Origin of the sequence: Streptomyces atriruber (assembly GCF_001418325.1) — a bacterium.
GTDB classification, from domain to species: Bacteria; Actinomycetota; Actinomycetes; order Streptomycetales; family Streptomycetaceae; genus Streptomyces; species Streptomyces atriruber.
Map to the genome: position 1 here is coordinate 1 of NZ_LIPN01000234.1, position 49,044 is coordinate 49,044.

Here is a 49,044-nt window from a genome sequence, read left to right on the forward strand (position 1 = left end):
CACCGCCTCCTCCCCCACCCGGCATCATCGCGCCCGGCCTGCCCGAACCCGGCGAAGCACAGGCCCGGCCCTACCCCGTCGCACCACCCCCACCGGTGGGGCCGGCCCAGACCAGACCACAGCCGCCGACGCCGCCCGAACAGCCCACCCGGTCGCTGCTCGGCCGGTTCGTCCGCGCGGACCACACCCCGACCGGGCTCGGTGTGGGGACCGCTCTCATCCTCATCCTGCTGCCCGCGGCGGTCGCGGCCGCCGTGCTCGGCTCACGCAGACGTTGATCACGCCATCGACCCACAACGGGGCCCCTGATGATCGAAAGCATCGCCCTCGTCTCCGGCGTCGCACTGTGCGCCGCCGTCATCGTCCTGATCAAACACCGCTTCCACCCGATGGGGCCCAACGACGAGCCCCGCGAAGACGTCGCCGAGTACATCTCGATGATGGTCGGCGTCCTGTACGCCCTCGTCCTGGGCCTGGCCCTGGTGACGGTGTGGGACACGCATTCCGGCGCGGAGGACCATGTCGCGGCGGAGGCCAGTGCGGCGCACCAGATCCATCTCCTGGCCGCCGGGCTGCCCACCGCACAGGGTGATCGGATGCGCCAGGAGGTCGAGTCCTACGTCCGTCACGTCACCGACGTCGAATGGCCGGCCCTGGCCGAAGAGACGTCACCGGATCCGAAGGGCTGGCAACTCCTGGAACAGGTGCGCGCGTCGGCGCAGCTGCCCGACCACGCCACACCCGCCCAGCAGGTCACCGGACAGGAGACGCTGGCACAACTCAGCACCCTGGACGAGGCGAGGCGTGGCCGCGAGACCGACGCGGGGCAGCGGCTTTCGCCGGTGATCTGGTTCGGCCTCATCGGCGGCGGCGTCCTGACCATCGGCTTCATGTTCCTGTTCGGTGTCCGACGCAGCTTCTCTCATGTCGTGATGGCGATGGGACTGTCCGGTCTCATCGCCTTCACGGCGCTGCTCATCTACCAGCTGGACAGCCCCTTCAGCGGCCTGTTCGCCGTCGACCCGTCTCCGTTCCTCCGGCACTTCTGACTCTCGGACCCCTTGGCACGCACGGTCCTGGAGCGAGCAAGGGCGTACGCGACGAAGAATGCCGCGCGGGTGCCGTCACGATGCGGACGGACTGGGGCGCGTGCAGAGTAGGGACCACCCGAGGTGCGGCCCACCTGGCTTCCTCCCGGCCGGGCGTCCGCGGACGACGGTTCAGTGCGCGTGCCCGCGAGGGCAGAGCTTCTTCGATGACGGAGCAGCGGCGCGAGGGAATAGTCGACCGGTGGGACCGCGCACGCGGATACGGCTACATCGTCCCCCGTCGACGGCACGCTCGGCGCAGCGACTGCCCCAGCACGACACGTCACCCGACCGGAGCACGCCGCGGCACCCACTCGTGAGGCACCGGCTCTCCGTCCAGCAAGGCCTTCACGGCGGGTTCGAACCGTCCTGCGGGCCGGTAGCCGTGTGCGGTCCGTCCGACCTGGTGATCCCTTGGAGGTCTGGTACGGAGAGCCGCGTGCGGCACCGGTGCGTGATCGCTGGAGGTCTTCGCCCGCAACGTGGCTCTGTGATGAGTTCTGACATACGCACGGAGTGGCCCATGGCGAAACGCGACCGCGAGAACGCGACGCACTTCCGCGGGCGGACGTCAGGTCCCAACGCATGCCCACAACCCACTTGAGCCGGGAAGACGCCTGCGACCCACGACGTGCCCCGTATCCCAGGAGGTGACCGATGCTGCGACGCTTCCGCTACCGGTTCGACAACGCGATGGCGCGCGGCACACCCGCGATGATCGGTGTCATCGCGGCCGCCATGCTGGCGCTCGCCTTCCTCAACGCCATCACGCTCCTCGTACTCGCGCCGGACCTCGTACGGAAGGAGGGAGGAGCATCCGTCCTGTGGCGCAGCGCCCTGCGAGTCCTCAACCCTCCCGGCATGCTGCAGCGTGACTACATCCCTTCGGACCCTCCTGTCGGCGTCGCGTACCGGATCGTCTCGACGGTCATCACCATCATCGGAATCCTGCTGCTCAGCACTCTGATCGGGGTCCTCGGAGCGGGGATCCAGCGCAAGCTCGCCAAGCTGCGCAAGGGACGGTCCGTGGTCGTCGAGAGCGATCACACCGTCATTCTCGGCTGGTCCGAGCAGGTTCACATGATCATCTCGGAGCTCGTCGAGGCCAACCGGAACCAGAAGTACGCCTGCGTGACCGTACTCGCGCCCAAGGACAAGGCGCAGATGGATGACGCGATACGCGAACGGGTGGGCGCCACCGCACCGACGCGAGTGGTCTGCCGCACCGGCGACCCTACGCGCATCTCCGACATCAACCTGGTCAACCCCAAGGAGGCACGCTCCATCGTCGTCCTGCCCCCTGAACACGATGACGCGGACATCTCCGTCATCAAGTCCCTGCTCGCGGTGACCAGCGGAGCCCTCTCCAAGGCGAGTCACGAAGGGCGGGCGGTGCCGCACGTGGTGACCAGCATCGCGGACGACCACAACCTTCCGGCGGCTCTGATCGCCGGCGGTGCGCACACCCACGTCGTCAGCGCCCAGTGCTTCATCGCCCGGCTGCTCGTCCAGACGAGCCTCCAGTCCGGGCTGTCCATCGTCTACACGGGACTCCTCGAATTCGACGGTGACGAGATCTACATGTCCGCCCAACCCCAGCTGGCCGGGCGGACATTCGGCGAGGCCGTGTACGCCTTCCGCACCTCCACCGTGATCGGGATCCGCCGTCTCGACGGGCAGATCCTGCTCAACCCTCCCGCTGACTCCGCGATCCTGGGCACGGACCAGATCGTCGCCATCTCGGAGGACGACGACACCGTCATCCCCACCGACGAGGTGCCCACCATCACATTCGAGGCGATCGTCACCGACGAGGCGTCGGATCCACAGCCTGAGCGGGTGCTACTCCTTGGCTGGAACGCCAGGACGCCTGAGGCCGTCAAACAGTTGGCGCACCTGGCGCCCGAGGGTTCCCGGCTCGACATCGTCGCCGACGTTCCCGACCTGGACGACCGCGTGGAGCGGCTCCGTGCCGGTCTTCCGCAGATCGAACTGGGCGTGCTCGCGGCCGACCCTGCCAACCGTGTGGTCCTGGAGGAAGTGGACCTGGCGGCCTACCAGCACGTGATGGTGGTGGGCGACGCCGGAGGGGTGGACAAGTCCGCGACGGACTCGCGCACCCTCATGACCCTGCTGCACCTGCGCGACCTGGCCGTTCAGCACGGCCACGACTTCTCGGTGGTGACCGAGATGGCCGACGACCGGAACCGCACACTGGCGCAGGCCGCACACGCCGACGACTTCATCCTGAGCGACAACCTGCTCAGTCTGCGGATGGCGCAGACCTCGGAGAATCCCGAGCTGAACCGGCTCTTCCAGGAGCTCTTCGATCCCGAGGGATGCCAGATCAGGCTGCGCCCCGCCCAGGAGTACGTACAGCCGCACGCCACCGTCAGCTTCTACACGGTGGTCGAAGCCGCCCTTCGCCGCGACCAGATCGCCATCGGCTACCGACTCGCGCGCCACGCTCAACGCAGGCCGGACTACGGCATCGTCGTCAACCCGGACAAGGCAGCACTGCTGTCCCTGACAGGCGGCGACATGGTGATCGTCCTCGACGGGCGATGCTGAGGCGAAGGCGTGCCTTCGTCACCGGACGACCGGCCGGGGCTCAGGCGTGATGGACCTCCAGGGCGGCGCGCACCGCGGACTCGAGCGCACCCTCGATCCAGGCGGGCTTGAGCGAGGTGTGGTCCCCGGCGAAGTGCAAAGGCCCCTCCGGGGAGGTCAGGTGCGGCACGAGCGCGGTGTGCTGGCCGGGCAGGAGTACGGAGGCTTCGCCATACGCGTAGGGGTCTCGGACCCAGCTCTGAGTGCGTCCCGCACCCGTATAGAACACCTCGATCCGCTGTCCGTACACGTCCTGCAGACCGCGCAGAGCATGCGGATAGCGGGTGTCGTCGTCCAGGCAGTCCCAGCGCAAGGCGTCGTCGGACCAGCTGTACGAGGCGAGGATCACGCCGCCCTTGCTGCCCGGGACCGGGTGGGAGGGATGGAACATGAAGCGGTTGGAGTTGTCCGAGAGGGAGCCACCGCCCGCCGTCGCCGTCGCCTCGGGCTGGTCGCGCAGGGCGGAGCGACGTGCGGCGTACTGCACGCGTTGTGCTTCCTTGAGCCAGCCCTCGGGTACTGAGGGATGGGCGCCCAGCAGGGACCCGTCGGTGGGCGCCTTGCCGTCGCGGTAAGCCGCGTACAGGCCGGGCCTGAACGTCTCCAGTTCGCTCTTCCACTCCGCTTCGGTCCACTCCCACCAGCGCCGGGAGAACTCCAGGAGAACCTTGGTGGCCGCGTCGTAGTGCATCTCGATGACGGCCCGTCTCTTGCCGTAGGAGAGCGAGGGAGAAATGGGGAGCTGACGCATCCCCGAGAAGGGCACCGTGATGATCGCGATGTCGGCGGTGAACTGCTCGTGTCGCACGGGTCCGCCGTCGGACTCGGTGACGGTGTCCACCCACACTCTCTTGCCGGTGGGAGCCTCCGCGCCGTGCGCGACGCGGGTGGCACGGCAGTTGAAGCGCACCAGGTGCCGCACCCGCGCCAGCAGGGCGTCGGCCAGGCGAGCGGTTCCGCCCTCGATCTCGAAGAAGCGCGTCTGCGGGTGAATGAGCGAGGCATCGACGAAGCTGTGCAGGAAGGAGAGCGGCAGCCGGGAGGTGAGATTCTCCAAGGTGCCCACCAGCTCGATCGTCCGGTGGTCCAGACCCGCGTGCTCGGACAGGAACCGGTACATCGACCACTCGCCGAACTGCTCCACCACACGAGTCCAACCCGCCAGGAGCTCCGGCAGGGGCTTGTCGACGCGACGGCCGTCCGGTCCCACGGCGGAGAACTCATCGCGCACCGGGTCCAGGACCGAGTCGACGATGCGGGCCGCGGGCACGTCCCACAAGTGCTCCGGGACGCCGAAGGACCGGTTGACCGGCTTGGGGTTCTTGACGTAGTCGGCACGCCGTACCCGGATGCCGTTCACATACAGCCAGGTCCGGCCCGTGCCGCTGGAGTCACGGCCGACATCCGTCAGGAGGAAGCGGCGCCGCTTCAGGCCGAGTTGATCGATGAGGCCGGTCACCAGGGGATGGACGTCCGGGATGCGCATCGCACCGGCTTCCGCGTACTGCTTCGGGTCGGCGAAGGGCTGCTCGGCCTTCTCGTGCCCTCCGGTCCGGAACGTCTTGATGCGCCCACCGGCCCGGTTTCCGTTGGCCTCGATCACGGTGACCTCGTGGCCGGCTTCGTTGAGGAGGTGCGCCGCGGTGAGCCCGGCAGCGCCCGCCCCGACGACCAAAACCTTCTTCGGCCCCCCGCCGGCCCGCGGCAGCCCACCGCCCAGCAGGATCTTCTTGTAGGCAGGGACGAGTGGCTGATCGTTTCTGTCCAGGAGCAGTAGGGCTCGTGCCACGTCCGCCGACGCGTCCTTGGACGACGGAGACGCGGGAGGAACGTTGCCGCTTCTGTCCGCGGCATGGCCGGGAAGCGAGACCACGGTCGGTGCGCCGACCGTGGCCAGACCGGCAACGGTTTTCGTGAAGGCGCGACGGGTGGGGCGTTGGATGGGCATTCATCCGGTCTAGGGCCTGGACCGAACTCGCTCGCGGCGGCACACAGGAGCCAGGCACACAGGTCACCCGACCGGCGGTCAGTGGGACGGCACCCCGTGCACGCCTGGGGGCAGGCAAGGTCCCGGCGCGATTTGCTGGACAGTTGGCTCTTCCGGGCGTCGGCCACCGTGGCGACAATGGGGGAGGTCTGGGGGTGCAGATGAACACTGTCCGGGTCTCCCCGTGCGATGTGCCTCGCGTATCGCTGTCAGTGGGGCACCCTGCCGCGGGATGGAAAGAGGCGTCCACGAGCTGCCCCGGGTGGCCGCGGCGGGTGAAACCCTCGCCGTGGCGGCGACGGCTGTGCCGTGCTGTTGCTCGTGACCGGATCCGTCCGAGAGCCCCCCGTGTCGCGTAGACGGCGCAACGAGCGCTTGGCGGGGCTTCTGAAAGAAGCGGACTGGTCGTCGGCCGAACTGGTAAGGGCAGTGGCGCGGCACGGCGCTCGTTCGGGGTTGACGCTGAGGTATGACCGCAGCGCGGTGTCACGCTGGCTGGCGGGCGCCCGCCCTGCTGCGCCGGTGCCCGACGCGGTGGCAGCGGCATTCAGCCAGCGTCTCGGCCGCCTTGTGACGGCCTGGGAGACCGGCCTGTCAGCCACCCCCCCGACGCTGTGGCGCGCGGAGGCCGATGCCCTGACTTCGCTGGCGGACCTCTGCCGCAAGGACACCGACCCCCGCGCCGGGCCAGAACTGCTCCGCACTCCGTACACGCCGCCCACCGCACCACACGAGCTGACCGGTCGGGCTTCCGCTCTCGATCGCTCCACCACTTCAGCGCGTCCCGTCGAAGGGGCGGAGTCCGCGGTTCGAAGCCACATAACCGAAGTTTTCACGGATCTGACCGAACGATACGGCGGGCTGTTCACTCGCACGATGCTCGTCGGCTACGTCCGAGACTCCAGTGCCGCGCTGGTGGGCGTTCCCGGTGGCGAAGACTGTTCAACGGGTCAGCTGGCCGATATGGCGAAACTGGCTCACCTATTGGGTGCGGCCAACGCCGATGCAGGCCATCAGTCGCTGGCTCAGGAGTATTTGCGCACCGGTTACCGTCTCGCCATTGAAGCGGGAAGGGACGGCTTGGCCGCAATTTCCCTGCGCGCGCTGAGCGGTCAGTCGTTAGCCCAGGGATTCCCCCTTCCCGCCCTGGCTCTGGCAGAGGACGCCTGCAGGCAAGCACACGTGGAAGGCGACCCTGCGGTATTGGCGTTCACTTACAACCTCAAATCCCAGCTTCATGCGCTGCTTCACGACGAGCAACAGGCGCGGAGAGAGCTGGAGGCCGCCGAGCGCTATTACGGCGACGGGCCGCAGACCAGTTCTGCGCCCTTTTCGCATTACTCCCGCGCCAGCTTTTTGTACCGGAGCGCGCAGACCGCTCTCGCGCTGGGTGATCCGGACGCAGCCGTCAAGGCCCTCCTCGCTTCCCTTGAAGCTCGTGACGCGGGCCAGAACCGCAGCATGGCCCTCACCCACGCCCAGCTGACCGAGATCTATCTTCACCTGGGCCGTGTGGACGCGGCGTGCGCCCAGGGGGCGCAGTTCCTCAGCCTTCTCACCTCCCTGCACTCATGGCAGGCCGAGCGCGCCCTGGCCGTCATGCGCCGCAAACTGCGGCGCTATGCCCGGGTCCCGGAAGCAGGCGATCTGCTGCTCCGCGCCAAGGGCCACACACCTGGGGCGAATGGATCCTGACGGACGTGGGGTGTGCGAGGCGCCCTTCGGGTCCGCACCCCCGGCGGGAGACACGGCTGACGCTACGAGTCCAGCTGCGCGGATCGGCTGCTGAGGGCTGAAGGCAAAGGGCTCGTTCACATCCGGATAACCGCGGCGGCTTCGACGCCTTCCGGAATTCACAAGCACGCAAGCGCACATCATGTGCATCGACGATTCGTCTCGTGCGCCGCATCACCCTCCGGGGGGCGGGGGCACCCGATCCCAAGCGGCACCCGATCCGCCTCTGCGCCCGCGGCGTGCCGCATCGGAGCCAATCACCTCTGCCGTGGACCGGCATGCCCCGAGGGAGACCCAGATGTCCTACAACGACGTCGACGTACTGATCAAGCAAGCAACTCCGGACCTGACTGCGCACGTGCAAGACAACCCGTTGCTCTCGGCGCTCTCGGCGGGGCAGGCCGGATCTGCCCAGGTAGCCCAAATCGTGCTGGGTGAATTCCATGCCCACGCAGCGGAAGTGGCGGCCTTCGCCACGATGGCAGCGCGCTACCCCGTGCAGCCGGTTTCCGGCTACTTCGTGGACCTGGCACGTCTGGTGCTCGATTGCGACGCTCCACTGCTGGCGTGCGCCGAGGCGCTCGGATGGGGCGAAAAGGAGCTGCGCAGCCGAGAACTGCCGAACGGGATGCGCGAGTTCGGTTCCTTCATGTCATGGCTGGCGATGCGAGCCGGCCCGGCCGAGGCAGCCTGTGCCGTACGGGCGGATCTCCTGCTGTGGTGCGGCACCTGTGCGGCGCTGACGGAGGAGCTGGAACGGCAGGAAGCACCGATGCCACAACCGGTCATCGACTATTTCTCGCTGTTCCAAACCGCTCCGGAACGCTTCATCGAAGAAGCCCGAGAGGTGGCGGCCTACGGCCTCGCCCGGGGAGAAGCGCCGGCCCTGGTCGAGCAGGGCATCGCCCAGGTCGAGCCTGTGCTCTCCCGTTTCTGGGCCGCGGCAGTCCAGCCCTGCCCCGCCGCGCCCTGACGATCAGCGCAGCCGACTCGAAACAACCACCCACAAGTCAAGGAAGGCCTCTGATGACATCAGCACTGCGCCACACCACCTCGCACCACCTCAGCCGCGTAAGCCAGTGGAACAGCGAGTCCACCGATTACCCGCGCACAGGGACCGTCCCGGAACTCTTCGCGCAGCAGGCGGACGCCACTCCCGAGGCGGTAGCAGTGTGTCAGGGTACCGAGCGGTTGACCTACGGTGAACTGACCGACGAGGTGGCTCGGTTGGCTGATCACCTCGTCGGCGCGGGTGTGAGGCCCGGTGACCGCGTCGGCGTCCTGCTGGAGCGGTCCGTGGCCTGTGTAACGGCGGTACTGGCCGTGATGCGGGCGGGAGCGGCCTACCTGCCGCTCGACCCGAGTTACCCGCGCCACCACCTGCTGCAGATCCTCGATGACGCCGATGCCGAGACAGTGATCACAAGTGACCGGCACCGGCAGGCGGTCGAGGAACGTGCCCTGATCATCGGTGAGGGCGTCGAGTTCGAGCGCACGGGGGCCTCTGACGGGGTGCGCGTCGGGGCGGACGATCCCGCCTACGTGATCTTCACGTCTGGGTCGACGGGGGTGCCCAAGGGCGTGGTGGTGCCTCACCGGGGCCCGGTGAGGCTGGTATGCCACGGGGACGAACGCCTGCGGTTGAGTGCGGACGATGTGGTCTTGGCGACGACCAACCCCACGTTCGACGTGTCCTGCTTCGAATGGTTCGGCGCCCTGCTCAATGGAGCCCGGCTGGTCCTTGCAGAGGTGGACACGCTGCTGGCCGCGGACGCTCTGGAAGCGGCGCTGCGAACGGAGCGGGTCAGTGTCATGTGGCTGAGCGCCGGGCTGTTCCATCAGATGGCCAAGGTGCGCCCGCAGATGTTCGACGGCCTGCGGTATCTGATCGCGGGAGGTGACGCGCTCTCACCCGAAGCGGTCCGCCAGGTCCTTGCCCACGGTCGCCCGGGGATGTTCCTGAACGGCTACGGCCCGACCGAGAACTCCTCCCTGTCCACGGTGCACCACGTCACCGAGCTGCCGCCCGAAGCCGAGACGGTGCCGATCGGAACCCCGGTGGCCAACTCCACCGCCTATGTGGTGCGGGCCGACGGAGCCCTGGCCGATGTCGGGGAGAGCGGAGAACTGTGGGTCGGCGGCGACGGCGTGGCCCTGGGCTATCTCGGCGATGCGGAACTGACCACATCGCGGTTCGTCCCGGACCAGCTCGGAAGGCATGCAGCGTCGGGACGCCTGTACAAGACGGGGGATCTGGCCCGCTGGCGGTCCGGTGGGGTGCTGGAGTTCCTGGGCCGTGCCGACCGGCAGGTGAAAGTGCGCGGCTACCGGATTGAACTGGACGAGATCGAGGTCCATCTCAGCGCCCACGACCAGGTGCGCGAAGCTGCGGTAACTGCTCAGGGAGATGACGGCAACGACCGGATCGTGGCCTGGGTGACCCCACGCAACGGAAACAGCCCCGATGAACTCCCCTCGGCACTAAGGGAATTCCTGCGCGACCGGCTCCCCGTCTTCATGGTGCCCAACCCGATCCTCGTCCGCCCCCGCATGCCCCTGACGCGCTCCGGGAAGATCGACCGCGCTGAACTCGACCATGAAGCCACCCGGCACGCGGCCGCCGGCCGGCACACGGACTCGACGCTGCAGACACCGGCGGAGCATGACGTGGCCGACGTCTGGACGGACATTCTGGGTGTCGCCGGAAAGGTCGGCCGGGATGACGACTTCTTCGCGCTGGGCGGGCACTCCTTGCAGGCGACGCAGCTGGCTGCCCGCTGCCGTGCACGCTTCGACCTTCGTCCGGAAGACAGCCGCCACTTGATCCGCACCCTGTTGGCCAATCCGACCGTGCGCACCTTCGCCACACGCGTCCAGGAACTGCAGGACACCCCGGAGACGGATACCAGTGAGGCCGCTGTGGACCTCGAGGCCGTCTCCCGCCTCGATCCGCAGCTGCGCTTCCCCACCGCACCCGACCTGCCGTCGCGCGGGCGACACGTCCTGCTCTCCGGCGCCACGGGCTTCCTGGGCACGTACCTCCTGGACGCCCTCCTCCACGACGGTGTCGCCGAGCAGGTGCACTGCCTGGTGCGCGCCGGTGACGAACGGGAGGGACGGCGACGGCTGGCGGCTCGGATGCGCCGCTACGGTCTCGATCTCGCCCGCATCACAGAGCGGGTCACGGTCGTGCCCGGTGACCTGGCCGCACCCCGGTTCGGGCTCAGCGAAGCAGCCTTCCGCGCGCTCGGTGAATCATCGGACACGCTGCTCCACGCCGGATCGCGGGTCAACTTCGCCTATCCGTACGCCGCACTGGAAGCGATCAACGTAGGCGGTACCCACACCATGCTGGAGCTGGCCCGTACCGGGCCGCCCAAGGAGTTCCACTACGTTTCGTCCATCGCGGTCATCGCCGGATTCGGCACCGCCGGAGTGCGCCACATAGAGGAGGACACCCCGCTGGACTTCGGCGACCGAATCTCCCTGGGCTACCCGGAGACCAAGTGGGTCGCAGAACGCCTGATCTCTCAGGCCGCCCAGCAAGGCCTCGCGGCTGCCATCCACCGCCCCTACGAGATCACCGGGAACCTCTCCGACGGCATCTGGAACACCGACACGATGATGTGCGCATTGTTCCGCAGCATCGCCGAAACCGGTCTCGCCCCCGACATGGGGCTCCCGCTGGACTTCGTCCCCGTCGACTACACCGCCCAGGCCATCGTGCACATCCTCGCCCACCGCAAGGCCGAGGGACACGCGTACAACATCACCAACGCCCAGGACGGCCGCTTGTCCCTCCTGGTCGAACGGCTCCAGGCCATGGGCTACCCCGTACGGACCGTGCCCTACGAGGAGTGGGTGGCCTACATGGCAGAGCTCACCGCCCAGGATCCCGGCCAGCCGATGGCGCCGTTCATGCCGATGTTCATCGAACCGGCCCGGGGCGCCGCCATCTCGGTCAAGGAGATGTACGTCGCCGACACGTTCCCCGTCTTCGGCCGCAGCAACTTCGAACAGGCAATCGCCGACTCCGGCCTGACCTGCCCGCCGGTCGACGCCGACCTCATCGACTCCTATCTGCGGTACTTCGTCGACTCCGGCTACCTGCAGCCCCCCACAGCCGTCCCTGCCCACGCGGGCAGCTGACCGGAAAGGACCCCCATGCGTATCGCCGTCATCGGAGCGGGCATCGCCGGCCTGACCGCCGCCTGGCTCCTGGACGAGCTGCACGACGTCACGGTCTACGAGGCCTCCGACCGCCCTGGAGGCAACATCCGCACCGTACCCGTCAGGACCGAGCACCACGGCACCGTCCAAGTCGACCTCGGCGCCCAGTTCCTGTCCCCGGCCGCCTTCCCTCACCACACGGCCCTGCGCCGGACACTGGGGATCACCGACGAGCACGTAACGGCACTGCCGCTGACCACGACCCTGCTGCGTGCCGGATACGACGAACCGCTCCTCGTCACCCCTCATGCCCCCACAGACGCAACGAGCGGCCGCAAAGCACTGACCGGACCGGCCTGGGAGGCACTCGGTGCCTTTCTGGCTCAGGCAGGCCAACTCGAAGCCGACGACGGACCGCACACCAAGACCGTGGCCGACGTGACTGCCGGCCTCGGCCTGCCTGAGGCTCTCGTGCGTGATGCGGTTCTTGCTTGGTGTGCCTCCTTCGTCGGCTGCACCCTGGACCAGGCCGCGCAGATGCCGGCACGGGCAGCCGCTGCCTGGGCCACCCGCACTCCGCCCCAGGACCCGGAGGCCTCGCCGACATGGCACATCCTCACCAACGGCCTCGGAACGCTCATCGACCGGCTCTCCACCTCCCTGGGCGATCGCATCTGCTACGACACGCCCGTCCGTCGTCTGACCACGACAACCGGTCGACCCGCAGTGGTCCACAGCGGCGGCACAGCCACCTACGACGCGGCCGTCCTGGCTCTGCCCGCTCCGCAGGCGGCACTGCTCCTGCACGACTGTTCCGACCTCAACAGGACGTCAGCAGCTCTGGCCGAGTTCGACTACACACCGACCACCGTGGCGCTGCACCGTGACCCACGCGGCATGCCCGCCGACCATGCACACTGGTCAAGCGTGTGCACCACCGGCAACGGGCGCTGGGCGGAAATGACCTGCTGGCTCGGTCCCGGCCTGGGCGCTGACCTGTTCAAGAGCTGGATCACCCACCGCACCACCCCGCCCGACGACCTGATCGCCACGGCCGACTTCCAGCAACTGCGGCCCACCGTTCCCGGCCGACGCGCAGCCCAGCAACTGCGAACGGAGCAAGGCCGCGGAGGCGTGTACTACACCGGCAGCTACCTGGACGACGCCGACAGCCAGGAGGGGGCCGTGCGCTCGGCCCTGGAAGCGCTCAGGCCGCTGTGTGCCGCCGGAACGCGCCTCAGCACCCTCACCGCGTAGGACATTCGACGGTCCGCGGTCCCGCACCCTCCCCACCACGCCGCCCGGCGGCCTCGGCAGACCTGCTCCGGTCCGGGCCGCCGGGACCGGCGTCAGCAGAGGCAACCCGAGGTACCCCATGCTCCAGCCGGCAACGCGCCTGTCCCATCTCTCCTACGAACTGCGTGGCGCTCTGCCCCGCCTCGCCGACGAACTCGAACAGCAAGGGCGCGACATCATCCGCCTGCACCTGGGCGATCCTGCCGCGCACGGCATCACCCCACCACCCGCGGTCACCGACACGGTGCGCCACCACCTCACGGCGTCCTGCGGATACGGCCCCACTCAGGGCCTGCCTGAGGCCCGCTCTGCGATCGCCTCGTACTACCGCGACCGCGGCCTCACCGCTCTTGAACCGCACGACATCCACATCGGCAACGGCGTCTCCGAACTCGTACTCCTCGCTCTCCAGGCCTTACTGAACCCCGGCGACGAAGTCCTGTTGCCTTCCCCCGGATATCCGCTGTGGGCTGCCGCCGTCCAACTCGCCGGCGGCACCCCTGTCTTCTACCGGTGTGACGAACACTCCGGCTGGCTTCCGGACGTCGCCGACCTGCGAAGCAAGATCAGCGACCGTGCCGTCGCCCTGGTGGCCAACTCCCCGCACAACCCCACCGGTGCCGTCTGGCCCATCGAGATCCTCCGCACGTTCACGGACATCGCACGGCACCGACGGCTCGTCCTCCTGTCGGACGAGATCTACGCCCACATCGTGTACGACGCGCAGCACACCGTCCTGGCCCGCCTCGCCCCTGACCTGCCGTGCCTGACCTTCGGCGGTCTGTCCAAAACACACTGCGTTCCGGGATTCCGGGTCGGGTGGATGGCGCTGACCGGCCCGCACTCCGCCACCCACGCTTACGCCGAGGCCGTCACCCTGCTCGCGTCCCTCCGGCTCTGTCCCAGCACACCGGCCCAGCACGGCATCGGTCCAGCTCTCCGGCACATCCACCGGACCGAGACCCACCTGACCGGCCCCGGCGGCATCCTGCGTCAACGCCACGAAGATGCCTGGGAAGCACTGCACGGCATCCCCGGCATGAGCTGCGCACGGCCTCAGGGAGCGTTCTATCTCTTCCCCCGCGTCCCTCCGGGGCACCGCGACAGCACCTTCGCCCGGACCCTGCTGCGCGAGCACGGCGTACTCGTCGCCCCGGGCTCAGACTTCCGATGGGACGCGGCCGACCATGTCCGCATCTCCACCCTCGCCGCCCCCCAGCAGCTGAAGGAGGCCGTGCATCGCATCGCTCACCACGCGGCGACCGTGTCCTGAAGCTCGGCTCCCACCCGCCTTCCAGGCGTCTGAGCCCGGCCCACGCCCCTCCTCATCGAGGGCGACGGTCTTCACCGCGAAGTGTCGTGCTCATCCACGAGACGCGCCCAGAGCGAGACCGCCGACCGCCGACCGCCGACCGCCAACCGCCGAGCAGGCATGCTCGAGTGTGAATCCTGACATTCATTTGGCTCCCCCGGCGACCGATCCGGTTTCCTTCACCCCTCGAAGCACATACATAAGCTTATGAATGATCCTTTTCTCTACGCACATGCAGTGTTCGATGCCGATCCTGACGTCGGGAACGGCAGGGTCAAACTTGCGCAGCCTCCTGTGAGAACGTTGCCGGAACTCCCTGCGGACGAGGAGGATTACGTGGCTAGCGGTCGAACGCACACGGAGTGCTCCGAGTAGCGCTCGTGTCGTCACGTCTCTGAGAGGCGTCCCAGAGGAGCTGTCCCATTGGCTGCCGTCGAGGCCGTCCGACCTCCGAAGATTCGACTGCACGGCCGATGCGCCTGAAAAGGGAATCGATGTTTGGCCGGCCTGCCTGAAATCATGCGGACCGCCGAAGCGGCTGCAAGCCCAACAGGCCGAACTGCTGGCAACGGGCACGCGCTCGAAAGGTCCGTCGATCACAGCCGTCGGCGCCACCGCTGCAGCTAGACCCGCCCGTCCGCCGTGGCGGAGCTCACCGCCGCAGCGCCGGGTGATCGGCGACGACCGTGCAGGAGCCCGGCGCGATCTCCGTGAAGCCCGCGTCCCGCACCACCGGAAGCCCGCTCGCGGTCAGCTCGCGCCAGTGCGCGGCGTCCGGGGTGCGCACGGCCAGCGGGAAGCCCGCGTCGCGCCACTCGGTGCGCTGCTCGTCGGTCAGCTCCCACCAGGCGAGTTGGGCGCCGTGCCCGGCCTGCGCCATCGCCTTGCCGGCCGACATGTCTACATCGGGGCTCATCCAGAGCACCGGCCGTGAGCGGTCGGCCTCGCCCGGCGGCTCCGGGTCGTCCAGGTCCGTGCCCGACACCTGCAGCTTGGCCAGCTCCTTGGGCCAGCCGTCCAGCGGCACCGGCGGGAAGACCCGCACCTCGGCCGACTTCCCGGTGACCGTGATCCCCGGCAGCGCGGCCGCCTTGCGCCACTCGGCGCCGCGCGCCCTGCGCACCACCTTGCGGATGCGGGCGTCCTGCCAGTCGCGCATGGCCTGCGCCCACTCGCCCTCGTCCTCCCCCTCGCCCAGGGACCGCTCGTCGGCGAGCATCACCAGAACCGCGCGGGCCGCGGTCTCCAGTGCGTCGGTACGGGCCGGGGGCGCCGTCTTCTCCAGGTGCACCACGAGCGGCAGCACGAACTGCGGGGCCTCGTCCCGCGAGACGTTCTCGTGCCGGAACGGGCTGTCGGGCGTGTGCTCGGGGTCGCCCGCCTGGGCGCTGGTGTCATTGCTGCTCACCCGCCCCAGTCTGCCAGCACGGCGGGCGCGCCCGGGAGGCCGCTGCCTCTCGGGCGCCGCCCGGTGCACCCGGTTCAGTACGCAGGGAGCCGCGTCACACCGCCTCTCCCGGGTCGGCAGGCGCCCCGGCCTCCGCGACCACGGCAACGGCGTGCGGAGCGGCGACCGCTTCGGCCGCGGGCGCGGCGACAGGGGCGGCGAGCGCGGCGGCGATGGCGAGGACGGCGGTGGCACGCAGGGTCCACTTCAGCACGGTGGGGCTCCAATCTCGGCGGGCAATGACGTACGCCCAGATCGTCGCCAGTCGGCCGACGTCCGGGCATCGTCCGCAGGTCGCGCCCGTCTCCGCCGCGCGGGGGAGGCGCCGCCGGGGCCCCTCCCGGCGATCGAAAACTCTGCTGCCCCGTACAACCCTCCAGCCCCATCAGAGGTCATCTCTGCGCTCATACGTACGTTCGCCCTGGAGGAATCCATGCCCCGGCCCCACCACCCTCACCAGCGTTCCCGGCGTTCCGCCGTCCTGGGCTCCGCTGTTGTCGCGGCCGTTCTGGCCGGTGGTCTGCTCATCGCCCTGCCGGGCGCCGCGAGTGCCGCCGGGTCGGGCCTCGCCGACGACTTCAACGGTGACGGCTACCGCGATCTGGCCACCGGCGCACCGGGTGCCGTCGCGGGCGGGAAGGCGAAGGCGGGCGCCGTGGTCGTCAACTACGGCTCGTCGAGCGGCATCAGCGCCTCGCGGCACAAGACGACCTCGCAGAGTTCCTCCGGCGTGCCGGGCGCCTCGGAGACCTCCGACCGGTTCGGCACCGAGCTCGCGCACGGCGACCTGAACAACGACGGCTACGGCGATCTCGTCGTCGGCACACCGCTGGAGAACGTCGGCGACGACGTCGACGGCGGTTCGGTCACGATCCTGTGGGGCAGTTCGTCCGGACTGTCGGGCGGCACGACGATCAGCGATCCGAACGCGTCCGGCCACGACCGGTTCGGCCAGTCCCTCGCGGTCGGTGACTTCACCGGTGACGGAAAGGCGGATCTGGCGGTCGGTTCCACCGGCAAGGACGTGTGGATCTTCAAGGGCGGCTTCACCAAGTCCGGCGGCGCGGCCGGCAAGCTGCGCCTCGACACGGAGATCGGGTCGGGCGCGGCCCCCAACGGCGCGGTCCAGCTGGCCGCCGGGGACTTCGACGACGACGGCAAGGACGACGTGGTGGTGGCGTCCGCCACGGGCAACTTCGTCTACCGGGGTGCCTCGACCGGGCCCACGCTGCAGACCGCCGTCGGTACGGGGTTCGCGGGCGCGCTCACCGTGGCCGACTTCGACCGTGACGGGCACGACGACCTGGTCGTGGGCACCGACTTCGTCTCCGTCACCGATTCGACGGCCAAGGGCGGCTACGCCACCGTGTTCTACGGCGGCACGGCGGGCGTCGACACCGCGCGCAACGCCGTCTTCAGCCAGGCCACCGCGGGGGTGCCGGGCGACGACGAGTACGACGACTCGTTCGGCGGGGCGCTCGCCGCGGGCGACGTCGACGGTGACGGCTACCCGGACCTCGCCGTCGGTGCCGACTTCGAGACCATCGGCGCCGCGAGCCACGCGGGCAACGTCTGGGTGCTGCGCGGCGGCGCCTCCGGCCTGACGGGCACCGGCGCCCAGTCCTTCAACCAGGGCACGCCGGGCGTCCCGGGCGCCAACGAGTCGTCGGACCTGTTCGGCGACGCCGTCCACCTCGCCGACCACGACAAGGACGGCCGCGCGGATCTGTCGGTGGGCGCGGCCGGCGAGAACAGCGACGACGGCGCGATCTGGTCCCTGCGCGGCTCCCGTGAAGGCATCACGGCCACCGGCTCGGTGAGCTTCGGCGCGTCGTCCGTCGGCATCGGGGAATCGGGCGGGGACCCGATGTTCGGGGACGTCATGTCCGGCTCCTGAGCCCGCGGGCCCGTAAGCCCGTAAGCCCGGATTACGGACCCGACCGACCGCCGAAGGCACGTTCCGCACGACGGGGCGACGCCCCCCGCGCCACCGTGCGGACGGCCTTCGGCGGCGATGAGTTTCGCCGTGTTCTCCGGTCTCCATCTCCGACACACGCCGCACCGTGATCGAGGAGAGCGAGCGCCATGAAGGCCACCTACACGTTCGACGTCTTTTCCAGCCTCGACGGCTTCGGTGCCGCCGACGGCGACTGGACCGGCTACTGGGGCAAGCAGGGGCCCGAGCTCCTCGACCGTCGCCTCGCCCTGTACGGCGAGGAACAGCGGATGGTCTTCGGAGCCAACACATATCGGGCCTTCGCCCGGATGCTGGCCTCCGGCACCCATGAGTCCGACGTACGCGACCCGTGGGTCACCCGGATGCGGAACCTCCCGGCCACGGTCGTGTCGAACACATTGGCAGGCCCCCTCGACTGGCCGGACGCGAACGTGGCGAGCGGCGACGCCGTGGAGGTGGTCGCTCGGCTCAAGGAAGCGTCCGAGGTCCCGCTGCGCTCGCACGGCAGTCTGTCGATGAACCGGGCGCTGATGGCCGCCGGTCTCGTCGACCGGGTCCAGGTGACGCTTTTCCCTGTGATCACCGGCCGGACCGGACTTGAGCCGGTCTTCCAGGGCGCAGCCGACTTCGACCTGGAGCTGATCGAGCACAGGACGCTCGACGGCCACATCCAAGAGCTCGTCTACCGGCCCACTGTGCACCTCTGAGCCCGCCGACGCGTCAGTCGGCGCATCCGCGGCCCGGTCCGTCATCCGTCCAGTGCGCGGCCCGCAGCGCTTCGGGGAGCACCTCCCGCGCGACGTCGCGGAACTGTGCGCCCTCGTCGACCGTCGCGTCCTTGCCGCCGTCGTAGATGCTCCTCATCGCCCGCTGCGTCCACTCCGGTTCCAGGCGTTGCCAGTCCGCAGCGAGACGCCGCAGGAACATCAGGCGGAAGCGTGCCCTGGTGTCACGGTCGTCGGGGGCGAAGCTGTTGAGGGCCGTCTGCAGACAGACGTCGAATGCCGCGGTCAGCTCCCGTGCGGTGCAGTCCTGATCGATGCGCAGCCACAGGGTGATCATCGCGTGGGCGGCCGAGACGGGCGGCTCGTCGCCGCCGTCGAAGAAGGTGGTGACGGCTGTGTCCCACGGGCCCGCCAGGGGTTCGAGACCATGGACGACGACGTCGTCGAGAACATCGCAGAGGAAGTGGGACTGGGCGCGCAGGGTCGTGTTCTGGTGCGTGATCCAGGAGAACCAGCCGCCCTCCCTGCACGCGGCCTGCCGCAAGTGGTTGTCCCGGTCGTGGTCGTACGCCCAGTGCGCGTCCAGCGGTCCGGGGTCGGACTCCGACTGAGGCCGCAGCGACAGTCTGATGTCCCGTCGGTGACCGTCCCAGAAGCGTTCGAGTGCCAGAGTGGCGACCAGTCCGCGCCACGCCTCCATGGGGCACTGCGAACGCCACAGCAAGGCGGCGGCCCGCCACGCCGGTATGACGTCGTGCTCCTGGGGGAACAGCTCGCGGCCGGTGAGCTCTCCCGCCGTCGCCACGGCGAGCACCAGCAGGTTCACCGAGTACCGGGCGGGCCCGGCGGTCACCGGCTGCCGGTTCGGCACGTAGTTGCCGTACCGGGTGTCATGCCGTGCCTCGCCCGCGTGCCGGAACAGGTCGAGCAGCACGTCGCGCACGCCGTGCCGGCGGGACTCCGGCAGGGCACGCAACCGTTCGCAGGCGAAGGAGACGGTGGTCCCGCGCGTGGTCAAGGGCATGGAGGAGAGCAGGGCGTGCAGGAACGCGTCGTCGATCACCGCGGGTCGACTGCGGCGTGTCGAGGAGTTCCACGCGGCGGCCAGCTCGTCCAGTTCCTGGACCACGAGTCGCGCGACCAGGTACTCCCCGAACGTGGCGTGCAAGAATTCGTAGGTACGCAGGCGCAGGCCGTCGCGGTTCGCCCGCGACTCGTGAACGAAGTAGAACCGGCCGAGCACGATGTCCGCCGTGCTGAGCGTGGCCCGCAGGCCGAGCGCGGCGTCTGCCCGGCCGGTGTCAGGAGCGAGTGCGGACAGGTCGGCATCGAGTTCGGCCACACCGATCCACTGCCGTCCCCGGTTGAACATGGCGAAGGCGACCAGGGACAGCTGAGCCAGCTGCCGTTCCACCGCCGCGTCGAGGTCTTCCTCGGCCAGGCCCGCGGCGGCCTTGCGGACCTCCCTGGCGGCGAAGCTGGTGAGGAGCCGTTCATAGAGTTCCCCCTCCCCCAGCGACTCGTCGCGGTGTTGCAACGCGTTCTCGTCCGCGTCGTACAGAGCGAGCAGGAGCAGCAGCAGTGGCTGGGACGCCAACTCCCCGTATCCCAGCACTACATCGGGGTCCAAGGGGCGGAGCCCACGAGCCGTGAAGCCGGTGGCATTTGTACGGTTCCACATCCGCAGCCACCAGGTGACCTGGGCGTTGCTGAACGGTTCCAGGCGCAGAACGAGCATGCCCTCCGCAGGCCGTGCCCGGTCCGCGACCGAGGTCCGGCTGGTGACGACGACAACGACGGGGCGTCCCTGAGCCATCTCCCGACGCTGGAAGTCACCGGCCTTCTGCAGATAGTCGCTGTGACTGGCGCCCGTCGCCTGGAGCAACTCGTCGAAGCCGTCGAGGAGGACGACGGGCAGCGCCCCGGCCGCACGCCGCACGAGCTGGGGCCAGGTCACCGCTTCACCCGTGGTCGACCGCACCGCCTGCTCGATCTGCGTCTGCAGATCCGCCTCGGCGGCCGCGTCGCGCAGTTCCACGCGTACGACGAGGAAGTCCGCTGGTGGCAAGCGTGCCGCGAGGACTTGGGTGAAGACGGATTTGCCCGATCCCGGCTGGCCGAGGACGACCAGCGGGGCGCGGGCGGCCCGTGGTGAGGTGAGATGACCGAGCAGGAAGCGGTCGAGATCCTCGCGGACATGCTGTTCCGCCCACCACTGCTCCTCGGCGAACCGGTCGGCGGGCCCCACTTCGGCCACGCGGAAGTCCGGACTCACATAGGCCGCGCCGAGCGCCGGGAGGCTCAGTCCGTCCAGGACGTCCCGCGAGGTGAGGATGGGCCGGTCGAGCACTGCTGCGTGCGCGCGGGCCAGCCCCGTCAACCAGGGGTCCGGGGTCCGGGGCGACGCCATCTCGGACAACGCCGCGCCGAGTTCGTCGAGACCGGCCCGCAAGGAGCGGAGCTGGGACCGAGTGGCCTGGTGGTCGACCAGGTTCGCCCAGAAGGCGATTTCCGGGAAGTCCAGGGCGAGCTGCCGGAACAGCTCTTCGTATCGTGCGCCGGCCCGGTCCGGCAGCCCCTCGGACACCGTTTGCCGGAATCGGAGCCGCTGGGTGTCGTCGAGCCGGTCCCAGACCGCGAGTCCGGACACGAAGCGGGTGACCTCGCCCGACAGACGCAGATAGAACCCGCTCAGTGCCGCGAGGGCCTCCTCATAGGGCCGGTGGGGCGACGGGACGGGCACTTCCGATCGCAGCAGGACATCGGCCAAGGCATGGAGCCGACGGGAGTCGGGGCACTCCCCTGTGGCCAGGCCCACCTGTTCGGCCCTGCTCATCTCCAAGTCCTCGGCGCCGCACGGAAGTTCGGTCTCCGCCAACACCTCGAAGTATGCGGAGAGCGCCACCACGGCGTGGGCCGCTGCCAAGCGTTCGCCGCGCTCGAAGCGGGCGAGGCCGCGTGCCCGTTCACCCAGACCGTTCACGAGTCCGGCGCCCAGCCGAGCCAGGTCCCCCCGGACGTCAAACAGACTCGCGGCGAAACCCGCCCCCGCGGCCGACGACGCGAGCAGCAGCCCTCCGGTCAACCGATCGAGTGCCGCCACGGCGGCGTCCTCGCGGCCCCCCAGCAGCCGGACGGCGTCCTGATAGCTCAGCCCCGCGTGCCCCATGCGGCTGCTCCCCCGGCTCGACTGCCCACCCCGCCGACCAGTCTCCCGGACGGACTGCTTGATCCCTAGTCCCTGCGGTACTGCGCAGGCGACCCCTTGGTTCCCTCGTCCTCGTACGAGCCCGCCTTGCCGCGGTCCACGTGGAACTTCGTCAGCGTGGTCACCGGGGAGTTCGGGTCGCGGCGGTCGCCGATGACGCGCATGTGGGTGGTGAAGCGCCGGGGCGTCACCTCGTACACGTCGTAGCCGTAGCGGTTGCCCTCGAAGTACTTCAGGTGGGGGTTGGCCTTGCCCATGAGGGGGCCGTTGGCGGTGTTCCACTCCGGCGAGTAGGCGCCGGAGGTCACCGAGTGGGCGGTGAACTCCGTGCCGATCAGGGGCGAATCGGGCTGGTCGAAGTCGGTTCGGACGTCGTCGACGAACGCCGAGTGCCAGTCGCCGGTGATGACGACCAGGTCTTCGAGGCCGCTCCGGTGCACGTGCCCGAGGACCTCCTTGCGTTCGGCGAGGAAGCCGTCCCACTGGTCGGTGAACATGTACGAGCCGCCCGGCCTGCCCCGCAGCTGGCTCAGCATGATCGAGTTGGCCCACACGTGCCAGGAGTCCGGGGCGCGGTCGACGGCGCGCTTGAGCCAGGCCTTCTGCTCGGCGCCGAGGATCGTGCCGTCGCGCAGGTTCTGCGCGGAGCGGTACGAGCGCAGGTCGAGGATGCTCAGTTCGAGCAGGTTGCCCCAGCGGCGTACGCGGTGGATCTCGGGGTCGGGCAGGGCCATGCCGCCGAAGGAGTCGCGGTGCGGCATGTGCTCGAACCAGGCCTGGTAGGCGGCCGCACGGCGGCGCATGAAGGGGGCCCCGCCCCCGGTGCCGCTGTAGTCGTTGACGACCTCGTGGTCGTCCCAGGTCAGGAACCACGGGTGGGCGGCGTGCGCCTCGCGCAGCGACTTGTCCCCCTTGTACAGGGCGTGCCGCTTGCGGTAGTCGGCGAGCGTCAGGATCTCCGGACCGTCGTGGTCGCGTACGTGCTGCTCCGGTACGCCGCCGACCTGGCCGTGCTCGTAGATGTAGTCGCCGAGGTGGACGACGAAGTCCACGTCCTCGCGGGCGATGCCCCGGTGCGCCGCGTAGAAGCCGTCGTGGAACGCCTGGCAGTTGGCGGCGACGAAGGTGACCTTGGACACCCGGCCGCGCGGCGCGGTCTTCGTACGGCCGACGCGGCTGGTCCTGCCGAGTGCCTTGAACGCGTACCAGTAGTGGCGGCCGGGCACGAGACCGCTCACCGGCACGTGCACACTGTGGCCGAGCGTCGCGGAAGCCGGCGTGGTGCCGCGGGCGACGACGTGCCGCAGCCGGGCGTCCCTGGCGACCACCCAGTCGACCTCCACGACCTCGGGAAGTCCCTGTTCGGCGGCGAGGGGTTCGGGCGCGAGTCTGGTCCACAGGAGCACCGAGTGCGGCTGCGGATCGCCGGAGGCCACGCCGAGCGTGAACGGCGCCGGGTCGTACTCGGCGCCGAGGTGCTCGGCCGCCTCACGGGCCTGTGCGGGGGTGAGTCCCGGGGCCAGCGGCCAGGCGAGGTTCAGCGCACCGGCAGCCGCGGCGGCCTTCAGCAGATCACGGCGGTTGACGGTCATCGGTGGCCTCCGGCGGCGCTGAGGGTGAGGGAGAGGGCGTCCGCGTAACCGTCGTTGGAGGTGCCGCCGCCGCTGCGGGTGAAGACGAGGAGGAGCCGCGCCGAGCGGGCGGTGGGCGGCACCGCGGCTTCGGCGGTGCGCTCCACGAGGCCCGTGCGCCCCGCCCGGTCCCCCGAGTCCACGGGGCCGAGGACGCTCAGGGCGACCGGCGTGCCCTTGGCGTCACGGAACTCCACGGAGAACCTGGCGCCGTCCTCCTGCCCGGCGTAGCCCCCGAGCCAGGCGGAGAGGGTGTAGCGCACCCGTCCCGCGTCGACGGCCCGGCGCCCGGTCCGACCGGTCCTGGGCAGGGAGACGTCCTGGACCAGGGTGGTACGCGCGCTGTTGCCGCCCGAGAAGAAGCGGCTGCCGCGCCGGTCGGGACCGGGGTCCGCCGCGGTCGGGTAACCACCGCCGAGGCCGTAGGAAATGAGCGCCGGGGCACCCTGAGCGACCTGCCAGCCGCGGACCTTCGCGACGGGGTCGGCGGTGCCGCCCGCCCCGCTCTCCGCGTCGCCGTTGACGACCAGATTCACGCACGCCTCCTGTAGCTGGTGGGTTGAGCGCGCTCAGCCCACCAGCCACGCGTGAACCAGAAGAAGCGTTCCGGCGAATTCTGTTACGCCCCACCTGCGCAGCGGGGCCCCGGGCGGGACGTCAGGCCAGGCGGGTGGCCTTCAGGCCGTGGAGCGGGTACTCCGCCGGGAGCTTCTGCGGGTCTCCCGGGACGGTGATCTGCACGTCGACCGTCCGCGACTGGCCTCCGGGCAGCAGCTGTTGCTGCTGCGAGTCGATGTACGCCTTGCCGTCCTGATAGATGACGTCGACGCCGGAGGCGACGACCTTCACCCCCTGCACGGTCGGCAGGTCGAAGGAGATCCTGAACTTGTGCACGTCCTCGGGCTGGTGAGTGGACTTGCTGACGGCCGTGAGGTTCAGGTGGAAGCTGTACACCTTGCCTCGCGGGTCGCTGCTCTCCCACGCGGTGGCGAACGACTTCGTCACCTCGATCTCGTCGTAGCTGGGCGGCACGGGGAGCGGGGTGATGCGGCCGGCGCCGTTCATGACCTCCAGGTCGTGAACGGGGATCTTTCCGCCGCCGATCCGCTTCGCGTGGTCGGGAACAGTCGACTTCGTGAGGTCGAGCTGGTTCACGTTCCCGGCGGAGTCGACCGCGAAGAACATGCCGTCGTCGTCGAAGAACGTGGCTGAGTACGACTTGCGGGATCCGACCGAGGAGCTGGCCTCGGCAGGCTCGAAGACCTGCCGCTTCAGCACGGTCTTCATGGGCTCCCTGGATCGGTCGATGAAGAGCAGATCGCCGTTGTCGCCCTCGACCGAGATCAGCCGGCCGTCCTTCGGGTGATGGGCGAAGTCGTCCCACCTCCCGCTCCCCGGCGTGTGGCCCTTCGTCGCCGTCTTCGTGACGAGGTCGATCGAGTAGCTCGGTTCGCCCGGATCGCTCACGACGAAGAGGGTCTTCCCGTCGACGTCCGTGTCCCCGTCGTACCAGGGCTTACCGCTCGGCAAGCCCTGGACGGGCTCGTGCGTGACCTTGCCGGCCTCCACGTCGATGGTGACCAGTTCGTTCCCGCTCACGGCGAAGAGCAGCGGTTCCTTGCCTTCGCCGCGGTACTGCGCGCCCATCGCGGTGTAGCCGGCCGCGTAGGCGGGAACACCGTCGACCAGCCGGGTGTCTCCGTCGATGGGGTCGAAGCGGTAGATGCGGGTGTTCGTCCTGCCTACCGCGAGATAGACCTTGCGGTGCGCCATGGCGTCGTCCCTTTCGTCCGCAACGGGTGGTCGGCCCACAGTGACGCGAGCCGCATCCGCCCACAAGGACGTGAAGTAGTCGGCCGATTACAACGGGTTGCGCAAGAAGTCGCGTTGACATCCGTCACACCAGGCACGCCGCGCCACCTGAGACCCGGCACCCGGCCCGCGGTGACCCGCGCCCGGCCTCGCCCGGCAACCCCGATGCCCACGCAACCGATGAGCCGATCGGCCGCCGATCAGCCACATGTTCCTCTCCGGACACCGGGCGGCCGGGCCCCGGCCGCCCGGTTGGCTGACAGCCCATTGTCCGCAATGGGCCTACGGAGCAAGGTCGGTGGCCATCCGGGCCGAGCACCACGCGTGACATCTCAGGAAGCCACCGGCAATGGTTGCCCGCTGCACGTGAGTACGGCACAAAAGCCCGCTGGAGCGCGCTGCCCCACTGATGCAACCGACGCATCCGCACCGTGGACGGCACGCGACGCATTGACCCCCGGGGCTCCACGGTGTTGCCTCCCCTTCTCCAGCGCTCCACGTCGTCGACACAGGACTCAGCAGGAGGAACCGATGACCGTTCGCCGGTGCGTGACAGCCGCCGCCTGCACCGCACTCGCCGCGCTCTGCGCCGCCGCCGGTCTCCCTCCCACAGGCACTTCCGCCTCCGCCGCCGCCGCGCCCCGCACCGAACGCGTGAGCCTCGGCGTGGCCGGTGCCGAGAGCAACGCCGCTTCCACCAACCCCTCCATCAGCGCCGACGGCCGCTACGTCGCCTTCGTCTCGGAGTCCCGCAACCTGGTCGCGAACGACACCAACGGCACGCCCGACGCCTTCGTCCGGGACATGCTCACCGGCAAGACGGAGCGCGTCAGCGTCAAGAGCAACGGCAAGGCGAGCCACGGTGTCGTACGGGAGGTCTCGCTCAGCCCCGACGGGCGGTACGTGGTCTTCACCTCCACCGCCGACGATCTCGTGAGCGGCGACCCCAACGACCTCGACGACGTCTTCCTGCACGATCGCAGCACCGGCAGAACGCAGCGGATCAGCCCCACGGGCGCGTCCTACGACGGGCTGCGCAGCCTCCTGACGTACGGCCCGGTGGTCAGCGGGGACGGCCGCCACGTCGCGTACGCCTCGGGCGCCGAGGATCTCGTGGCGGGTGACGCCAACAAGCGGGACGACGTCTTTCTGTACGACCGGAAGACGAAGAAGACGGAGCTGGCGCAGCTCACGAACGCGGGCGGACACGGCGAAGGGGATGCGTACGAACCGGCGTTCGCGGGCGGCTCCGGCGGTCGGTACCTCGCCTTCACCTCCAACACCACCGACCTGGCGGGCGTGGAGGACCATGCGTCCGCGACGGACGTCTTCCTGCGCGACCGCGAGAAGGGCACCACGGAGCTCATCAGCATCCCGCACGGCTACAACCGCAAGACCCCGTCCTGGGGCGCGTCCCTCAGCGGCGACGCCCGCTTCGTGGCGTTCACTTCGGCCTCCAGGGTGCTCCGCCCCGAAGGACCGGCTCCGACCGGTGCGCACAACGTCTTCCTCTACGACCGCGAGTCGAAGCGCATGCGGCTGGTCGGCGCCGCCCAGGACGGCACGCCTGCCGACGCGGGCAGCGACGACGTCTCACTGAGCGGCGACGGACGCTTCGCGGCGTTCACCTCCGCCGCCTCCAACCTCACCCCCGATGCCGACGACAGCAGCGCCGACGTCTTCCTGCGCGACATGGTGACCGGCGAGGTGCGCCTCGTCAGCGTCGAGAGCGAGCCGGTGTCCGAGGACACCATGCCGGGGCGGCGGACCGGCGTCACCGACGGCGGCGGCGCGGTGGTGTTCGACTCCCCGGCCGGGAACCTCGTGCCCGGCGACACGAACGGCACGGCCGACGTCTTTCTGCGCCGTCTGCGCTGATCAAGGCCGAGGGTCCGCGGCGCGGTCTCCGCCGGCCTTCGACGGGCCCCCGCCCCGGCGCGCGTTGAGCCGGGCGGCCTGGCGGGTCAGGTGGGCGCGCTCCGCGAGGTTCGTGGCCTTCGCGGCCGCGTCCGTGTAGAGCCGCGCCGCGACCGTCGGGTCCCCGTCGCGCTCGTGGAGGTAGGCCGCCACGGCGGTGTGGCGGGGCAGGGAGTCGTCCAGCGCCGCCAGTGCCGCGAGGCCCGCGCGCGGGCCGTCCGCCTCGCCGACCGCCACCGCTCGGTTCAGCCGGACGACCGGGCTGTCGGTCAGGGCCGCGAGCTCGTCGTACCACTCGACGATCTGCACCCAGTCGGTCTCCTCCGCGGTGGGCGCGTCGGCATGGAGTGCCGCGATGGCGGCCTGGGCCTGGAACTCGCCGAGCCGGTCGCGGGAGAGCGCCGTCTGCAGGATCCCGATGCCCTCGGCGATCGCCCGGGTGTCCCACCGGCTCCGGTCCTGCTCGGCGAGCGGCACCAGACTGCCGTCGGGTGCGGTCCGCGCGGCGCGTCGGGCGTGGTGGAGCAGCATGAGGGCGAGCAGCCCCGCCACCTCGGGGTGGTCGATCGCGGCGGCGAGCTGCCGGGCGAGCCGGATGGCCTCGGCGGCGAGGTCGACGTCGCCGGAGTAGCCCTCGTTGAAGACCAGGTAGAGGACGCGCAGCACGGTGGCGACATCGCCGGGCCGGTCGAGCCGCACGCCGGACACGGTGCGCTTGGCCCGGCTGATGCGCTGCGCCATGGTCGCCTCGGGCACCAGGTAGGCCCGGGCGATCTGGCGGGTGGTGAGTCCGCCGACGGCGCGCAGCGTGAGCGCGACGGCGGACGACGGCGTCAGCGACGGGTGAGCGCACAGGAAGTAGAGCTGGAGGGTGTCGTCCGTGGCGGGTGCGGGGCCCGGCGCGGGTTCCTCGTCGACCAGGTCCTCGCGCCGACGGCGGGACGCGTCCGCCCGGGTCGCGTCGAGGAACCGGCGCCAGGCCACGGTGACCAGCCAGCCCTTCGGGTCCCGTGGCATGTCGCCCGGCCAGACACGGACCGCCTCGACCAGCGCGTCCTGCACGGCGTCCTCGGCCGCCGCGAAGTCAGCTCCGCGGCGGACGAGGATTCCGAGCACGCTCGGGGTGAGGCTTCGGAGCAGGGCCTCGTTCACTTCCGGTGTCACTCCGTGATGGTGGGCGGCTCGGCCATGAAGGGGCGCAGCTCCAGCCACTCGTGGATCGGCTTCCCGCCCGCGCCGGGGGCGGCCGACAGCTCCCCGGCCAGCTCGACGGCGCGCTCGTAGCTGTCGACGTCGATCACCATCCACCCGGCGATGAGGTCCTTGGTCTCGGCGAACGGGCCGTCGGTGACCGGCGGGCGCCCCTCACCGTCGTACCGGACCCACGCCCCTTCGGGAGCGAGCGCCTGGCCGTCGACGAACTCGCCGGTCCCCTCCAGCCGGGCCGCGAAGTCCTGCATGTACTGGATGTGGGCCGAGATCTCCTCGGGCGTCCACTGGTCCATCGGCGTGCAGTTCACCGCCTCCGGAGCTCCGCGGTAGTGCTTGAGAAGCAGGTACTTGGCCATGGTGTTCTCCTCGGTGCCGGTGCGTCCCATTGTGGTCGCTCGGGGTCGCTCTCACTGCTGGGACGGAGCGGGCCACGGGTTCTCGACATCACCTGACGTCATCGGGGGAACTTTTTTCGGCGCCGCTCACACCCTGCTGAGCGGCGCGGCCGTACGCGTGCGGTGGGCGAGGCGCGCCTTGCGCGTGGCGACGTCGACCGTGTACGCCTCGACGGTCATGGCCCGCTCGGACACCTTCAGCACCATGAAGCCGTGCTCGGAGAAGTTCTGCCAGGTCGACGGGTGACCGAAGTGGGCCTTGCCGTCGCCTGCCTTGCCCGCGGCGCCGCACACGATCTGCCGGGTGCCGCCGGTGCGGGCGGTGGGCTCCAGGATCTGCAGCGTGTGGTCGTGCCCGGACAGGATCAGGTCGGCGCGCCCGCACACCACCTCCTCGTACAGCTCCTTGAGGTGGATGCCACTGGTGTAGTGGCCGATGACGAACCCGTCGTACGAACCGGCGCTGCCGTGCTTGCCGTTGTTGAGGTACGGGTGGTGGCCGAGCACGATCTTCCAGCGGGCGCGCGATGCCTTGAGGGCGCTGTCCAGCCAGTTGCGCTGCTCGCGCATGTAGGGGCCGTTCCACCAGTAGTGCGGATCGAGTTGCGCGACGTACGAGGAGACGGGGTTGGTGTCGATCGCGAAGAACTCGACGACCGGGTCGCTGTCGGCGGCGGCCGTGGCGGGCAGGGCGACGTTGTAGTAGCGGCTCGGCATGTACCAGCGGCGGGAGCCCTGCGCGTAGGTGACCTCGCGGTCGCCGCGCGACGGGTCGCCGCCGCTGCCCGGGATCAGCCCCGAGCAGTCGTGGTTGCCGAGGACCATCAGCCACGGCATGTCCAGACCGGAGTTGGGGTCCTCGAACTTGGTGCGGAACTCCGAGTCGTCGGCGGACTCGGGACCGTTCTCGTAGATGTTGTCGCCGAGGCCGACCGCGAGGCCGATGCCTTCGGCGCGGCACACCTCGCGGGCCGCGGCGGCCACCGCGTGCTGCGCCTCGTCGCCCGTACCGGCGTCGCCGGTGAGGAGCACCGCGTACTCGCCGGAGCGGTTCGGGCCGGTCGGCAGGGGGAACTTGCCGGTGCGGGCGGTGGCCGCGGCGGCGGTCTGCGTCCCGCCCTGCAGGACGGTCAGCGCCGCCGCCCCCGCCATCACGCCGCCCAGCACGGTCCGGCGCCGCGGTGCCCGCATCTCCCGGACCCGCTCCCCCACCGGTCCTTCGGACAGCGCCGGGTCGGCCCGCAGCCACTGTTCTTCGGTCAGGTCCGCGCTCGGTGGTATCAGCTCGTCATCGCACATGGAGGGTTTCTCTCACGGGAGGGCGGGCGGATGGTGGGGAACCGATGAACTCCTGGTGGACGAATGGACACGGATGATCTTCAGGCCGCCTCCACCACGTCCGTCGGGTCCACCGGGCCGCTGCCCTTGGCGAACTGCGTCCGGTACAGCTCGGCATACCGTCCGTCCAGGGCCAGCAGCTCGTCGTGCGTGCCGCGTTCGACGATCCGTCCGGCCTCGACGACGAGGATCTGGTCGGCGGACCGCACGGTGGAGAGCCGGTGGGCGATCACCACGGCGGTGCGGCCTTCGAGCGCCTCGCCCAGTGCTTCCTGGACCGCGGCCTCGGAGGTGTTGTCGAGGTGCGCCGTCGCCTCGTCGAGGATGACGACCCGCTGGCCCGCGAGGAGCAGCCGCGCGATGGTCATCCGCTGGCGCTCGCCGCCGGAGAGCCGGTATCCGCGCTCCCCGACGACCGTGTCCAGACCGTCGGGCAGCGAGCGTACGAGGTCTTCGAGGCGCGAGCGCCGCAGTACGTCCCACAGCTCGTCCTCGCTCGCGCCGGGCCGGGCGAGGAGCAGGTTGTCGCGGACGGACTCGTGGAAGAGGTGGCCGTCCTGCGTGACCATGCCCAGCGTGGCCCGCATGGACTCGGCGGACAGGTCCCGCACGTCGACGCCCCCGATCCGCACGGCGCCCCCGTCGGTGTCGTACAGGCGCGGCAGGAGCTGCGCGATGGTCGACTTGCCCGCTCCGGACGAGCCGACGAGTGCGACGGTCTGGCCGGGCTCGGCGCGGAAGGAGAGTCCGTGCAGGACCTCGTCGCCGCCGCGGGTGTCGAGCGAGGCGACCTCTTCGAGGGAGGCGAGGGAGACCTTGTCGGCGGCCGGGTAGCCGAACCGGACGTCGTCGAACTCGATGGCGACGGGCCCTTCGGGCACCGGCACCGCGTCCTTCTTCTCTTCGATGAGGGGCTTCAGGTCGAGCACCTCGAAGACCCGCTCGAAGCTGACGAGGGCGCTCATCACCTCGACCCGCGCGCCTGCCAGTGAGGTCAGCGGCGCGTAGAGCCGGGTGAGCAGCAGGGCCAGCGAGACGACGGCGCCCGCCTTCAGGGATCCTTCCAGCGCGAAGTACCCCCCGAGGCCGTACACGAGCGCCAGCGCGAGGGCCGACACCAGGGTGAGGGCGGTGATGAACGCGGACTGCGCCATGGCGGTGCGTACGCCGATGTCCCGCACCCGGTGGGCGCGTGCGGCGAACTCCGCCGACTCGTCGCCGGGGCGGCCGAACAGCTTGATGAGGGTGGCGCCCGGCGCCGAGAAGCGCTCCGTCATCCGTGTGCCCATGGCGGCGTTGTGGTGCGCGGCCTCGCGCTGGAGCTTGGCCATCCGCGTCCCCATCCGGCGTGCGGGCACGACGAAGACCGGCAGCAGCACCAGCGCGAGCAGGGTGATCTGCCAGGAGAGCGTCAGCATGACGACGAGGGTCAGGAGCAGCGTCACGACGTTCCCGACGACGCCGGACAGGGTGTTGCTGAACGCGCGCTGTGCGCCGACCACGTCGTTGTTGAGCCGGCTGACGAGCGCGCCCGTGCGGGTGCGGGTGAAGAACGCGACGGGCATGCGCTGGACGTGGTCGAAGACGGCGGTGCGCAGATCGAGGATGAGCCCTTCGCCGAGGTTCGCCGACAGCCATCGGCTCAGCAGCCCGAGACCTGCCTCCGCGAGGGCGATCGCGGCGATCACCAAGGCGTAGCGGACCACGGTCGAGGAGTCGGAGCCCGATACGATGGCGGTCACGACATTGCCTGCGAGCACGGGTGTTGCCACGGCGAGCAGTGCGGTGACGATGCTCAGCAGCACGAACTGCCAGATGCGTCGACGGTGGGGCCGCGCGAAGGTGCCGATGCGGCGCAGTGTGGCCCGGGCGAAGGGGCGGCGGTCCTGCTGGGCGTGCATGACGCTGTACATCTGCGTCCATGCGGTCGTTTCCATGCTCATACAGGGAACGTTAGAACCTCAACTAAACTTGAGGTCAAGCCCCCTGCCCGTACCGGACAGGGCTTTCACCCGCCTTTCGCCGGTTCGCGCTTCGGCTGTCCGCCCCTTGGCCCGCCCGTCCCTCCGTCTCCCGGCTAGCCGAGTTCGAGCGACGTGGTGCCGAAGACCCGGTCCGCGGCGTAGTCCCTGATCGGGCCCGTGTACATACGGGCCGTGTCGAAGGTGGGCTTCATGCCGCGGGCCTCGGCGAGCGCCACGGCCTCCGGGTTGGACTCGGGCACGTCCATCGCGACGGGCGCCCCGTCCGCGTCGGCCGCCAGTGCGTCCATGAGTGCCTCGGCGTCGGCGCGGGTGTCGGCGAAGAGCGGCCCGATGCGGCGGGCGTCACGGCCCTGGCGGATCACTCCGTACCCGGTCAGGCGTCCGTCGACGATACGGGCGAGCGCGCGGTGGCCCGGGGCGGCGAGCCAGGACTCCAGGAAGCGGGGCCGGTCCGCGGGCAGGCATGCGCTGTCGTACGCCATGAGAGCCCGCAGGCCCGCCGCCTCGACGGGGCGCACGTACCGGTCGGGCACGTCGACCGCGGGCAGCGGGCCGGTGTAGCGCAGCGTCCCGTGCCGCCGCTCGAAGCCGGATCGGCGGTAGTTGTCCTGCTGGGCCGGTACGCCGTCCAGGCCCACGACGCGGTCCCCGGCGTGGGCGAGTCCCGCCTGCCAGGTGGCGAGGCCCAGGCCGCGGCCCCGCAGGTCGGGGCGGACCAGGTAGTGACCGAGAAAGGCGTAGTCCTGCCCGTAGTTGACCACGGAGATCGCGGAGGCCGGTTCGCCGTCCAGGCGCCCCAGAAAGAAACCGTCGGGGTCCTGCGCGTGGAACGAGGGGGCGTCGCCGAGGCCGGGGTTCCAGCCCTCGTCCGCCGCCCAGCCCGTCACCACTCGCCAGTCGTCGAGCGTCGCCCGTGAGATCACGAGCCGCCCGGGGGCCGAATCCGTCATCGCTGCACCCTTCTCGATCCGACACGGTGGGCCGTGGGGAACCGCACCGGGTGCATCCTGCCCGAGCTGACGTCAGCCGATGCCCGCCACATGACGGTCCCGTGCGGCGCCCAGTCCGGCCACGACCTGCGGGACCAGCAGCACGAGCAGCAGGACGAGCGGCACGGTCCAGCTGTGCGAGGCGTCGTGGACGGCGCCGAGGAGGGTGGGGCCGGTGGCCGCGAGGATGTAGCCGAAGCACTGGGACATGCTGGAGAGCTGCGCCACGTGCCGGGCGTCGGGGGCCCGCTGCACGATGAACAGCAGCGCCAGGCTGATGGCCGCGCCCTGGCCGAGGCCGAGCAGCGTCATCCACAGGTAGGCCCCGCCGACCGGCGCGGCGAGCAGCCCCGCGAAGCCGAGCGCGCAGAGCACGGCGCCGAGCGCGGCCAGGGTGCCCGAGCGCAGCCTGCGGCCGACGATCACCGGGGCGAGGAAGGAACCCGCGATGCCGAGCAGCGAGGAGAAGGAGAGCATCCAGCCCGCGTCGCCCGGGGCCATTCCGGCGTCCTGGAACACGGTCGGCAGCCAGGCGGCGGCCGCGTAGTAGTTGAGGGACTGCAGGCCCATGTACGCGGTGACCTGCCAGGCGAGCGGGGAGCGCCACAGGCCGCGTACGGGGTGGGCGGCCTGATGTGCCGCCGCGGCGCCGACCCGTGTGCGCGACCGGACCTGCGGCAGCCAGACGAGCAGCGCGACGACCGCGAGCGCACCCCAGCAGGCCAGGGTGGTGCGCCAGTTCATGCCGCTGGCCTGCTGCACGGGCAGCGTGACACCGGCGGCGAGCGCCGCCCCGCCGAACAGCGACATCGAGTACAGGCCCGTCATCAGACCGGCCTTCGCCGGGAAGTCGCGCTTGATCAGGCCGGGCAGCAGGACGTTGGCGACGGCTATGCCCGCGCCGATGACGACGGTGCCCGCGAAGAGCGCGACGACCGAGTCGAGCAGGCGCAGGGCCGTGCCCGCGCAGATCAGCAGCATGGTGCCGAACAGGGACCGCTCCATGCCGAGGCGGCGGCCGAGCCGCGGCGCGACGGGCGCGAGCAGGCCGAAGCAGAGCAGCGGGAGCGCGGTGAGCAGGCTGGTCGCGGCGGCCGACATGCCACTGTCGTCGCGGATGGTGTCCGCGAGCGGGGAGACGGCGACGAGGGCGGGGCGCAGGTTGAGGGCGAGCAGTACGACGCCGATGGCGAGGTGGAGCACGTGGCGGCCGGCCGTCGGGGGCGAGGCGGGGTCCGGGCCCGGCGGAGCCCCGGTGGTGCTGTCGTGTGCGGCCTCGGCGGTCGCCGGTGCTGCCTCACTCATGTGCTGCTCCTGATTCGTTCCTGTCGTGGCCGCTGTCGGGGCCGGTGTGTGGCTGCTCGCGCAGTGCGGCCATGCCCTCGTTGAGGTGGGCGAGGACCGCGGCCTCCGCGGCGTCGGCGTCCCGCGCCTCGATGGCGTCGACGATCGCCTCGTGGCCTTCGAGCTGGTGGCGCACGGAGTCCGGGACGGGTGCGCCGATGACGGACTGGACCGTGGAGCGCAGGGCGTCGCTGAGGTGTCCGTACAGCTCGGCGAGGACGCTGTTGTGCGCCGCTTCGGCGACCGTGCGGTGGAAGGCCATGTCCGCGTCGACGAACGCGGCCGTGTTCCCGCTCTGCCACGCCAGGCTGCGCTCGACGAGCGCGGCCCGGAGGGTCACGAGGTCCTCGTCGGTACGACGCTCCGCGGCGTGGCGGGCGGCGTCCCGCTCCAGGGAGGCACGGACTTCGTACGCCTCCAGGACGCCCGCACGGCGCAGCCTGCGCTGCACGGCCGCGCCGAAGTCGCTGTCCGCGCGCACATAGGTGCCGTCGCCCTGGCGGGGCTCCAGCATGCCGGTGTGCACGAGTGCGCGCACGGCTTCCCGCACCGTGTTGCGGCCCACGGCGAGCTGCTCGACGAGGAGCGGCTCGGCCGGGATCTTCTCGCCGACCTTCCATTCGCCGTCGCCGATGAGGCTCTCCATCTGGGCGATGACGAGGTCGACGAGGTTGGTCCGGGCGGCGCTGCGCAGCGGCATCGGTCGGCACCTTCTCTGCTGGACACGGGTGGACATGGGAACATCCCATGTTTCACGTTCACAGACATCGGAACATCCCATGTTTCCGGCTGTCAAACCCGCCCGCAGGGCGTGAAGGCGCGCCGAGCCGGTCCGCCCTGAAGGTTTTACCCGCCGAGTTTGGTCTAGACCTTGACAGGTTCAGACCATTTTCGCTTGAGTCGCGACACCCACACCGGCGGCGCGGCCCCCGCAAACCCCGCCGCCACAAGGAGAGTTGGCATGATCAGACGCCTCACCAGCTTCGCCGCCGCACTCGCCGCCCTCGGCGCGATGATCGTCCTGGGACCGGCCGCGACCTCCGCGTCCGCCGCCGAGTGCGCCGCACCGTGGAACTCCTCGTCCGTCTACACGGGCGGCAAGTCCGCCTCGTACAACGGGCACAACTGGACCGCCAAGTGGTGGACCCAGAACGAGACCCCGGGCCGTTCCGACGTCTGGACCGACCAGGGCACGTGCGGCGGCGGCACGGACCCGGGCAACCCCGACCCGTCGGGCTTCGTCGTCAGCGAGTCCCAGTTCAACCAGATGTTCCCGAACCGGAATTCGTTCTACACGTACAAGGGCCTGACCGACGCCCTCAAGTCCTACCCGGCCTTCGCGAACACCGGCAGCGACACCGTGAAGCGCCAGGAGGCCGCGGCGTTCCTCGCGAACGTCAGCCACGAGACCGGTGGCCTGGTGTACGTCGTCGAGCAGAACCAGAGCAACTACCCGCACTACTGCGACAAGACCCAGCCCTACGGCTGTCCCGCGGGGCAGGCCGCCTACTACGGCCGCGGTCCGATCCAGCTCAGCTGGAACTTCAACTACAAGGCCGCGGGCGACGCGCTCGGCATCGACCTGCTCAACAACCCCTACCTGGTCGAGCAGAACCCGGCCATCGCCTGGCAGACGGGCCTTTGGTACTGGAACACCCAGAACGGCCCCGGCACCATGACCCCGCACAACGCCATGGTCAACGGCGCCGGGTTCGGCGAGACCATCCGCGCCATCAACGGCACCCTGGAATGCAACGGCGGCAACCCCGGCCAGGTCCAGAGCCGCATCGACCGCTACAAGGCCTTCACCCAGATCCTGGGCACCACACCGGGCGCCAACCTCAGCTGCTGACGCCCCGGCCGCACCGCTTCCCGGCGCGGCACCCACCCCTCCGACGCGCCGCGAACGCCCTCGCCGGGCGGGCCCTCAACCCCTCGGGCCCGCCCGGCACTTCGCCGCCCGTCAGACCAGCGGCTCCAGCCGGAACACCGGATGCCGCGCCACCTCGGCGGCGAACTCCTCGTCCGTCGAATCGCCCGTCACGTCGAAGTAGGGCCGGGTGACGGGCACTTCCCGCCAGTACTGGCGCAGCACCGGCACGCTCTCGGCCGGTCCGAGCTCGACCACGCGCACGGTCTCCGACCCGCCGCCCCGGCCAAGACCGATCTCCCCCGCCGCGCGCGCGTTGCGTACCCACTCGCTGACCCCGTAGGCGGCGACGACCCACCGCTCACCACCGGCCGACATCACGTCGACCGGCGTGGAGTACACCCGCCCGGACTTCCTGCCGCGCACGGACAGGTTGTACCGGTACGCCTTGCCGATCCCGCGCCGGGTCATCGCGTGGAACACCCGGTTGATCATGCGCGTGCCGGCATTCATGCGGTACGCCTTGGCCATCGCCCCTCCTCGTGTCGAACGGTCGGAGCCTACGGCGTGCCGGGCGGCGCCCTCCCCCCCTACGACGCGGCGAGCAACTGCGCGGCGGCGCCCCGGGCCTGGCGCGCCGGTTCGGGCGAGCCGGAGATCGCGGCGGCCGTCATGGCCCCTTCCGCGAGCAGGACCAACGGGCCGACGGCCGACGCGGCGCCGCCCGCGGCCCGCACGAGGCCGGCGACGTAGTCGCGGAAGGCGTCCTTGTGCGCCCGGACGGTGTCGGCGACGGCGGCGTCCACCGCACCGAGTTCACCGAAGGAGTTGACGAAGGCGCAGCCCCTGAAGTCCGGCTCGGAGAACCACGCGTACAGCCAGTCGTAGACCGCGAGGACGCGCTCCCCGGCGTCCTCCGTCCCGTGCACCTCGTCCACGTACGCGGCGAGCCGTCCGCGCCAGCGCCGGTCGCGGCGCTCCAGGCAGGCGAGGACCAGCTCCGACTTCGACGGGAACACCCGGTAGAGCCGCTTGAGCGAGACACCGGAAGCGGTGCGCACCTGATCCATGCCGACTGCCTGGATACCGCGTTCGTAGAAGAGGGCTTCGGCGGCGTCGAGGAGTCTCGTCCGGGCTTCCGCTTGCTCCATGGAGGCTCCCCGCCAATTGAGAACGTACGTTCTCACACCGTACACCGCACGTCAGGACTCTTGCACCGGCCACCACCGTTGCGCGAGAACGTTCGTTCTCCTAAGGTGGCGACGCCCGGAGGAGAACGATCGTTCTCTCCGTGCCCGACCGTACCGACAGGGAGCGAACCATGACCACGACCACCATCCGGCCCCCCGTCCCGCCCTTCACCCGGGAGAGCGCGACCGAGAAGGTCCGCCTCGCCGAGGACGGCTGGAACAGCCGCGATCCGCGGAAGGTGGCGCTCGCCTACAGCGAGGACTCCCGCTGGCGCAATCGCGCGGAGTTCGTCACCGGGCGCGAGGCCGTCGTCGGCTTCCTGTCGCGCAAGTGGGACCGCGAGCTCGACTACCGGCTCATCAAGGAGCTGTGGGCGCACGACGGCCACCGCATCGCGGTGCGCTTCGCCTATGAGTGGCACGACGACTCCGGGCACTGGTACCGCTCGTACGGCAACGAGAACTGGGAGTTCGACGAGAACGGCCTGATGCACACCCGTCACGCCTGCATCAACGACGTGCCCATCCGCGAGAGCGACCGCCTGTACCACTGGCCGCTCGGCCGCCGCCCCGACGACCACCCCGGCCTCACCGAACTCGGCCTCTGAGAACCCGGTCGCGACCGTAGGCAGCGGCGCGAGTCGGCGGGATGCTGGGCGGGCGCTCACCTCGACCGGGGGGAAATCCGCTGTGAAGGCCATCGCGCAGGACGTCTACGGCACCGCGGAAACACTGCACGTACGGGACATCGGCCTCCCCTCTCCCGCCGAGGGCGAGGTGGTGGTGCGCGTGCACGCCGCCGGCGTGGGCCCGGACGTGTGGCATCTGATGAGCGGCCTGCCCCTGATGGTCCGCCCGGTCTTCGGACTGCGCAGGCCCAGGAATCCCGTGCGGGGCTGGGACGGCGCCGGACGCGTCGAGGCGGTCGGCGCGAAGGTGACGGACTTCGCGCCCGGCGACCCGGTCTACGGGCGGCTCGACGGCTCGTTCGCCGAGTACGCGCGCGCCAAGGCCGACTGGATCGCGCCGAAGCCCGCGAACGTGACCTTCGCGCAGGCCGCTGCCGTCCCGGTGTCCGCCGTCACCGCCCTGCAGGCGCTGCACGCCAAAGCGGGTCTGCGGGCGGGCCAGAAGGTTCTCGTCATCGGCGCCTCGGGCGGCGTGGGCAGCTTCGCCGTCCAGCTCGCCGTCGCCCACGGCGCCGAGGTCGTCGGGGTCTGCGGGACCGGTGCCGTCGAGTTCGTGCGCTCCCTGGGCGCCACCGAGGTACTCGACCACACCCGCCAGGAGATCACCGACGGCCCCCACCGGTACGACGTCGTCCTCGACGCCGCCGGCAATCGCCCCCTGCCCCTGCTGCGCCGCACCCTCACGCCGAGCGGCACCCTCGTGCACATCGGAGGGGAGGGCGGCAGCCGTTGGCTCGGTGACACCGGCATCCAGCTGCGGATGGCCCTGCTGACCCGCTTCACCCGGCACGACCTCCTCGGCCTGCTCGCCGTCGTACGCCGGGCGGACCTGCTGACCCTCACGTCCCTGATCGAGAGCGGCGACATCACTCCGGTCGTCGACAGCACGTACCCCCTGGACCGGGCTCCGGCCGCCGTCCGCCATCTGGAGAAGGGCCACCCCCGGGGCAAGGTCGTCCTGACGGTGACGCCCGAGGCCTGAGAGCCTCCGGCTCCGCTGCGTGTTTCCCCCCGGCGCCCTGGGCACCCGGTCCGCGACAGCGGCTCGGTCCCGCGCACGGCCGCGCGGCCGAACCGCCCGCCCTCGGCAAGGAGGTCCACATGGCCACCGCACACGAAACACCGGGCGGCCGACTCCCGCATGCCCCCGCACCCATGTCGGCCTACGGTGGAAATCCCGGGGCCGCATCGCGTGCGGCCGCACAGCCGCACGCCTCACTGGAGGCCTGACATGACCCTCGCCGCGAGCGGAGCCACATCACTGCTGCTGATCGTCGGCGTGGTGATCGTTGCCGTCCTTCTGTTCCTCTTCTGGTTCGGAAGGCGGCAGGTCGCCCGCCGTCCCGCCCCACCGCAGGAACCCCAGCCCCGCGCGGACTCCTGGGAGGAGCCCGACGAACATCCGGACCATCACCACCATCACGGCCGTCCTCCCGAGTCCCGCTAGACCCCCCGCAGGCACCCCGAGCCCGAGGAGGAACCGCATGCCCATCGCCACGATCGACCCGGCCACCGGCGAGACCCTGGAGACCTTCGAGGCTCTTCCGGGCGACGAGGTCCAGCGCCGTCTGGCGGCGGCCGAATCGGCGTACGCCCACCACCGCACCACCGGCTTCGCCGAGCGCGCACGCCTGCTCGACCGCGCCGCCGACCTGCTGGAAGAGGACACGGCGGACATCGCACGCACCATGACGACCGAGATGGGCAAACCGGTGAAGGCCGCCAGGGCCGAGGCCGCGAAGTGCGTCAAGGCCATGCGCTGGTACGCGGAGCACGCCGAGGCCCTCCTCGCGGACGAGCACCCGGCCGAGAAGGACGTGCGCGACTCGGGCGCCTCGCGGGCGATCGTCCGCTACCGTCCGCTCGGCGTCGTACTGGCCGTGATGCCGTGGAACTTCCCGCTCTGGCAGGTCATCCGCTTCGCCGCCCCCGCTCTCATGGCGGGCAACGTCGGCCTGCTCAAGCACGCCTCGAACGTGCCGAGGACCGCCCTCTACCTCCAGGACCTGTTCACCCGCGCCGGTTATCCGGAGGGCTGCTTCCAGACGCTGCTGATCGGCTCGGGCGCCGTCGAGGACGTCCTGCGCGACCGTCGGGTGGCCGCTGCGACCCTCACCGGCAGCGAGCCCGCGGGGCGTTCGGTGGCGTCCGTCGCGGGCGACGAGATCAAGAAGACCGTCCTGGAACTGGGCGGCAGCGATCCGTTCCTCGTGCTGCCGAGCGCCGACGTCGAGCGCGCCGCCGCGACCGCGGTGACCGCCCGGGTGCAGAACAACGGTCAGTCCTGCATCGCCGCCAAGCGGTTCATCGTGCACGCGGACGTCTACGACGCCTTCCGCGAGCGGTTCGTCGCCGGGATGCGCGAACTGACCGTCGGCGACCCGATGAGCGAGGACACCGATGTGGGTCCGCTCGCGACCGAGCAGGGCCGCGCGGACCTCGAGGAGCTCGTCGACGACGCGCTGGGCGGCGGCGCCACGGCGCTCTGCGGCGGACAGCGCCCCAAGGAGCAGGAGCGGGGCTGGTACTACTCCCCCACCGTCCTCGCGGACGTCACCCCGCAGATGCGGATCCACCGCGAGGAGGCGTTCGGCCCGGTGGCCACGCTGTACCGCGTCGCCGATCTGGACGAGGCCGTGGAGCTGGCCAACGACACGCCGTTCGGGCTGAGTTCCAACGTGTGGACCCGCGACGACGCTGACGTCGAGCGGTGCGTACGGGACCTCCAGGCGGGCGGTGTGTTCGTCAACGGAATGACCGCATCCCATCCCGGACTGCCCTTCGGCGGCGTCAAGCGCTCCGGTTACGGCAGGGAGCTGTCGGGCCACGGCATCCGCGAGTTCTGCAACGCGACGACGGTCTGGCACGGCGCGTAGCGGGGCGATGACGGTCGCCCGGGCCCCCGTGGGGGCCCGGGCCGCTCACGCCGACAGCAGCGAGTCGTCCAGGGGCCTGGCGCCCGGCAGCCGGTGTCCCGCCGCCACGACCGCCGCGTCGACATCGCTGGTGCCGGTGGCCAGGCACAGGCTGTAGGCGACGTCTTCGTACGCCTGACGGCTCTCCGGGCTTCCCTGATCGGCGCGGAGCAGGGCGAGGGTCTTGTAGCGCTCCAGCAGGTCTTCGAGTACGAGGGGGTGCGCCAGCAGCACGAGAGGCTCCACGGGGTCGGGTGCAAGGGTCGCTCAGCATCCCGGATGCCCGCCCCCGACGCCGCGAATCACGCGCAACGCCTCCGTTTGTCGTCCCGGCGGTTCGTCGTCAGACTCGAAGCTGTGGACGCGTCGAACAGCAACCCCACGGACAGCGGCACCAGCGAGACCACGCGCACCTCCGGGACCGCACCGGAGCCCCGCGACAACGGCCGACGCGAGACCGAGGACGAGCGCGCCGACCGGCAGTGGGCCGAGTTGATCCAGGAAGTACGGGTGGCGCAGACCGGTGTGCAGATCCTGTTCGGCTTCCTCCTGACGGTCGTCTTCACGCCCCGGTTCGCCGAGCTCGACGACACCGACCGGACCATCTACATCGTGACGGTGATCCTCGGCTCGACGGCGACGGGCGCCCTCATCGGCCCCGTCTCGTTCCACCGCATCGTCGCGGGGCGCAGGATCAAGCCGCACGCGGTGGTGTGGGCGTCCCGGCTGACCCTCGTCGGGCTGGTCCTCCTCCTCGGCACCCTGACGGCGGCGCTCCTCCTCGTGCTGCGGGTCGCCACCGACAACACCGTGGTGCCGTGGCTGGTGACCGGTGTCGTCGCCTGGTACCTGCTGTGCTGGTTCGTGCTGCCCGCGTGGGCGCGGTACAAGCACACCTCCGCCGACTGACCCGGGCCGCTCAGGTGTCGGCGTTCTTCCCTATGTACAGCTCGGCGAAGGCCGCCGCCCCCGTCGGCGAGCCGAGGAGCCTGCGCAGTCGCGCGTCCGCGGTGCCCGCCTCGAAGGGGTCGCCCGACGAGGCGCCGTGCAGCACGTCCGCGAACCACTGCGAGAATTCCTGGTACTGCCACACCCTCGGCAGACACGCCGCCGAGTAGCCGCGCAGCCCGCTCTCGTCGCCGTCCGCCGCGTACGCGACGAGTGCGTCGCCCAGCAGGAACGCGTCGTGCAGGGCGAGGTTCATGCCCTTGGCCGCGATGGGGGCCGTGAGGTGGGCGGCGTCGCCCGCGAGGTACAGCCGCCCGTGGGACATGGGCTCCACCACGTAGTTGTGCATGTCCAGGACGCGTCGTTCGACGATGGGTCCCTCGGTGAGCGGCGGCGCTCCGTCGGCCGCGAGGCGGGCGTGCAGCTCCGACCAGACGCGGTCGTGCGGCCAGTTGCCCGGGTCGTCGCCGGGCGGGCACTCCAGGTAGTAGCGGGTGATCTGCGGGCTGCGGGCCATGTGGGCGGCGAATCCGCGGGGGTGGAGGCCGAAGACGACGCAGTCCGAGGACGGCGGCGCCTCGGCGAGCAGCGCCAGCCAGCCGATGCCGTAGTCGCGCCGGGCGACGGTGACCTGCTCGGCGCCCAGGTGGGCCCGTGTCACACCGCGCGCGCCGTCGCAGCCCGCGACGGCGGCGCAGTCGATGCGCACGCGCTCCCCCGTGCCCGGGTCGGTGTACGACACCGCGGGCCGGTCGGTGTCGATGTCGTGCAGTGCCACGTCGCGTACGCCGAACCGGATGTCGCCGTCCGCCACGTCCGCGTAGGCCCGCACGAGGTCCGTCACCAGCAGCGGCTGCGGGTAGACGAAGTGGCGGTGCCCCGAAAGTTCGCCGTAGCGGAACCGGTGGCGCTGCCCGGCGCTGCGGAACTCGCACTCGGTGTGCACCTGCGCGTGTTCGAGCAGCCGCCCGGCCAGCCCGCGCCGCTCCAGGGCGCGCACCGCCCACTCCTCAAGGAAGCCCGCGCGGGGCCGCTGTTCGATGAACTCCCTGCTCTCCGTCTCGAGGACCACACAGTCCACGGAGGCGGCGCGAAGGATGTTGGCAAGGGTGAGCCCGGCAGGTCCGGCGCCCACGACTACGACGGTCATCCCGGAATTATGGCGTGCCCACGCCAAGGGGAGACACGGCGTCCGCTCAGGCATCCGATCGGGGCGTCCCGCTCAGTCGTCCCCGGGCGGCGCTCCGCGGTCCGCGCCGGTCAGGCGCAGCTGCACCTCGACCTCCTGGTCGCCGGACGCCGTGCCCGCGGCCGTCACGACGAAGGCCGACGCGAGTGCCGCGTGCAGGCGGGACACCGCGACCGGTCCGCCCTGCAGGTCCGCGGTGACCGAGCCCGCGAGCAGGACGCCCGGCACGGAGGCCGGACTGTGGTCGGCGAGGAAACCACCGGTCCAGACCTCGGGCCACGGCTCCCCGGTCTGGCGGGGCGCGTCGACGCCGCGGTCGGAGGGGAAGTGGTCGCGCAGCACGTTGAACACGGTGTCCGCGTCCGCCGGGGAGCACTCGCCGAGGACCACCTGTACGAGGTCCACGGACGGGGGGTGCGGCCATTCCGGGCGCCCGCCGGGCGCCCCGCGCGTCACAGCTCCCCCAGCGCGGGCAGGAGCTTCTTCTCGGCCCAGTCGATGAAGGGGCGCTGCTGCTCGCCGCCCACCTGGACGAGGGCGATCTCCGTGAAGCCCGCGTCGACGTAGGGACGTACGGCTTCGACGAAGTCCTCGACATCGTCCCCGCACGGGATCTGCTTCGCCATGTCCTGCGGGGTGACGAACCGGGTGGCACCGGCGAACCCCGAGGGCCCGGGCAGCTCGGAGTTGACGGGCCAGCCGCCGACCGACCAGCGGAACTGGTCGTGGGCGCGGGCGATGGCCGCGTCCTTGTCGGTGTCGTAGCAGACGGGCAGCTGCCCGACCCGGGGCTTGCCCCGGCCCCCGTGCCGGTCGAAGGAGTCGAGGAGCCCGCCCTTGGGCTCGGTCGCGATGACGAGGTCGGCGTGGCGTCCTGCCAGCGCGCAGGAGCGCTCGCCGGAGACGGCGATGCCGATGGGCGGCAGTTCGTCGGGCACGTCCCACAGCCTGGCGTTCGCCACGTCGAAGTGGGTGCCCTCGTGGTTCACGTTGTCGCCGGTGAAGAGCGCGCGGATGATGCCGACCGCCTCTTCGAGCATGTCGACGCGCACGCGCGCGGAGGGCCAGCCGGCACCGACGATGTGCTCGTTCAGGTTCTCGCCCGAACCGAGCCCCAGCCGGAAGCGGCCCTCGGAGAGCAGCTGCATCGTCGCCGCCTTCTGTGCCACCACCGCGGGGTGGTAGCGGACCGTCGGGCAGGTCACGTACGTCATGAGGGGAATGCGCGAAGTCGCCTGCGCGGCCGCGCCGAGCACGCTCCACGCGTACGGGGAGTGCCCCTGCGAGTCCAGCCACGGAAAGTAGTGGTCGGAGGTGACGGAGAAGTCGAACCCCGCCCTCTCCGCCGCGACGAGATCGTCGACGAGCGCGCGCGGACCGGCCTGCTCAGTCATCATTGTGTAGCCGATTTGCACCATAAATAATCGGTTTGCCGAACTGCCACAGCTGAAACCTCCGGCGGTCCGCTGCTCCACCGTCCGGCTGCGGGCACGGAGCGGGGGTAGGGGAACCACAGCCCCGGACAGCGGGCCGACGAGACGGGAGGCGGTCTCCGTTGCGCACTGTAGGAGTGGAGGAGGAACTTCTCCTCGTCGACCGTGAGAGCGGCGAGCCCCGGGCTCTGTCCTCGGCGGTCCTGGCCCGGGCGGCCAGGGACACCAAGGCGGGTTCGGCCGTGGAGAAGCAGGCCGACGACTACCGCGAGCCCGAGGAGGAGACCTTCGAGAGGGAACTCCACGGCGAGCAGCTCGAGTTCGCCACGCAGCCGCGGACGAGCATGGACGACCTCGCGAAGGAGGTCGACCGGTGGCGCGGGGACGCGGCGCGGCACGCCGGCGACGTGGGCGGCGCGGTCGCCGCCCTGGCCACCTCGCCGCTGCCCGTGAGCCCGTCGGTGAACGCGGGCAGCCGCTTCCAGTGGATGGAGGAGCAGTTCGGCCTGACCACCCAGGAACAGTTGACGTGCGGATGCCACGTCCATGTGTCGGTCGATTCGGACGAGGAGGGCGTGGCCGTCATCGACCGCATCCGGTCCTGGCTGCCCGTCCTGCTCGCGCTGAGCGCCAACTCGCCCTTCTGGCAGGGGAACGACAGCCTGTACAGCAGCTACCGCAGCAGGGTCTGGGGCCGCTGGCCGATGGCGGGCCCCACCGAGATCTTCGGCTCCGCCGCCCGGTACGAGGAGCAGGTCGAGGAGATGGTCGCCACCGGTGTCCTGCGCGACCGGGGCATGGTCTACTTCGACGCCCGGCTCTCCCACCGCTATCCCACGGTCGAGATCCGCGTGGCGGACGTCTGCCTGGAAGCCAGGTCGACGGTGCTGATCGCCACCCTGGCCCGAGCACTGGTGGAGACGGCCGCCCGCGACTGGCGGGCGGACCGCCCCCCGCTGTCCCACGGCGTCGCCTCGCTGCGCCTCGCCGCCTGGCAGGCGGCCCGGTCCGGCCCGGACGGCACGCTGCTCCACCCGACGACCATGCGGCCCGCCCCGGGCGACGAGGTGGTGCGCTCGCTCGTCGACCACGTCCGGGACGCCCTGGAGGACTCCGGTGACCTCGACCGGGCCCGCGGGACCACCGAGGACCTGCTGAAACACGGGAACGGGGCGCGCGTGCAGCGGGATCTGCTGCGGCGGACGGGCAGTCTGCGGGAGGTGGTGGCGGAGTGCGTGCGCCGCACCCGTCCGGCGTGACGTACCCGAAGGCCGTCCCGCAGAACAGGGCCCGCGGCTGAGACGATCGGGAGCATGACCCACACCAGGTTCCTCATACACGTGTCCCCCGGCCCTGCCATCGCCCGGGCGGTGCGGTGACTACGCCCGCCGCCTTTCCCGGCGGCGCCGAGCTGTTCCGGCTCAGCACTGAGGTCGCTCATCTCAATCACGGGTCCTTCGGGGCCGTCCCGGTCCCCGTCGCCCGGGTGCACCGGAGCCTGGCCGAGGAGGCCGCCGCGGATCCGGACGCCTTCTTCCTGGGCGTGCCCGACCGGCTCGCCGAGGCCCGCGGCCGGATCGCGGACCGTCTCGGCACCGACCCCGAGGGGGCGGCCCTCGTCACCAACGCCACCGAGGGCGCCGGGCTCGCCCTCGACGCGCTGCGGCTGACGCCCGACGACGAGGTACTGGTCACCGACCACGGCTACGGGACGGTCGTCGCGGCCGCGGCCCGCCGGGCCCGCGTCGTGACCGTGCCCCTCGACCCGACGCTCCCCGACGAGGAGGCGGTGCGCAAGGCCGTGCTCGCCGGACTCACCCCGCGCACCCGCGTCGCGCTCCTCGACCACATCAGCTCGCCCACCGCCCGGTTCATCGCCACGCCCGCGCTCCTCGCCGACCTCGCCGAGCGCGGCGTGACCACCGTGGTGGACGGCGCCCACGCCCCCGGCATGCTCGCCGACCCGCTCGCCGGGGCCCCCGACTTCTGGTTCGGCAACCTGCACAAGTGGGGGTACGCCCCGCCGGGCAGCGCCGTGCTCGCGGTGGCCGCCGCACACCGGAGCCGGGTGCCCGCGCCCGTGCCCTCCTGGGAGGACGACCGCGGCTTCCCGCGTGCCGTCGAGTACCGGGCCACCGCCGACTACACGGGCCTGCTCGCCGCGCCCGAGGGCCTCGACCTCATCGCCTCCCTCGGGGCCGACCGGATCCGCGCCCACAACAGCGCCCTGGCGGCGTACGGCGCCGAACTCCTCGCGGGGCTGCCGGGGTTGGCCCCGCTCCCCGCCGACGAGCGGCTGGCCATGCGGGCGCTGCGGCTGCCGCCGGGTCTCGCCCGCACTCCGGCCGAGGCGGCGGCCCTGCGCGAGGAGATCGCCGCCCGACTGGGCTTCCGGGTCCTGATCTGGGCGTGGCCGGGCGGCGGCGGCATCCGCGTCTGCGGACAGATCTACAACACGCCCAGTGAGTACGAGCGGCTGGTGACGGCGCTGCGACCCTTGCTCGACGGGCGCTGAGCCAGGCCCTGCTGACGCAGGGTCATCAGCGCCGCCCGCCGAACTCCCAGTCGTGGACCTCGATGTCGGCGTACCGGCCCGGGGACAGCACATCGCGTGCCGTCTCCGGGTCCGGGGCCCGGAGCAGCACCGCCGTGCCCAGCCAGGTGGCGCCGTCGTCGGACAGCAGCGGCCCGAACGCGATCAGCTCGTCCCGGTCGGGCGGCACGGCGAGTTCGGCGGACTGCTCCGGGGCGAGGCCGATCACCAGATACCGGTCGCCGACGGTGCGGCCGCCGGGGAAGTCCCACATGGTGCGCCCCAGCATGTTGCGCCACCGGCGCAGCAGCACGTCGCGGTACGCACCTGCCTGGTGATTGGGCTCGTCGAAGGCGAACGCGCGGGCGGCGGCAGGATCCGGCAGGTCGACGATGTGCACGCTGCCGCTGGGCGTCTCACCGTCGTCGGCGAAGGTCGGGCCGCGGGCGATCAGCTCCTCGGCGTACCGGTCCATGTACGACCAGTGCTCCTCCCCCAGCTTCTCGCGCAAGGGGAGGGAGCCGGGCCGGTCGCGGTGGTAGCAGAAGAACTCCATGAGGGGAGACCTTTCCCAACGTACGGCAGCATCTCAAGGGGTTTTGGCCGCGCCGTCCGGCGGGGACGTGAGGCAGATGCTGGTGAGCGGCGCCTCCGTCGTCCAGCCGAGCGACTCGTACAGGCCGCGCCCCTCGACCGTCGCGCCGAGCACCCCGGTCCGGGCGCCCACCCCGATCGCCTCGTTCATCAAGGCGTGCATGACCGCGCGCCCCAGGCCCCGGCGACGGTGCACCGGTGAGGTCTCTATCTGATCGAACACGACGGCGCCGGTGCGCGTGGGTCCGGCGGCCTGGCCGCGGGCGGCGAAGCTGCCGTCCGCGGCCAGGACGAGGACGCGGGCGACGTCGCCCCGGCTCCACGTGCGCACTTGATAGCCGACGGGAAGGTCCGTCGCGGACGGGCGCAGGGTCGTCGACATCAGGAAGTGGGGGTCGTCGAAGGTCCAGCCGGGGGTGAGCCAGGGCGCGACGGTCTCCGCGGGCACGAACAGTTTGAGCCAGGTGCCGGGGGCCGTGGCCTTCTCCAGGACCCTGCGGACGAGCGCCTCGTCGGCGTCGGGCAGGACGTGCCTGGTGACGTGCTGGGGCAGTCCGACGTCGACCGTGAATCCCCAGGGCTCCTCCACCGGAGGCACGGCCCCGCGCGAGATGACCCAGCCGTCGACCCACGCCCGCACGATCCCGGTATCCACGCGACCTCCACACGTAACAGGTGCTGACAATGACAGCACCTTACGCGTCAGAGGCTCCGGCCATCCACGCCCCCTACCTCACTCGCCTGCCCCACGTCTCACTCGTCGCCCTCGCGCTCCTCGTTCTCGAAGTGCAGCGCGATGGAACGCAGCACGTCCGCGGAGGTCACGTCCGTGCGTCCCTCGTCGTGGACTTCGGCGAGCTGTGCGAAGGAGAGGGCGAAGGCGGATGTGATCTGTTCGATGACGGGGCCGAGCTCCTGGCCCACCACCGCGGCGACCTCGATCGGCGTGGCGTCGGCGGGGATCTCGATGGGCGGCAGCATCTCCTCCAGCATCGCGCCCACCGCACCGCTGTTGTCGATCTCGCCGTCCGGGTTCTCGCGTGCCTGTCGGCGCATCTCGAGCGCCTCGGTCAGGATGCCGACGACTCTTTGCATGATCTCGCGCTGCTCCATGCCGCGAAGCCTAGACGCTGGTGGATCACGGACGGCCGATCGGCGACCCCGAATACTTCCCCGGGCCCGAGGTCACCTGGACCTCGAGCGATGGACACGACAAGATACGGTTGCCAAGCGGAAGCCAACTGGCTGTTTTTAACAGCCATTTGGCTTAAAACCTATGCCGTGGGAAGCCCGCTGCAACCGAGGAAGCCAGGACGTATTGATGAGTACGGTGAGACAGGTCGGACCCTTCATGCGGTCTCGATGCGGCCACCGGCTCGGCTCCCCGGTCCTGCCCCCTGTCCGGCCGGCCCCCGGGGTCACCCGTCAACCTGTGCGGCTCCTTTCGTAGTTGGCACCCGCTCCACCCCCCCCCCACCCGCCCTCCCCCCCGCCCCCCCCCACCCCCCCGCCCCTCGCCCCCCCCC

Annotated in this window: 40 protein-coding genes and 2 pseudogenes; 19 read left to right on the plus strand and 23 right to left on the minus strand. The window is 70.7% G+C overall.

Annotation, left to right across the window (positions count from 1 at the left end; genetic code table 11):
- From AOK03_RS23755 to AOK03_RS23765, 3 genes and pseudogenes are all read left to right on the plus strand, one after another.
- Window positions 1-278 (plus strand): annotated as a pseudogene (locus tag AOK03_RS23755) (hypothetical protein); the annotation flags it as partial.
- A gap of 30 nt (window positions 279-308) precedes the next feature.
- Window positions 309-1,049 (plus strand): bestrophin-like domain, encoded by a 741-nt coding sequence (locus tag AOK03_RS23760; RefSeq protein ID WP_055567365.1) that lies wholly within the window; start codon window positions 309-311, stop codon window positions 1,047-1,049.
- A gap of 696 nt (window positions 1,050-1,745) precedes the next feature.
- Window positions 1,746-3,659: a CASTOR/POLLUX-related putative ion channel gene (locus AOK03_RS23765; RefSeq protein WP_055567366.1), complete on the plus strand. Its 1,914-nt coding sequence runs from the start codon at window positions 1,746-1,748 to the stop codon at window positions 3,657-3,659.
- A gap of 40 nt (window positions 3,660-3,699) precedes the next feature.
- On the opposite strand, the gene AOK03_RS23770 is transcribed toward AOK03_RS23765, so the two are convergent.
- Entirely contained in the window at window positions 3,700-5,646 is a 1,947-nt protein-coding gene (locus tag AOK03_RS23770) for a flavin monoamine oxidase family protein (RefSeq protein ID WP_079074919.1), read from the minus strand.
- A 414-nt stretch (window positions 5,647-6,060) separates the two neighbouring features.
- Between AOK03_RS23770 and AOK03_RS23775 the strand changes: the two genes are divergently transcribed.
- The 5 genes from AOK03_RS23775 to AOK03_RS23795 all read left to right on the plus strand — a co-directional run bounded on the left by AOK03_RS23775 (window position 6,061) and on the right by AOK03_RS23795 (window position 14,158).
- Window positions 6,061-7,380, plus strand: a complete 1,320-nt coding sequence (locus AOK03_RS23775; RefSeq protein ID WP_157869054.1) for an NsdA family TPR-like regulatory protein — start codon at window positions 6,061-6,063, stop codon at window positions 7,378-7,380.
- Window positions 7,381-7,717: 337 nt separating this feature from the next.
- Window positions 7,718-8,392, plus strand: a complete 675-nt coding sequence (locus tag AOK03_RS43190; RefSeq protein WP_055567368.1) for a hypothetical protein — start codon at window positions 7,718-7,720, stop codon at window positions 8,390-8,392.
- A 53-nt stretch (window positions 8,393-8,445) separates the two neighbouring features.
- On the plus strand, window positions 8,446-11,568 hold the full coding sequence (locus tag AOK03_RS23785) for an amino acid adenylation domain-containing SDR family oxidoreductase (RefSeq protein ID WP_055567369.1): 3,123 nt from the start codon (window positions 8,446-8,448) through the stop codon (window positions 11,566-11,568).
- A 15-nt stretch (window positions 11,569-11,583) separates the two neighbouring features.
- Entirely contained in the window at window positions 11,584-12,846 is a 1,263-nt protein-coding gene (locus AOK03_RS23790; protein ID WP_055567370.1) for an FAD-dependent oxidoreductase, read from the plus strand.
- A gap of 118 nt (window positions 12,847-12,964) precedes the next feature.
- The gene (locus AOK03_RS23795; protein WP_055567371.1) at window positions 12,965-14,158 is read left to right on the plus strand and encodes an aminotransferase class I/II-fold pyridoxal phosphate-dependent enzyme; all 1,194 of its coding nucleotides are present in this window, start codon (window positions 12,965-12,967) and stop codon (window positions 14,156-14,158) included.
- 691 nt (window positions 14,159-14,849) lie between these two features.
- Here the strand turns inward: AOK03_RS23795 and AOK03_RS23800 are convergent.
- Both AOK03_RS23800 and AOK03_RS42725 read right to left on the minus strand, forming a co-directional pair.
- Window positions 14,850-15,605 (minus strand): aminoacyl-tRNA hydrolase, encoded by a 756-nt coding sequence (locus AOK03_RS23800; RefSeq protein ID WP_055567372.1) that lies wholly within the window; start codon window positions 15,603-15,605, stop codon window positions 14,850-14,852.
- A gap of 94 nt (window positions 15,606-15,699) precedes the next feature.
- Window positions 15,700-15,858 (minus strand): hypothetical protein, encoded by a 159-nt coding sequence (locus AOK03_RS42725; RefSeq protein ID WP_157869055.1) that lies wholly within the window; start codon window positions 15,856-15,858, stop codon window positions 15,700-15,702.
- 219 nt (window positions 15,859-16,077) lie between these two features.
- Here AOK03_RS42725 and AOK03_RS23805 point away from each other — a divergent pair, with 219 nt between their 5' ends.
- Together AOK03_RS23805 and AOK03_RS23810 are read left to right on the plus strand one after the other, a co-directional pair.
- Entirely contained in the window at window positions 16,078-17,541 is a 1,464-nt protein-coding gene (locus AOK03_RS23805; RefSeq protein ID WP_055567373.1) for an FG-GAP and VCBS repeat-containing protein, read from the plus strand.
- Between the two features lie 188 nt (window positions 17,542-17,729).
- Window positions 17,730-18,308, plus strand: coding sequence for a dihydrofolate reductase family protein (locus AOK03_RS23810; RefSeq protein ID WP_055567374.1), 579 nt, complete (start codon window positions 17,730-17,732; stop codon window positions 18,306-18,308).
- Between the two features lie 2,515 nt (window positions 18,309-20,823).
- On the opposite strand, the pseudogene AOK03_RS45225 reads toward AOK03_RS23810, so the two are convergent.
- The 4 genes and pseudogenes from AOK03_RS45225 to AOK03_RS42040 form a co-directional block, all read right to left on the minus strand.
- Window positions 20,824-21,495 (minus strand): annotated as a pseudogene (locus AOK03_RS45225) (NACHT N-terminal helical domain 7-containing protein); the annotation flags it as partial.
- 65 nt (window positions 21,496-21,560) lie between these two features.
- Window positions 21,561-23,126 carry an alkaline phosphatase D family protein gene (locus AOK03_RS23820; protein ID WP_055567376.1) on the minus strand — a complete coding sequence of 522 codons (1,566 nt, stop codon included), beginning with the start codon at window positions 23,124-23,126 and terminating at the stop codon, window positions 21,561-21,563.
- Window positions 23,123-23,701: a hypothetical protein gene (locus AOK03_RS23825; RefSeq protein WP_055567377.1), complete on the minus strand. Its 579-nt coding sequence runs from the start codon at window positions 23,699-23,701 to the stop codon at window positions 23,123-23,125. The genes AOK03_RS23820 and AOK03_RS23825 overlap by 4 nt, the downstream gene beginning before the upstream one ends.
- 121 nt (window positions 23,702-23,822) lie before the next feature.
- The gene (locus tag AOK03_RS42040; RefSeq protein WP_055567378.1) at window positions 23,823-24,938 is read right to left on the minus strand and encodes a hypothetical protein; all 1,116 of its coding nucleotides are present in this window, start codon (window positions 24,936-24,938) and stop codon (window positions 23,823-23,825) included.
- 570 nt (window positions 24,939-25,508) lie between these two features.
- Here AOK03_RS42040 and AOK03_RS43195 point away from each other — a divergent pair.
- Window positions 25,509-26,855, plus strand: coding sequence for a TolB family protein (locus AOK03_RS43195; RefSeq protein WP_055567379.1), 1,347 nt, complete (start codon window positions 25,509-25,511; stop codon window positions 26,853-26,855).
- Here the strand turns inward: AOK03_RS43195 and AOK03_RS23840 are convergent, their stop codons facing one another.
- The 7 genes from AOK03_RS23840 to AOK03_RS23870 form a co-directional block, all read right to left on the minus strand.
- Window positions 26,856-28,046 (minus strand): RNA polymerase sigma factor, encoded by a 1,191-nt coding sequence (locus AOK03_RS23840; protein WP_055567380.1) that lies wholly within the window; start codon window positions 28,044-28,046, stop codon window positions 26,856-26,858.
- 8 nt (window positions 28,047-28,054) lie between these two features.
- Complete coding sequence (locus AOK03_RS23845; RefSeq protein ID WP_055567402.1) at window positions 28,055-28,462, minus strand: YciI family protein; 408 nt, start codon at window positions 28,460-28,462, stop codon at window positions 28,055-28,057.
- A gap of 126 nt (window positions 28,463-28,588) precedes the next feature.
- Window positions 28,589-29,800 (minus strand): metallophosphoesterase, encoded by a 1,212-nt coding sequence (locus AOK03_RS23850; RefSeq protein ID WP_079074922.1) that lies wholly within the window; start codon window positions 29,798-29,800, stop codon window positions 28,589-28,591.
- An 80-nt stretch (window positions 29,801-29,880) separates the two neighbouring features.
- Complete coding sequence (locus tag AOK03_RS23855; protein WP_055567381.1) at window positions 29,881-31,782, minus strand: ABC transporter ATP-binding protein; 1,902 nt, start codon at window positions 31,780-31,782, stop codon at window positions 29,881-29,883.
- Window positions 31,783-31,916: 134 nt separating this feature from the next.
- Window positions 31,917-32,774, minus strand: coding sequence for a GNAT family N-acetyltransferase (locus AOK03_RS23860; RefSeq protein WP_055567382.1), 858 nt, complete (start codon window positions 32,772-32,774; stop codon window positions 31,917-31,919).
- Between the two features lie 72 nt (window positions 32,775-32,846).
- Window positions 32,847-34,118 (minus strand): CynX/NimT family MFS transporter, encoded by a 1,272-nt coding sequence (locus AOK03_RS23865; RefSeq protein ID WP_055567383.1) that lies wholly within the window; start codon window positions 34,116-34,118, stop codon window positions 32,847-32,849.
- The gene (locus tag AOK03_RS23870) at window positions 34,111-34,857 is read right to left on the minus strand and encodes a FadR/GntR family transcriptional regulator (protein ID WP_055567384.1); all 747 of its coding nucleotides are present in this window, start codon (window positions 34,855-34,857) and stop codon (window positions 34,111-34,113) included. The genes AOK03_RS23865 and AOK03_RS23870 overlap by 8 nt, the downstream gene beginning before the upstream one ends.
- Window positions 34,858-35,118: 261 nt before the next feature.
- Here AOK03_RS23870 and AOK03_RS23875 point away from each other — a divergent pair, with 261 nt between their 5' ends.
- Window positions 35,119-36,009, plus strand: coding sequence for a glycoside hydrolase family 19 protein (locus AOK03_RS23875; RefSeq protein WP_055567385.1), 891 nt, complete (start codon window positions 35,119-35,121; stop codon window positions 36,007-36,009).
- Window positions 36,010-36,120: 111 nt separating this feature from the next.
- On the opposite strand, the gene AOK03_RS23880 is transcribed toward AOK03_RS23875, so the two are convergent.
- Entirely contained in the window at window positions 36,121-36,558 is a 438-nt protein-coding gene (locus AOK03_RS23880) for a nitroreductase/quinone reductase family protein (RefSeq protein WP_055567386.1), read from the minus strand.
- 59 nt (window positions 36,559-36,617) lie between these two features.
- Window positions 36,618-37,178: a TetR/AcrR family transcriptional regulator gene (locus AOK03_RS23885; protein WP_055567387.1), complete on the minus strand. Its 561-nt coding sequence runs from the start codon at window positions 37,176-37,178 to the stop codon at window positions 36,618-36,620.
- 170 nt (window positions 37,179-37,348) lie between these two features.
- Between AOK03_RS23885 and AOK03_RS23890 the strand changes: the two genes are divergently transcribed.
- The 4 genes from AOK03_RS23890 to AOK03_RS23905 all read left to right on the plus strand — a co-directional run bounded on the left by AOK03_RS23890 (window position 37,349) and on the right by AOK03_RS23905 (window position 40,782).
- Window positions 37,349-37,825, plus strand: coding sequence for a nuclear transport factor 2 family protein (locus tag AOK03_RS23890; RefSeq protein ID WP_055567388.1), 477 nt, complete (start codon window positions 37,349-37,351; stop codon window positions 37,823-37,825).
- Between the two features lie 82 nt (window positions 37,826-37,907).
- Entirely contained in the window at window positions 37,908-38,888 is a 981-nt protein-coding gene (locus tag AOK03_RS23895; RefSeq protein WP_055567389.1) for an NAD(P)-dependent alcohol dehydrogenase, read from the plus strand.
- Window positions 38,889-39,137: 249 nt separating this feature from the next.
- Window positions 39,138-39,353, plus strand: coding sequence for a DUF6479 family protein (locus tag AOK03_RS41175; protein ID WP_079074923.1), 216 nt, complete (start codon window positions 39,138-39,140; stop codon window positions 39,351-39,353).
- A gap of 37 nt (window positions 39,354-39,390) precedes the next feature.
- Window positions 39,391-40,782 carry an NADP-dependent succinic semialdehyde dehydrogenase gene (locus tag AOK03_RS23905; RefSeq protein WP_055567391.1) on the plus strand — a complete coding sequence of 464 codons (1,392 nt, stop codon included), beginning with the start codon at window positions 39,391-39,393 and terminating at the stop codon, window positions 40,780-40,782.
- Between the two features lie 45 nt (window positions 40,783-40,827).
- On the opposite strand, the gene AOK03_RS23910 is transcribed toward AOK03_RS23905, so the two are convergent.
- The gene (locus tag AOK03_RS23910; protein ID WP_425264403.1) at window positions 40,828-41,067 is read right to left on the minus strand and encodes a DUF5133 domain-containing protein; all 240 of its coding nucleotides are present in this window, start codon (window positions 41,065-41,067) and stop codon (window positions 40,828-40,830) included.
- A 111-nt stretch (window positions 41,068-41,178) separates the two neighbouring features.
- Here AOK03_RS23910 and AOK03_RS23915 point away from each other — a divergent pair, with 111 nt between their 5' ends.
- Entirely contained in the window at window positions 41,179-41,730 is a 552-nt protein-coding gene (locus AOK03_RS23915; RefSeq protein WP_244177716.1) for a DUF6328 family protein, read from the plus strand.
- A 10-nt stretch (window positions 41,731-41,740) separates the two neighbouring features.
- Here the strand turns inward: AOK03_RS23915 and AOK03_RS23920 are convergent, their stop codons facing one another.
- The 3 genes from AOK03_RS23920 to AOK03_RS23930 all read right to left on the minus strand — a co-directional run bounded on the left by AOK03_RS23920 (window position 41,741) and on the right by AOK03_RS23930 (window position 44,376).
- Window positions 41,741-42,919 carry a 4-hydroxybenzoate 3-monooxygenase gene (locus AOK03_RS23920; protein ID WP_055567393.1) on the minus strand — a complete coding sequence of 393 codons (1,179 nt, stop codon included), beginning with the start codon at window positions 42,917-42,919 and terminating at the stop codon, window positions 41,741-41,743.
- Window positions 42,920-42,991: 72 nt separating this feature from the next.
- A complete protein-coding gene (locus tag AOK03_RS23925; RefSeq protein ID WP_055567394.1) occupies window positions 42,992-43,363 on the minus strand; it encodes a hypothetical protein in 372 nt (123 codons plus the stop codon).
- A gap of 47 nt (window positions 43,364-43,410) precedes the next feature.
- On the minus strand, window positions 43,411-44,376 hold the full coding sequence (locus tag AOK03_RS23930) for an LLM class F420-dependent oxidoreductase (protein WP_055567395.1): 966 nt from the start codon (window positions 44,374-44,376) through the stop codon (window positions 43,411-43,413).
- 137 nt (window positions 44,377-44,513) lie between these two features.
- Between AOK03_RS23930 and AOK03_RS23935 the strand changes: the two genes are divergently transcribed.
- On the plus strand, window positions 44,514-45,650 hold the full coding sequence (locus tag AOK03_RS23935; RefSeq protein ID WP_055567396.1) for a glutamate--cysteine ligase 2: 1,137 nt from the start codon (window positions 44,514-44,516) through the stop codon (window positions 45,648-45,650).
- A gap of 116 nt (window positions 45,651-45,766) precedes the next feature.
- The gene (locus tag AOK03_RS23940; protein WP_055567397.1) at window positions 45,767-46,906 is read left to right on the plus strand and encodes an aminotransferase class V-fold PLP-dependent enzyme; all 1,140 of its coding nucleotides are present in this window, start codon (window positions 45,767-45,769) and stop codon (window positions 46,904-46,906) included.
- 25 nt (window positions 46,907-46,931) lie between these two features.
- Here AOK03_RS23940 and AOK03_RS23945 read toward each other — a convergent pair whose 3' ends face one another.
- The 3 genes from AOK03_RS23945 to AOK03_RS23955 all read right to left on the minus strand — a co-directional run bounded on the left by AOK03_RS23945 (window position 46,932) and on the right by AOK03_RS23955 (window position 48,631).
- Window positions 46,932-47,480 carry a YciI family protein gene (locus tag AOK03_RS23945; protein ID WP_055567398.1) on the minus strand — a complete coding sequence of 183 codons (549 nt, stop codon included), beginning with the start codon at window positions 47,478-47,480 and terminating at the stop codon, window positions 46,932-46,934.
- Window positions 47,481-47,513: 33 nt separating this feature from the next.
- A complete protein-coding gene (locus tag AOK03_RS23950; protein WP_055567399.1) occupies window positions 47,514-48,173 on the minus strand; it encodes a GNAT family N-acetyltransferase in 660 nt (219 codons plus the stop codon).
- Between the two features lie 98 nt (window positions 48,174-48,271).
- Window positions 48,272-48,631, minus strand: coding sequence for a hypothetical protein (locus AOK03_RS23955; protein WP_055567400.1), 360 nt, complete (start codon window positions 48,629-48,631; stop codon window positions 48,272-48,274).
- Window positions 48,632-49,044: the final 413 nt, after the last annotated feature.

Coding starts and splice junctions, on each gene's coding strand:
- AOK03_RS23770 (WP_079074919.1), bottom strand. CDS start 5,646: ATGCCCATCCAACGCCCCACCCGTCGCGCCTTCACGAAAACCGTTGCC.
- AOK03_RS43195 (WP_055567379.1), top strand. CDS start 25,509: ATGACCGTTCGCCGGTGCGTGACAGCCGCCGCCTGCACCGCACTCGCC.
- AOK03_RS23890 (WP_055567388.1), top strand. CDS start 37,349: ATGACCACGACCACCATCCGGCCCCCCGTCCCGCCCTTCACCCGGGAG.
- AOK03_RS23875 (WP_055567385.1), top strand. CDS start 35,119: ATGATCAGACGCCTCACCAGCTTCGCCGCCGCACTCGCCGCCCTCGGC.
- AOK03_RS23870 (WP_055567384.1), bottom strand. CDS start 34,857: ATGCCGCTGCGCAGCGCCGCCCGGACCAACCTCGTCGACCTCGTCATC.
- AOK03_RS23885 (WP_055567387.1), bottom strand. CDS start 37,178: ATGGAGCAAGCGGAAGCCCGGACGAGACTCCTCGACGCCGCCGAAGCC.
- AOK03_RS23790 (WP_055567370.1), top strand. CDS start 11,584: ATGCGTATCGCCGTCATCGGAGCGGGCATCGCCGGCCTGACCGCCGCC.
- AOK03_RS23765 (WP_055567366.1), top strand. CDS start 1,746: ATGCTGCGACGCTTCCGCTACCGGTTCGACAACGCGATGGCGCGCGGC.
- AOK03_RS23785 (WP_055567369.1), top strand. CDS start 8,446: ATGACATCAGCACTGCGCCACACCACCTCGCACCACCTCAGCCGCGTA.
- AOK03_RS23955 (WP_055567400.1), bottom strand. CDS start 48,631: ATGGAGCAGCGCGAGATCATGCAAAGAGTCGTCGGCATCCTGACCGAG.
- AOK03_RS41175 (WP_079074923.1), top strand. CDS start 39,138: ATGACCCTCGCCGCGAGCGGAGCCACATCACTGCTGCTGATCGTCGGC.
- AOK03_RS23810 (WP_055567374.1), top strand. CDS start 17,730: ATGAAGGCCACCTACACGTTCGACGTCTTTTCCAGCCTCGACGGCTTC.
- AOK03_RS23760 (WP_055567365.1), top strand. CDS start 309: ATGATCGAAAGCATCGCCCTCGTCTCCGGCGTCGCACTGTGCGCCGCC.
- AOK03_RS43190 (WP_055567368.1), top strand. CDS start 7,718: ATGTCCTACAACGACGTCGACGTACTGATCAAGCAAGCAACTCCGGAC.
- AOK03_RS23860 (WP_055567382.1), bottom strand. CDS start 32,774: ATGACGGATTCGGCCCCCGGGCGGCTCGTGATCTCACGGGCGACGCTC.
- AOK03_RS23795 (WP_055567371.1), top strand. CDS start 12,965: ATGCTCCAGCCGGCAACGCGCCTGTCCCATCTCTCCTACGAACTGCGT.
- AOK03_RS23805 (WP_055567373.1), top strand. CDS start 16,078: ATGCCCCGGCCCCACCACCCTCACCAGCGTTCCCGGCGTTCCGCCGTC.
- AOK03_RS42040 (WP_055567378.1), bottom strand. CDS start 24,938: ATGGCGCACCGCAAGGTCTATCTCGCGGTAGGCAGGACGAACACCCGC.
- AOK03_RS23945 (WP_055567398.1), bottom strand. CDS start 47,480: ATGGAGTTCTTCTGCTACCACCGCGACCGGCCCGGCTCCCTCCCCTTG.
- AOK03_RS23855 (WP_055567381.1), bottom strand. CDS start 31,782: ATGAGCATGGAAACGACCGCATGGACGCAGATGTACAGCGTCATGCAC.
- AOK03_RS23820 (WP_055567376.1), bottom strand. CDS start 23,126: ATGACCGTCAACCGCCGTGATCTGCTGAAGGCCGCCGCGGCTGCCGGT.
- AOK03_RS23865 (WP_055567383.1), bottom strand. CDS start 34,118: ATGAGTGAGGCAGCACCGGCGACCGCCGAGGCCGCACACGACAGCACC.
- AOK03_RS23920 (WP_055567393.1), bottom strand. CDS start 42,919: ATGACCGTCGTAGTCGTGGGCGCCGGACCTGCCGGGCTCACCCTTGCC.
- AOK03_RS23850 (WP_079074922.1), bottom strand. CDS start 29,800: ATGTGCGATGACGAGCTGATACCACCGAGCGCGGACCTGACCGAAGAA.
- AOK03_RS23880 (WP_055567386.1), bottom strand. CDS start 36,558: ATGGCCAAGGCGTACCGCATGAATGCCGGCACGCGCATGATCAACCGG.
- AOK03_RS23845 (WP_055567402.1), bottom strand. CDS start 28,462: ATGGCCAAGTACCTGCTTCTCAAGCACTACCGCGGAGCTCCGGAGGCG.
- AOK03_RS23930 (WP_055567395.1), bottom strand. CDS start 44,376: ATGGTGCAAATCGGCTACACAATGATGACTGAGCAGGCCGGTCCGCGC.
- AOK03_RS23905 (WP_055567391.1), top strand. CDS start 39,391: ATGCCCATCGCCACGATCGACCCGGCCACCGGCGAGACCCTGGAGACC.